This is a genomic window from Paenibacillus sp. JT31N17, assembly GCF_056269255.1.
The window spans coordinates 287,055-344,725 of the sequence record NZ_JBWDNP010000003.1 but is presented as its reverse complement, the minus strand read 5'-3'; the positions used below and the strand labels follow the sequence as shown (position 1 = coordinate 344,725).

Sequence of the window (57,671 nt, the reverse complement as noted above, 5' to 3'; positions counted from 1 at the left end):
TTTAGTCCGGGGGAGACCTCGAAAAACATTACCATTCCGATCGTTGATGATACAATCCCGGAGGTAACCAATCTGCACTCGGGTTATTTTAAAGGTGAGATATTTTGCATGGAGTTGGTTGGATATTCACAAACCTATGTATACATCTGGGATAATGACTCCGGTAATCCCGAGCCCCCGGGTAATCTCGCATTTGATTCAAACTATCAGGCGGTAAGCGAAGATAGCGGTTCTGCGAGCGTTCTTCTGGAGCGCAAAGACGGAGCGCGAGGTCGGATTACGGTTGATTATACGACCTTCAGTTATGGTGAAGAGGATCCAAACGCTTATCCTAATGCAACGGCTGGCAAAGATTACATTCAGACAAGCGGTACGATAGTGTTCGAGGATGGGGAGTATTGGAAGAAAATCACTATTCCAATCATTAATGATCATGAGAATGAAGGCAGTGGGGAAAGATTCGAAGTTCAGTTGAGTAATCCAACCGGCGGTGCAACGACCGCTACTCCATCCCAAACGATCATTATTACCGGCGATGATGACGATATTTTAAATCATAATGCTATCCTGTTTGGCGAAAACGATCCTCAAGCTGATGTGAACGAAAATGAGCTCTATTTTTCCGTGACTGTGAATAGACAGGATCCTTCAGACGGGGAAGTTAACGTTCGTTATGAGACCCGGGACGGCACCTCTAAAAGCGGGATTGATTATGAAGCGGTGAGCGGCTTGTTAACTTTTGCGCCAGGCGAGACGTCAAAGACAATCCAGGTTCCAATTGTTAACGACCAGTCCGTCGAAGGACGCGAAAGCTTCAGAATTCAGTTGCAGGAAACCGGTGAGGGCGATTCCGTCTACATTCCCTCCGATTATCAGGACGTGACGATCTTGGACAATGATTATGCGAGTGTCCAATTCGCATCCGCTACCGTATATGGACTGGAAGAGAACAAAGCGATTAATCTTAAGGTCGTCCGAACGGGTTCAAGCAAGGGGGAGATATCCGTAACCTTTCACACCCAGTCCGAAACGGCTCAAAAAGGCATCGACTTTGTCAAACAAGATGCCGCGGTACATTTTGCAGACGGGGAAACAAGCAAAACCATTAGCATCCCGATCATTGATGATTCTTTGATTGAGTACCGGGAAACATTCCGGGTTATACTCGACAATCCGTATCCTGGCGATAATGTACAACTGGGGCCGGTTTCGGGAACAGAAGTCGTTATTTACGATAAAGACCATTTAAAAAAATAGAGGCCCCTTATCTTCGAATCGCAATAAAGATGACCGTCCATTCGTGTCCGCTTAACAATTCAGGAGAGAAATCCGCGTACGTCTTTGGATGAAAGTCTGTTTAATCTATCAGTGAACATAATCGCTTTAAATGGTAAATAAGGAATTTAACGGATGCCTCCCCATTACAGACAGCCCCCTCCTGCTCCAGGACGGCGCTGCCTTCTAAAACGGTATTCCTCGGCGTCCTCTCATACGGAGTTGCCGGGGAATGAAGCCGAAGCCATCAGGCTTTTTTCTATCTTTTAATGGAAGCCACGCTAATACATATCCATATAGGTCATGGAACTTGGACAAATGGGCCCGTTACAGCAAAATGAAAGGCCAGATGACAGCCTCTTCACTAAAAGCGATATCAGCTCAATATCCCGATCGCTAATGTGAGTCAACAGCTTAAGTAATTCACGGATAGCTGCGCGCTGATTATATTCAGGCGTATTTTAAAAAACGCCTCATGCTACTTGGTGAAATGGTCGATACAATCTCACGCTCTATCGCCTCATCGAAGAGTTCACGCGCCGCCCAATGGCTGATCGGTCGATCACTTTCCCGAGGCTCTTCACAGGCTAGGGTTACGAGTTGAATTACTTGCTCGGGCGTAAAGATCGATGGCGTGTCTGGCGGGGAGCATCTTGGAGCACACCATTGATTTCGAACTCTAATTGCTTCGGTTGATCCGTTTCCACACCTCCAAGGTAAAGAGTTGTTTTCCCATCATTACCCTTTTATTAGTTTCAATAATAACCAATTGATTAGTTATTTCAAAAGCCCTGCACTAGCCTCAATTTTTATATTCATTGAGCGCCATTCTCACTTATCCTTTCTTCCGGCTCAAAAGACCCTGTCCGCCTCCAAAAGACGAATCCCGTAGCGACCACACCGATCATAGCGCATATTTGATACATGGAGGAATAAGAGGTCAGGTCGGCAATCGGTCCCATGACGATACCTCCCAAGGATATACCGAAGTCCGCTGTCGCGATAAACAATCCGATTAGTACGCCTCGTTCCGCCTTGGGTAGAACAAAGCTCAAGTATGTCGTCAACGTCGGATAGAGCAGTGCCTGCGCGATCCCGAGCAATAACGCACCTGCGTAAAACAATGCCGCCCCCGCGCTGGCAGAGAAACTGACGGCAAGCGAAGCTGAGATGAGGAGCAACATCATCCCTCCGACAAAAGAGGAACGCCACTTACCATCAGACGGAATCCAGGTTCGGAGCAAAAATCTCGCAGTCACCACGACTGCGGCCTGAATCATGAGGTAGACTGCCGCGCTGCCTCCACTAATTTGAGTGGCGTACAACGGTACAAACGTTGTAACTGCTCCAAACACCACCGAGGCACTTAGCATCAATACGCCGCATGTGAACAGGTGCGGATTCCTTAAAAACTGGCTCAAATCTCTCATCATTGCCTTTCCAGAATTCCGCTGTTCATTTCCGTTTGCCGTTTCCGCCTGCTTTTGCCCACCAATACGCGCCGTAAAGCCCACAGCGCCAGTCAATATCGCGATCACAGTCATCGATACAGCGAATATGCTCATCTCTCCCGTCTGCCACATGCCAATAGCCAGCAGTGGCCCGAATATGCCAGGCAAATATGAGCACAGGGAATACATGGAGATACCATGCGAGCGATCCTTATCGGGCAGCGCGTCAATAATACCGAGCTGTAGTGCCATTGAGAAGAAGGCGGTGCACACGCCTTGCAGCATGCGGGCCAAGAAGTACCCCTCAAGTCCGGTGGAAGTGTATAGTAGAAGCGCGAGGGCATTGACGGTAAGCAGAATGCGCAGCACCCGGACCGGACCGTAGCGCTGAATCAGGTCGCCGGCCCACGGTCGAAAGACCATTGCCGTCAGCAAGTAAGCTCCCATAATGATGCCGATGGTCGTATTGGACGCCCCCAGCGCTTCACCCTTCAATGGAATGATGACATTCAGAATCGAGTTGGCACTGAAATAGAGCAGCGTAAGCAAATAAAGCCGTAGAAACGGCAAGGATAACGCACCTTTCATCGCTTGCTCTCCTTTCCCAATTGCCTTGTGCATAGTTACGATATGACCTTGCGCAGCAGCTCTTTTGCATACGGAGACCGGACATGCTTCAGTTCCTCGGTCTCTACGAGCTCCACAATTTCCCCACCGCAAATGAACATGATTCTGTCACATAGATAAGCAGCCGCCTGGATATCGTGGGTAATAAAGATGTAGCCCATGACATATGTAGTTCTCAACTTCTTCAGCAATTCCAGTACTTGCATTTGGACCGAGCTGTCGAGCGAGCTTATAGCTTCGTCCAGCAGGATACATTGGGGCTCAGCGGAGACGGCCCGTGCGATGCATACCCGCTGTGCCTCACCGCCGGACAGCTCGTGCGGATATCTCAAAAGATAGGATTCATCTAATCCGACTTGCCGCAGTAACTTGCCTATATCGAACGATCCGCTTGCTATCCCCGCGAGCCTTAGAGGCTCGAGAATGGCCTGACGAACCGTAAAGAACGGATTGATGGATGATGTATAATCCTGAAAGACGGCGCTGATACCTCCCCGTCGTACACATCGATCCGAGACCGGTTTACCGTGGAATGCAATGGCACCGGTATCCGGTTTCTCGATGCCGAGCAACAATCGCCCCAGCGTCGATTTGCCGCTTCCGCTTTCACCGATTATACCTAAGGTCTCGCCCTGCCTCCATTCGAACCCAATATCGCGAAGTACTTGATTACGAGCTTTGCGCAACCAGCCCGTTCGATATGATTTATTTACACCTTCAACCTTCAGCAACATCTGTGCCTCCCATCAATTGTCCAAAATGGTGACTCAGCGCTTGCCTGGAGGAAACCAGGAAACGGGTATACGGATGGCGCGCGCCGGCGAATACGTCATGGGTCGAACCGCGTTCGATGATTTCCCCGTTCTTCATGACGAGCACATTGTCCGCAATTCGTCTGACTACGCCCAAATCATGTGACACAAAAATCATGGCGCTTCCCAGCCGCTCACGCAACTGCATGAATTGCTCAACCACCTCATACGCAGTGACGGCATCCAACGCCGTCGTCGGTTCGTCGGCGATGATGACATCTGGCTCCAGCACAATTGCAAGTGCGATCATGACCCGCTGCAACATGCCACCCGATAGCTCATGGGGGTAGCTTCGCATCACCACAGCCGGCTCCTTCAAGCCTACGCCGTACATCGCCGCGGAAAGTCTGGTCTCCATCTCGACACGGCTCCAATTGTAATGGACGCCTAGCGTCTCTTGCAGATGAGTGCCGATCGGTCGAGAAGGATCGAATGCGCTCATGCCGTTCTGCATAATCATGCAAAGTCGCCGGCCCCTATACGCTCGCATTTCTTTGTCAGATAGCTTCGACAATTCTACTCCGTTCAAAGCCACAAAGCCCGACTGCCCAACGCCCGTCCGATTAATCCGCATGAGAGATCTGCACGTGAGCGACTTGCCGCTGCCGCTCTCACCGACGATGGCCAGGCATTCCCCCTGTATGAGTCGGAAAGAACTGTCATGCACCAACGCGCGACCGGAGCGTTCCTCCCAAATTCTCAAATGTTCGACCTCGAGTACATTCATCCCGTTCAAGCAGCCTCCTTCCCGCGTAGTCCCAGCGCGATCACGCCTGCACCGACGTACTTGCCCGAGAGCATCAGTTTGGGATCAAGCACCTTCTGCAGCGCATCAGACAGGAAGTTAACCGCAGAAACCACAATAATAATCGCCAGACCCGGAGCCAGCATCAGCTCAGGACGAGTGAACATGACGGCTCTCGCCTCGTTCATCATCATCCCCCACTCTGCGTGGGGAGCCTGAATGCCGAGACCCAGAAAGGACAAGCCGGATATTTGCAGAATCATCGATCCGAAGGCGCCGCTGACAATGACCGCCATCTCCGGTAGCACCACCGGCGCGATATGCCGCATCATAATGCCGAAGTGACCGATGCCCAGCACCTTGGCAAACTTCACGTAGTCGGCATCCGCGTATTGCATAACCGCAGTGCGAATAACGCGGGCAAACCAGGCCCACTTCATCATGACGAACGCGATTAAAATATTGGTCAGCCCCGCCCCTAGTATTCCAACAATTGCCAATGTCATGACGTAGCCCGGGAATGAAAGCATGATGTCGCAAATCCGCATTAATACTGCATCCGTCTTTCCGCGGAAATAACCTGCGGCAAAACCGAGTACGGCACCGACGCAGGCGGTCGCTCCAAGTGCTGCAAGTACCCATAGCACGCTTGGACGGATGCCGTAGATTAGGCGCGACATGATGCAGCGTCCCAGATGATCGTTGCCGAGCCAATAGTCCCAGGAAGCTCCCGAGAACCGCAGATCCATACTTACTTCGTTCGGAGGATGTGGGGCAATAAGCGGAGCGCATAAGCCGATCAGCAGCGTTGCCACGAGAACGGCGAGAGATGCTGCCGCCAGTCTCTCCTTCATCAATCGTTCAAGTAGTTTCATCTAGATCTCCTTCCTTAGCTTTGGGTTCACCGCCGCGTTTAACATATCGGACGCCGTATTAAACAGAACGAACGCGACGGCCAGCACGAGAACATAGGCTTGTATAATAGGAAAATCTCTGCTCAGAATCGAATTGATGGTAAGCGTCCCGAGACCTGGCCACGCGAATATATTTTCCACGACGACCGTACTAGCCAAGATGAGCGGTATGGCAAGACCGAACACCGATATGGCGACTTGCATGGAATTGCGAAGCACTTGCAGGGTTAAGCTTCTTTCAGATAATCCGCAAGCTCGGCCGTACAAGACATAGTCTTCGTTCAGATTGCTTAGCATGGAGCTGCGAATGATTCGGAAATAAATGCCGGCGTACCCGATTACGATGACGGCAACTGGCAGAACATAACTGAGATAAGAATCCATGCCGCTTGTGGGCAGCAAATCAAGCTTGACGGAGAAGTACCATACCATAAGCGCTGCCAGCCAGTAAGACGGCATTGAAGTAAGCAGGAAGGAGAAGCTCCTTACCGAGAGATCCAGCCACTTGCCTTCCCTCAGGGCACATATAATGCCCAGTGCAATTGATAGAACGATAATGAACAGTGAAGACACCATGGTCAGCTTCAGCGTGTTGAGCAAGGCAGGGCCGAGCAGCGACCAAACCGGCTTTCCACTTACGTAGGAACTTCCGAAATTAAGCTGGAGACAAGACAGCAACCAATCCCAGTAGCGTACCAGCAGTGGAAGATCCATGCCCAGCTCGCTCCTCATCTCCGCGATCAACTCATCCGTTATGGTCGGCACTCCTTGCGCATGAAGAACGACCTCGGCCGGGTCCATTGGCGATAACCCGTTTAATAGAAAGGTCAAGAATGAAATGACAACAAGCAGCGGAATGACAACGCTAATCCGTTTCACCGCGTAACCGAGCATAACTCTATCCTCCATATCTCGTTTTGTCCCTGATCAAGTGATCAGCTGTTATTCGAAGCTCATCTGCTCGAATGGCAGTTCAAATTGCGTCTGTTTGAAAGAAATGCCTTGCAGATTCAAGGGAGCCACTACCGTAACACTACCGTTCGTAATCGGAATAAAGACGGCTTCGTTATGAACAATCGTAAGAATATCCTTATAAAGCGCCTTTCTTGTCTCTTCATCCGTTGATACCATCACTTCATTAATCTTCCGGTAAAGTTCCTCCGCCTGCGGAATGCCGCTTGTCGTGAATCGATAAGCGGACTCGGCGGCAAACGCGGTAATTGTGCTTTGCGGATCGTACGCCAGACCCCAAGTCTGATTGAATAGCAGCTCATAATCGCCTGTTGAACGCCGATTGGCAATCGCGGGAGATTCCTCTCCGATGAGTACAAGCTTCATACCGATCTTCATAGTCTCGCTCTGCAACAGCTCCGCCTGCGTTTTTTGTGATGCAGAGTTGACATCGTAATACAGCTTGATCGATAACAGACGGCCGTCCTTCGTTCGAACCCCTGCTCCTCCATTGATCGTCCATCCTGCCTCTTCCAGCAGTTTGGCTGCCGCTTCAAGATTGTAGTCCCTCTTCAGCAGCCCGACATCGGCATAATTCACATTGGAGGAGAATAACGTCTCCGCAGGGGCTTCCGTACCATTGAAAATCGTGCGACTAATCGTCTCGCGGTCGATTGACTGCCAAATCGCCTCCCTAACCGCCTTTTCGCTCACGGGGCTTGCGACATTACTGCTGTTCGCCACGATCATCTTCGTATTCATCGGCTTGCTTCGAACAGCCTGGTAATCGCCCGAATCAGCGAGCCGCTGTATGGCTTCCACGTCAATGCTGTCGGCGCCGCGATCGTCGGTAAACACGAAGTTGACCTCCCCCTTCTGTAACGCCAGCAGCGTCGTCTCGCCTGCCGGCAGCACCTTCGCCGTAATTGTCTTTACTTGGGCAACTCCTCCCCAATATTCTTCGTTCACCGTGAACCTAGCGAATTGCTCCGTCACTTGCTCATCAAGCTTGTAAGGGCCTGTGCCGTTGTAACCCGCCACGCCGTCCTTTGTCTCTCCATTCAGGAAGTCTTTTGGTGAGAGGAAGACATACGGACGCGTCATCGACAGTTCAAGCAGCGTCGGATAATATGGCTCTTTCAGCGTCAATTGAACGGTGTTCTCATCGATTACAATGACGCTATCAAGCACGGTAGACAGCTTGATCCAAGCATGTTTGGCTGCATTGCGCTGCACTGCTTCAATGTTCAACTTGACAGCTTCGGCATTAAATGGCTCTCCGTCATGAAACTTTACGTTCTTCCGCAGTTTGAAGGTGTATACCTTGCTGTCTTCCGAGATGTTCCAGGATTCCGCCAGCAGTGGCTTGATGCCTTCCGGTGTATTTTCTACCAGCGATTCATATACGATGCCTTGCGCCGCCAACGATCCCGGATATAAATGCGGATTCATGTCGTTAATGTCTTTCGCGGTGGCATAAACCAGCTCCCTCGCGTGCTCCTCCGCCACCTTCTTATTATTGTTGCCCCCGCTACATCCAGCCAACAACATGATGACCAGAAAGGATGCCAACAGCGCGGCTGCCCTGTTTCTTCTCATTTTTTTGACGCCCCTTCTCATTAAATAGTAATAATTACAATTAATTTTCCTTTTAATTGTAATAATAACTATTATCATTGTCAATCCATATTTTTCATATTTCTTACTAAAAAAACCATTGACCAATTGCCAATATCTTACTATGATGGAATCGATAATATTCGTAAATTTTACTATTAATTAAAAATCTGAGTATATACCGTACGGAGGGTTGTCCGCATGAATCAGGAAATGGATTTCGTCAAATGCAGTCCCGCAAACAACATGACTATTCTAGTCATGGGCGAGTTTCCCGCCGAACTGCATCCCCGCATCGCCTCGCAATTGATGGATTACAGCCACCTGTGCGCCGAACAGGTCGGCTTTGTCGAGAAACCCGCCTACTCTGGCATCGCCGCTAAGCTTCAGATGGCTGGAGGCGAATTTTGCGGTAATGCCTGCTTGGCGCTGGCCGCTTGTATCGCATCGGAGCGATCGATGAAGCCGGGAGAGTCGCTGGAGCTGTCGCTGGAGGCCTCCGGCTCGGAACATCCCGTGCTTTGCCGTGTGGAAAAATTAGAAAAGGAATATTTGTGCGAGGCCGTTATGCCTGTTCCGAAAGAGGTGGAGAAGGCCGTCATCCCTTTCGAAGGTTTGCTGCTGGAGCTGGGCATTGTCCGTTACGGCGGCTTCTTCCATCTGGTGATCGACTGCGAGCGCTTCGAAATTGAACGGACTTCGGCCGAACGTCTGGCAAAGCTGTTTGGCGTTGCTTCGGGATATGACCTAGTTGGCATCATGCTGTACCGCCCCTCCGTTCGTGAGCTCGCTCCGCTTATCTACGTCCCCGCGCTCAGCAGTTTGATTTGGGAACAAGGTTGCGGATCGGGAACAGCTTCACTGGGCTGTTATCTCGCCTGGAACGACCGCAGCTCGGTTGATGTGCCAGTGTGTCAGCCTGGGGGCACTATTCATGCAAGCGTTAGCTGGATCGGAGGGGAAATAACCGGTGTAACCATAAGATCCACCGTCGGTATCGTCGCCAGAGGTAAAGCTTATGTAGACGATTACGTCCAATATTCGTTACAAGGAGGAATATCATAGCCATGAACCGACTTTATCATTCACTCATTCAATTCCGTGACAGATTCGTACAAGCAGAAGCCCAGTATGACGGTACCACCCTGTACAATCTGGGGCTGCAGCAGACGTTAGACGACTACTCTGCCTTCATCACTGATGAGAATAATCAACAGTTGTGGACAAAACTTAAGACCGGCGACATCGAGGAGCTCCTCCCTCTTGTCATGCAACTGCGAGACACATCCGCTCATTGCGTCGCTATTATGGAGAAATATCGCGCTCTCAAGCTGCTGCTTGGCGGTGATGACAGGCATGAGTACTTTCACCATATAGAAGCTTCCATCGAGAAGGAGTTTGGAAGCTTCACGGTGACGGCCGATTCCAAGGTGCTACTGATCGGCTCCGGTTCGTTCCCGATGACGCCGTTGCTCATTGCGAAACGAACGGGTGCGGAAGTGACGGGAATAGACATTGACAGTGAAGCAGTGGAATTAGGCAAGAAGGTGGTCGAGCGGTTAGGCCCGGATCTGCCAATCCGGCTGGTAAACCTTCCACTGGAGCGGTTGCATGACATCGGTACTATTAGCCACATCATTATCAGCTCCACCGTGTCGGTCAAATACGCGCTCCTGGATTGGCTGCATGATGAGGCTCGCCCCGATGTCATTGTGGCCATGAGGTATGGGGACGGCTTGAAAGCACTGTTCAACTACCCTATGGAATCAGTAGATGAGCGTAAATGGCAGCTCGCCGAAACGGCGGTTCGACCGGGACATGTATTCGATGTCGCGTTGTACCGCAAAACGTTGAATCCGACCCACATAGGGGGGACTTGGAGATGAGCCTGCTTCGAAAGGTCCTCATTGCTGGAACCGGTCCAGCGGCCGTGCAGCTCGCCGTGCTGCTTAAGCGCTTTCGGAGCAGCAGTCTCGGCATCGCCGGACGAAAGTCCGTCCGCTCCGAGCCCTTCTTCGACGCGATTCGTCAGAGCGGTGGCGCGGTTTCCGCCGACACGAGCCATCCGAAGCTGGAAAAGCTAAAAGGCGATTGCTTCGTCGACACGGTGTTCCATGAATATGGGAATATTGAAGGACAGTGGGATACGCTCATTCTGTCGGTGACAGCGGACGCATATATGCCTGTGCTGGCGCAACTTCGAACAGAAGTTCTGAGAAACCTACGCTGCGTGGCGCTCCTCTCCCCGACGTTCGGTTCCAGCGCGCTCATCCGACATTATCTAAAGGAACAAGGCTGCAACGCCGAGGTGATCAGTTTCTCCACCTATCTGGGAGACACGCGCCGGATGGAGGGCAGAGCGCCAAACCATGTTATGATAACAGCTATCAAGCGAAAGGTGTACGCCGGAGCGTCGGGGCTTCCTTCCGAATCCGTAAAGACATTCCAGGAGCTCTACGAGGAGGTGGGCATTAAGCTGGAAGCGATGGATTCGGCGCTCGAAGCCGAGACGCGCAACATCTCCCTGTATGTGCATCCGCCTTTATTTATGAACGAGTACTCCCTTAGCGCCATATTCGACCGTCCGACCGTTCCGAAGTTTGTTTACAAGCTGTTCCCGGAAGGTCCGATTACGCCGGTCCTGATACGGGAGATGCTAGAGCAGTGGAAGGAGATCTCGGTTCTGGTAGGTAAGCTGAATCTGAAGGCGGTCAACTTGCTTCGGTTCATGATCGACGACAATTACCCGGTCAGACCGGAAAGCTTGGCGCGTCAGGATATAGACGACTTCCCTGAGCTCCATCCTGTCCACCAGCAATATTCGCTGTATGTCCGCTACGCGTCGCTGTTAATCGATCCATACTCGGAACCTGACCGGGATGGTCGATATTTCGACTTCTCTGCCGTTCCACTTCGGCCTATATTTCTCAATCACGAAGGAGCCTGGGATATTCCCAGAATGCCGAAAGAGGATTATTACCGGATCAAGATCATTCAGGGCATCGCCCGTTCGGCTGGCGTGCCTTGCCCTACCATCGACAGATTCCTCGCCCGTTACGAGCGGCATCTACTGAACGCTGTGAGATCGCTAAGTGACAGTCTCCTGTCAGAAGCTTTTACGCCCCAAACCTTCGAAGGTGATATAGGGCGAATTTGTGCGGAACTGCCGCTTCCTAACGCTGTCGAAGCCCGAACGGGTCGGATCGACCTCGCATAATAGAAGCATGGTCGCTTATCATGAGCGGCCATGCTTCCATTTGCCTCAACCTTAACGGGTTTTCTCGATGGGGCGTAACTCTCACTGATCCAGTTGACCTGGTCTTGGTAAAACTTTGTCAGGGGAATGAACGCTCTTCATCAATAATCTTTTCACTGCCATCCGAAAATGTCTCAGTCGCTCTGCTATCTGCCACGACCGACACATAAGTATTCTCCGAACAATTGACACAAAGCTCATTCATGTTCCACCTTATACAATCTAAAAGGTCAAGAAAAAAACCGGTTACCCCATATAAGGGCAACCGGTTTTATGCTGCAGCACCTATTCCTCTACAATGCAATCTGATCGCGGATCAGCTGTAAAATCTTTTTCTCCAGCCTGGATACCTGCACCTGCGAGATCCCAAGCCTTGCCGCAACCTCTGACTGCGTCTGATCGCGGTAATATCTTAGAAAAACTATAATTCTCTCCCGCTCCGACAACCCGCTGATCGCCTCGGAGAGAGCCAGCTTGTCAAACCAGCGGTCCTGGGAATCATCGGCGATCTGATCCATTAAGGTAATGGGGTCGCCATCGTTCTCGAATACCGTTTCGTGGATCGAGGTAGGCGGCTTATTCGCTTCCTGGGCGAACACGACATCCTCCGGCGTAATGCCAAGTGATTCCGCAACCTCTTTGATGGTCGGCAGCCTTCCAAGCACCTTGGACAGCTCGTCCTTCGTCTTGCGCACCTTGTTTGCTGTTTCCTTCAGCGAACGGCTGACCTTGAGCGTCCCATCGTCCCGCAGGAAGCGCTGGATTTCACCGATGATCATCGGCACGGCATAGGTGGAAAATTTGACATCGTAGGACAAATCGAACTTGTCTACCGATTTCAACAGACCGATGCAGCCGATTTGAAATAAATCCTCCGGCTCGTAGCCGCGACCCATGAACCGTTGAACAACCGACCAAACGAGCCGGATGTTGCTGTGCACAAGCGTATCGCGAGCAAGCGTATCCCCGGTTTGACTAAGCGCAATCAACCGCTTGACTTCAGAATCGTCCAAAAATGGCTGCGCCGTTTGTTTCAGATTAACATCCATGCGGTTCAACCCCTATGCGCCTAATTAAAAAGCGCTTTTTTCGATTCGATGCGCTTTGTCATCGCAATAGATGTGCCTTTACCCGGTTCGCTCGAAACGTCAAAGCCATCCATGAAATTCTCCATAATCGTAAAACCCATTCCTGAACGCTCAAGCTCCGGCTTGGAGGTGTAAAGAGGCTGTCTGGCCAAATCCAGATCTTCAATTCCATTGCCGTCGTCCTTAATGACAATTTTTACGGTATCGCCTGTAATGACCGCCTCAATCGTAACCATGCCGCTTGCATCGCTGTCGTAACCATGAATAATGGCATTGGTGACCGCTTCAGAAACGACTGTTTTCAAATCGCTCAATTCTTCCATGGTCGGATCAAGCTGGGATATAAACGCAGCAACCGCAACACGGGCAAACGACTCATTTTCCGAACGGGCGGAAAATGTCAGCTTCATCTCATTCTTTCCATTCATGAGACGACCTCCAGACTTGTGAGCGCTAAACGCTCATTCTCGTGAATCGATAAAATTTTGAACAGACCCGACAGCTCGAACAACCGGTAGACGCCCTGGTTGACATCGCAGACGACCATTTTGCCGCCCTTGGCCTTGAGCTGTTTGTATCGGCCGAGGATGACGCCAAGGCCGGAGCTGTCCATAAACAGAAGATCCTTCAAGCTAAGAATGATATGATCGATATTGCCCCGCAGAATCGCTTCCTCCATCTTGAAACGAACGACATCGGCCGTGTGGTGATCAAGCTCGCCACGCAGCCTTACGATGAGCACATTGCGATAATGCTCCAATTCCACCTGCAGACTCATAGCCTTGTTCACTCCCAAAAGTTTTTGCGTTTCTGCACCCGGAAGATCTCTCCCAGAATCAAAAGATATCGAAAGAGCCTGTCCAGGTTTTACGAGAAAATGCCTGAACGATACGTCAAGCAATCCGCGAAGCCCGGCATACAGCGGCCTTCAGCATTGTAGCTATGCTGCGTCCCGCTTGCTTTCGCAAGTACCCGCATGATGTTGAACAAGGAATTCTCTATCACCGCTTCCGATTCCTGCCTCACGACAAAACTAGAAGCTAGACGCTATGAGCTGACAAAAAACGCTTGGTTGGCAGAATTCGCCGCATGTCGGATAGGCCGCTTTCGGCTTGCCGAAAGCTTAAGCCTATCCTTCCGGAGCAGCTCGGCTTGCGCCGAAAGCTTTAAGAAAACAGGTTGGCGCCGGCGCGTTTGAACAGCGTCCACCATCCGGCGCGCTCAACCGTAGCAGGCGAATCCACCTGGAATTCGTTGAGTACCTGATCGCCCTGATAGACGATCAGTTTGCCGATCGGATCATTGATGGTTACAGGCGCTTTGAGCGGCTCCATCCGAAGCTCATAACGGATGTCCTTCACCGGGCTCCCTTTCTTCAACAGTACGCTGTAAGAGTGTTTCGCTTTGAGCTCCAGCTGCGGAATATTGCCCTTCTCCACTTGAATGGTGCCCATCTTATCGCCTTCCTTGAAGATTGAATGGTTCATATATTGAGCGAATGAGTAGTCAAACATTTGGGATACTTCCGCGTTGCGTGTCTTTGTATTCGGCTCTCCCATGACAACGGCAATAACGCGCAAATTATCGCGGCGGGCCGTTGCGGTCAGACAGAATTTGGCTTCCGTCGTAAAGCCCGTCTTCAAACCGTCGGCTCCGCTGTAGAAACGGACAAGCTTGTTCGTGTTGACAAGCCAGAACGGTTTCTCGCTCGATTTGCGCAGGTAGTCCTGATAGAGTCCCGTATATTTTGTTATTTCGCTATGCTTCAGCAGCTCCCTGGACATGACTGCGATATCATGCGCAGACGAGTAATGGTTCGCTACCGGTAGTCCGTTGCAGTTTTCGAAATGCGTATTCTTCATTCCAAGCTCGGCCGCGCGTTTGTTCATCTGGTTGACGAACTCCGCTTCAGTCCCCGCAAGCTTCTCGGCCATGGCCACCGAGGCGTCATTGCCCGATGCGAGCGCAATCCCCTTGATCATTTCGTCAGCGCTCATTTCCTCGCCAGGCTCCAGAAAAATCTGCGAGCCTCCCATGGATGCTGCATATTCGCTGGTGGATACCTTATCCGTGAGTTTGATTTTCCCTTCGTCCAGGGCTTCCATGATAAGCAGCATCGTCATCACCTTTGTGATGCTTGCCGGCGGCAGTGGGGCATGACTATTCTTCTCGTAAATAATCGTTCCGCTGTCGGCATCCATCAGAATGGCTGATTTGGCGGACTCCGCCAGGTTTCCCTGAGCGGCAGGCGCCGTTTTTGCAGACGCTTCCTCGCGCGCAAACGCAGCTGCAGGTACAGTTAACACCATCACAGCCGTTATACATCCAACTAGCAATTGCTTCCATTTTCGATTCATTATTGTGGTCCCTCCTAGGATGATGCCTGCGCGGAGCAGGGCCGCTTTTCGTCTACTATCTCATCCTTAGTGTGGACCGATCGCAGCTAAAATATTCCAAAATGAATAAGAAGAATCAAACAGAAAGAGACATGCGTTTCGCATGTCCCTGTAATGGATACGAAAATCCCGGTAGCCCGGACCTCTACAGTCCGGTAAAAAGAAGAGCCAGTGCACGCAAAACCCTCTTGCAGTCCCAGCACTGCCGGTTCGCCTTGCTTGTTCATTTCCGGCCATATGCCGGGGACGCCTACTTGCCGTAAACCCGGATTTCCGAAACTTCGACCCGGGGGCAGCCATTGGTTTCAAAAGCAGCAAGGCGAAGACACCCCGCTGTAACGGCTTCGGGCAGGCGGTGGATTCTTTTACGCCGACGGTTATCGTGAACCTCGGCCACCACCATCCATTCTCCCGAGACCAATACCTCAAGACGGTAGCTTTTCACAAGCTCCGGTATCACTTCGAACGGCGTAAAATGATGATGCAAATTGATCAAATCCTCATTCACATCGTCATTGAAGGTAAGCTGGATCTCGTAGATTTGCTGCGGTACATCCCAGCGAAGCTCAACCCATTCCTCCCCGCCTCCTGCCAGCGGCCCTGAAGACCACAGCTGCGGCCCCCCGTAAGGCCGCCCGAAGCCGCCTGCAACTTTATCCGGTGAATAGGCTTCCGTAGGCTCGGTCAGACGAATGCAAAACGGTTTGCGAACCTTGCCCCGCATACTCCACTGCACGACGGGCTGATCCGGCTGGACCTCTTCCAGATCGGAAGAAACAATTGGCTTCCGCCCCTTCTCAAATACAAGGATGCCCGTCTGAGGTTGCGCAGAGGTGTGCAGGGAAATCGCTTCATTCGCCTTGATGATAACAAAGGCGTTGGCAGGGGACTCCGGACGCCACTTCGCCGGAATATGCACCCACTGCGATTCTCCTGGCGCAACAGCAACCTCATATCTTCCGAGCTGCGTATGCGGTACGTAGTTTTCTCCCCGGCCGGTATGCCATATCTCGACCGTCAGCATCGTTTTAGCTGCGGCCGTGATCAAAACATCCATCCCGTTCAGTTCAGGATCCACCGGAACCAGCACACCCATGTCAGCGCTCAGGGGTGTTGAACCATCAGGCGATTCCACGGCGAGCCTCTTCAGGCTGCTCGAGGCTGACAGAGTGGCTGTCCGCGCCAAATCCAGAGGATCCCTGTTCGGTACCCCGATAATGGAGGCATCCTGCCTGAGCATGGTCTGCTGGAGAAATTCCAGATGGCTGCCGTGAAGCTCCCTCGGGGCAATCCCCTTCTGGACGCATAGAGCGGCTCCTGTGCCTGCTGCCTCGCCGATTACCGCGCAGGTGGCCATAACCCTTGTTGTCCCGAAAGCCACATGCGAAGCGCTGATATCGCGTCCCGCGAACATCAGATTGTTGACGTTGACGGAATACAAGCTGCGGAACGGAATGTGATAAATGCCGTCAGCGTATAGATGCTTCGACCCGCTTTGCTGGGAATAGACACCCTGCGGCGGATGCAAATCGATGGACCACCCGCCGAAAGCGACTCTGTCCTCGAACGGCGTTTGGGCCAAAATGTCATTCTGATGCAGCACATAGTCGCCGAGGAAACGGCGGTACTCCCGTTTCCCGGGAACGCTTCCAACCCATTCAAGCGTCATCGTCCCGGAATCGAACTGCCCCGAATTTTTGATATAATCCCAAATCCCGTAGATGACTGACCACAGCTCATCGCGGATCCGTTCATTCTCATTTACAATATCATGCTCTCCGCCCCATTCAATCCACCAATAGGCGCATCCGTTGTCGCCGCTGCGAATAACCCGCTTGATCGGAATGTTGGTGGCAGTGATATCCTTGGCGAAGCTGGGCGCGATATATTTCACCGGCTGTCCGGTATCCTTCGTGTAGAACAGCAAGGTGCTTCCCAGGGTAATATCATCGGCAACTTCGGGGGCCCAAGCCTCATTGTATTCCGATCTGGCTTCCCTGCCGATGCGGTGCCTGGCTCCGGCCAGAAAGCCGACGAGACCATCTCCAGTGCAGTCAAGAAACATCGGGCTTTCGAACCGGATGCGGCGCTCGGAGCCCATCATCCAGCCTGTGACAGATTTGATGCTGCGGGTTTCCCCGTCTCCACCGGCTTCCGCTTCGTGCACATCCGTGTTCATGAACAGGCTGATATTGGCCTCGGCACGAACCGCCTCCAACAATACGAGATCCCAGATATATGGATTTCCCTCTTTGTTGCGGTACTGGTTCTCGACGAACAGCTCGCCCATAATGCCCGTCTCCCGGGCGTACCGGTTGGTTCCATGGGCCGTTGCGCCGCATACCCACACTCTGACCTCACTGCTGGAGTTGCCCCCGAGAACAGAGCGGTTGTGGACCAGCGATACCTGCTGTCCCAGTCTGGCAGCAGCAATGGCAGCACTTATACCCGCCAAGCCTCCTCCTATTACCGTTATATCCGCGTTGATCGTTTCGTTTCTCATTTTGCACCGCCTTATGAGTAAGTGATTTTAACTTTATTTCATTGTATATGAACCACTTACCACTATGAATGCACCATGTTACAATATGGGATATACTTTATTTCATAATACAAAGAGGTGATTTCCATGATTCGCTCCTGTGGAATCAAGCTGTTCGCCCATCTTTACTGGAACAGCAAACAAGCCTTTGCACTGAGCAAAGACCGCTATCCCTATTGGACTCTGTTTGCCATGGAAAAGGGTGAGTTTGAATTCAGCATCGGGGAACAAAGAGGAATTGCCGCAGAAAACGATCTGATCCTTTGCCCCCCGCAGGTCTGGTTTCACCGCCGCGCCCTGAAACCGGTAACTTTTCATTACGTTCAATTTGCATGGCTTGCCGGCGAAGAGAATGTGGATTATCCGCTTGAGGAGGTCCGTGTCAGAATCGCGGATAAGCTGCGGCTGTCGACCAGCTTTGCCCACTTGCGGCAGCTCTCTGAATTCATGGACGAGAGGTCACATTGCTGGAAGGCATACATGGTGGAAGATATGCTGAACATGGCGGTAATGGAGCGTGAAAGGGCGGCAAGGCTGCCGAAGCCCACAGGAGACACTCTTATGCTTGCGGTGCGGGAGGCCCTTCAGGAGCAGGCGCTCGAAGCGCTGCAGCTGGGTGAACTGGCCTCAGCCTTCGCTATGTCGCCGGTTCAGCTGACGCGGCGTTTCCGCGCTTCCTTCGGCGTGACGCCATCTCAATTTATAACGGATATCAGGCTCACCCATGCCGTTCTTCTGCTCAAAGAAACAGCGCTGACGATGGATGAGATCGCACAGCGCTGCGGGTATGACAACGGCTATTATTTTAGCCGCGTATTCGAGAAGCACCAGCAGGTGCGTCCATCTGTGTACCGAAAGCTGAATCAGGTCTGACAGACCTGTGCAGCAGGACTCTCCTATTGGAAAACCTTTAAGCCTCGAACCGTTTGATGCCGTCCGAAGTGACGACCGACAGCAGCAAGGGCTTGCGGGCAGGCTGATCTTGTCCGCCAATTGTGTATGCAGCGAGCACGCGCTGCGCCACCTCACTGACAGACGGGCTGCGATCCCGCGCATGGAGCTGTGCGATGATGTCGCCGGTCTTCACGCTGTCCCCAACCTTAAGCTTCAGCATCAAACCAACCGCATGGTCGATTTCATCTTCTTTGGCTGCACGGCCAGCGCCAAGGAGCATTGCAGCAAGTCCAAGCTGCTCGGCATCAATCTGCTGCACGAAGCCATCCTTCTGTGCTGTCACATTGATAATCTCGGGCGCCTTCGGCAGCAGGCCTGGATTATCCGCTACAGCAGGATCACCGCCCTGCGCAGCGACAAAAGCCCGGAACTTCTCAAGCGCCGACCCGGATTCCAGCTTCTCGCGCAGAAGCTTTTCCGCTGCTTCCAGATTATCCGCCTGCCCGCCCAGAACAACCATATGGGCGCTCAGTGCAAGGCACAGTTCAAGCAGATCCCGGGGACCCTGTCCCTGCAGGACCGCAATGGCCTCCTCCACTTCAAGCGCGTTGCCGATGGCATAGCCGAGCGGCTGATCCATATCGCTGATCAGGGCTGCCGTCTGGCGCCCGACCTGCGAGCCGATCTCCACCATCGCAGCCGCCAGCGCTTCCGACTCGTCCAGCGATTTCATGAAGGCGCCGCTGCCAGTTTTCACATCCAGAACAATGGCATCCGCCCCGGCGGCAATCTTCTTGCTCATAACCGAGCTTGCGATAAGCGGAATCGATTCAACAGTAGCCGTCACATCCCGCAGGGCATACAGCTTCTTGTCTGCCGGCGTAATATTGCCGCTTTGGCCGATAACGGCTATACCGATATCGTTCACCTGGGCGAAGAACTGCTCTCTGGAGAGCTCCGTGCGAAAACCGGCCATCGATTCCAGCTTGTCGATCGTTCCGCCCGTATGGCCCAAACCTCTGCCGGACATCTTTGCGACGGGTACCCCGCATGCGGCTACCAGAGGGGCGACAATCAGTGTCGTCTTATCGCCGACGCCTCCAGTGCTGTGCTTGTCCGCCTTGATGCCGCGAATGGAAGAGAGGTCGACCTGATCACCCGATCTTGCCATAGCAAGCGTCAGTTCAGCGGTCTCCTCTGCAGTCATGCCGCGAAAAAAAACGGCCATTGCCCAGGCCGACATCTGGTAGTCCGGGATGTCGCCTTGGCAATAACCTTCAATGAGAAATGACAGTTCCCCGGCAGTCAGGGAGCCGCCCCCTCTTTTCTTACGAATGAGATCAACGGTCCGCATCTCTTTATCCTCCTTAATGAGAGGTGCCTGTGTGACGGGATCAAGAGAAATTAAACCGGCTTGGATTCTTCAAGCGGCTTGCTTTTTTCCGCTTGTGCTTTCAAAATAAGCAAATCAAGCGTCTGGCTGAGCAGCAGCACGTCGCCATGCAGAAAGGTCTGCTGCCGCATAGCTGTTGCCACCAGTTGTCCCCGTAAACGTTCCAATCGGTGATTCGTATGGTTGTCCATGAAAATCCTCACTTTTTCGCTTTATCATGGACATTATACGACGGTTGCTGAACAAAGAATGTCACAATCAGTCGAGGTCATTATTACAATTTTGTTACAAAAAACGCAACTAAAGGAGCGGAATTAACCCCTCTACAAGACCTAGGAACTGTGTTTTTACTTTTTCGGTTGTTTCCATCACCTCTTGATGCGACAAAGGTTGATCCAAAATACCCGATGCCATATTGCTTATGCAGGAAATTCCCAGCACTTCGATGCCGGAATGACGGGCTGCGACAACTTCAGCCACCGTCGACATTCCGACAGCATCCGCCCCCATAATCCGCATCATGCGAATTTCGGCTGGTGTTTCATAGGATGGGCCCAGTACGCCGATATACACGCCCTCGCGCAGGGAGAAGCCCTGCTGCCGGGCCGTCTGGACGGCAAGCGCGCGCAGCCGGCGGCTGTACGCCTCAGACATATCGGGGAAGCGCACGCCGAGCTCATCCTCATTCGGACCAATGAGCGGATTGCGGCCCGTCAAATTAATATGATCGCTGATCAGCATCAAATCGCCCGGCTCATAGCCTGTATTGATGCCTCCCGCCGCATTCGTGACCACCAGAATGCTTACTCCGATGGACTTCATCACCCGCACCGGGAAGGAAGTAAGCTCCGGTCCATAGCCCTCGTACATGTGGAACCGGCCGCGCATAAGCACAACAGCCCTTCCGGATATCGTTCCGATCAGGAGCTCTCCGGCATGGCCCTCAACCGTGGATATTGGAAAGTGGGGAATGTCCTCATAGGGTATCGTAACCGCATTTTCCAGATTATCGCCAAGGATGCCTAAACCCGATCCAAGAATAAGTCCCACTTGCGGTTTAAGCTGTGTCCTGGTTGTAATATAGTCTGCCGCTTCGGCAATATGAACCGCATTTAAAATTGTCATTCCTGTTCACCCCTGCCACATAATATGTTTTAACGTAATCCTTTTATAAAGGATGCTCCGCTTTGCGGCGGCTTGACTCCGAAATTATCCGCGATGGTCGCGGCTACATCCGCAAGCGTCGACCGGACTCCGAGCGGCCCCGGAGACTGAAGCGCAGGACTGTACACCAGCAGCGGGACATACTCCCTCGTATGGTCGGTCCCCGCATGCGTCGGATCATTGCCGTGATCAGCCGTAATGATCAACAAATCCCGATCGCCCAGCGGTTCCATTAGAGACGGCAGCGCACGGTCAAATTCTTCAAGCGCCCCGGCATAGCCTTTGGGATCGCGTCTATGGCCGTACAAGGAATCGAAATCCACCAGATTGGTGAAAAGCAGCCCTTTAAACGGCCGCTCCAGCATTTCGCGGGTTTTTTGAATCCCGTCCGCATTGCTCTTAGTCGGGAGGGATTCAGTAACGCCCTCCCCGTCGAAAATATCATTGATTTTTCCGACTGCGATGACATCATAATTTTTGTCCTGAAGAGCATTCAAAAGTGTCGGCTCAGGAGGCTTCACGGCGTAATCATGGCGATTCGGCGTACGCTTGAAGGCTCCCGGCTCCCCTATGTATGGTCTTGCAATGACGCGGCCAATGGAATAACGGTCGTCCAGCGTTAGCTCCCTGGCAATCCGGCATCCCTCGTACAGCTCGTCCAGTGGAATAACTGATTCATGGGCTGCGATCTGGAAGACGCTGTCTGCTGACGTATACACGATCCACTTGCCTGTCCGGATCTGTTCCTCGCCCAGCTCCTCAATAATGTCCGTGCCGCTGGCGGGCTTGTTGCCGAGCACGCCGCGGCCTGTCCGGGCCTCGAAGGCCATCAGCAGATCAGGCGGAAAACCGCCCGGAAACGTGCGGAATGGCGTCGTCAGCTTGAGGCCTGCCAGCTCCCAGTGACCTGTCATCGTATCCTTGCCGACCGATACCTCAGCCATTTTACCATATGAAGCGACTACTTCGCCTTCGGGAGTCCAACTGCCAAGCGGAGTGATCCGGTCCAGTCCAAAACGGCGTAAATGGGGTAACTCAAGGTTGGGCACTCGCTCCAGGATATGACCGATCGTGTGTGCGCCTTCATCTCCGAACGAAGCGGCATCAGGAAGCTCACCTATTCCGACGCTGTCAAGTACAATCAGCGCAATTCGATCAAATCTCATCGTTCTACCACTCCTATTCCAATTTCATGATGTGATGGCCCTTAAGCCGTCTTACTTTACTTTCGCCCTGGGATGGGCCTGATTATAAACGTCCTTGATGCGCGCCTTCGTTACCTGCATGTAAACCTGTGTGGTGGAAATATCGGCATGTCCCAGCATTTCCTGCACGCTGCGCAAATCCGCCCCGTTCTCCAGCAAATGCGCCGCAAAGGAATGACGGAGCGTATGCGGCGTAATTTCGCTTTTGATCCCGGCTTCGATGGTGTATTTCTTGATCATCTTCCAAAAGCCCTGCCTGGTCATGCGCGTCCCCAGCTGATTCAGATAAAGAGCGTTCTCGGCGCTCCCTTCCTTCAGCAGCGTATGCCGAATGGATACCAGATAAGCGGAGAGCGCCTCGCACGCGATGCCCCCAAGCGGAATGATTCTCTCCTTGGCCCCCGCTCCCACACAGCGAATAAAGCCAAGCGATAAATTGATATGATCGACATCAAGCGAGATCAGCTCGGATACCCGGATACCCGTCGCATACAGCAGCTCCAGCATCGCTTTATCCCTTACTCCCGCGAGTGTCGAGGTATCGGGGGCAGCGAGCAGGCATTCCACTTCCTCGACAGTCAGCACCTTCGGAATCCGCTTCTCCTGCTTGGGCGTTTCCATATTCAGCGATGGATCATGATTGATCATCCGCTGGCTGGTCAGGTAATGAAAGAATGAGCGAATGGAAACCGTATGCCGTGACACGGTCGCCGTAGCTCTCCCCTGCTGCCGCAGCTGGAGCAAATAACGGGAAATATGATGCATTTGGATATCTGCGATTTGCGTGAGTCCCTGCTGTGCCGAAAAGTCGAGAAAACAGACCAGATCCCGTTCATAGGAAGTGAGCGTATTTGAGGAAAGCCTTCTCTGGGCTTCCAAAAAACGAATGAACGTCTGCAGATGAGCTTTCATGGGTTGTTCCTTTCCCGTAAATCGTTCAACTTCACAATCTCTACAACTGATATATTCCACAGGCATCGCTGTTTTCCTGCCAAACGGGCCCACTTCATGTCGAAAACGCGCAATCAGGCACTCATGCGGCGTTATTCACCATACCAGTAAAAGACTCTCAGCCTCTCGGACAGGCTTGTATCTTCAGCCACAGCATATGGTTGAAACACTTTGAGCGCATGACCCTGCGGAATGCGGTAAGGATCGGAAGGAACAATCCAGGCGGCGGCAAACCGGCAGCCTCCGTACATCAGTATGGTGAGAATAGCGAGCAGCAATGCAAAAGAAATCCGCCTGACCCACCTTCGCAACGACACGACCATAGTTATCGTCTCCTCATTTTTTTTGGTGGAGAAGCGCACCCCGGAATTGCCCCGGCGGTTGTCCTCTTTCATCACCTTATGTGAGAGAGACGCCTTTCATGTCAGATCAACCGGCGCAGCCAAGCCAGTTAAGATTATGTCGGCTTATAATGGAACATAAGGCATGCCGACCGCTTCCGCGACCTGCGGGTGGGTAACATGCCCTTTATACGTGTTCACACCCTTGCCCAGCGATGGATTGAGCACGGCAGCCTGCTCCAGCCCCTGATTGGCAAGCTCCAGCGCGTAAGGAATCGTGACATTCGTCAGCGCGTAGGTTGAGGTGCGCGGGACCGCCCCCGGCATGTTGGCTACGGCATAATGAAGCACGCCATGCTTCTCATAAATCGGGTCGGAATGCGTTGTAACCCGGTCAATCGTGGCAATTGTACCTCCCTGGTCAACCGCAACATCGACGATAACCGACCCCTTTTTCATCGTTTTGACCATTTCCTCCGAGACCAGATGCGGAGCCTTGGCACCCGGGATCAGAACCGCCCCGATAAGCAGATCCGCCCTTCGGACTGCAGCGGCAATGTTATAGGAATGCGACATCAGCGTCTGAATCCGGCCGCCGAACACTTCATCAAGGTAACGCATGCGCTCGGCGCTCTTTTCCAGAATCACCACGCTTGCTCCCATCCCCAGCGCAATTCTGGCCGCATTGGTGCCGACGATTCCGCCGCCCAGAATAATGACCTCCGCCGGAGGGACACCCGGCACGCCCCCCAGGAGTACGCCTCTGCCGCCGTAGAAAGCCTCCAGAAACTGCGAGCCGACCTGTACGGCCATCCGTCCTGCCACCTCGCTCATAGGCGTCAGCAGCGGCAGACTCCCGTTCTCCAGCTGAATGGTTTCGTAAGCAATGGCCGAAACCTTGGCATCAACCAGCGCTTGTGCAAGCGGCCCGGCTGCAGCAAGATGCAAATACGTAAATAATACAAGTCCGGGGCGAAAAAAACGGTATTCTTCCGGCAGCGGCTCCTTGACCTTCATGATCATATCGGAGCTGCTCCACACTTCCGCCGCATCCGTGCCGATATGGGCGCCTTCGGCAGCGAATAATTCATCCGGAAAGCCGCTTCCCTCTCCAGCTCCCGGCTCAATCATCACCTGATGTCCGGCAGCAGCCAATACAGCAGCACCGGCCGGTGTCAGGGCCACGCGATACTCGCTTGATTTGATTTCCTTCGGCACTCCGATTCTCATACGAACTCCTCCTAAGCATAGCTATTATTCTTCATATGCAGGGAATGGACGTTGTTGACAGTCCTCGACGATACGTTTTCCTGACGCGCTGCAAATTATGTGCAGCCAGGGCGGCAGCTGCCCATGCCCGGAAGCATTTGCCCCCATACAATGGATTATTAAAGGAGGGCATACCTTGCAAAAGCTTGAACGATTGCTTAAAAGCTGTATAAAAGACCGGGCGGATGCGTCAACCAGACGCACGGTAATCGGTTTTAAACAACGCTCGCAGTATATAAAAGCGGTGAAGGAGCTTTCCAGCGCGGGCATCCATCCCATCAAAAGCATACAGGAAAGCAAGGCGATCTGCTGCCATCTCAATGCAAAGCAAAAGAATAGGCTGAAGGCGCTGAACAATCATCCGCACATCCGGTATGTGGAGGAGGATTTTAAAATAAAGGCGCACAGCCTGCCCGCAGCCTCCTGTTCCCACAGGAAGAGGCATGCCAAAAAACAAACGGAAGTCTGGTTCTCCCCCCAAAGGATCACCTGGAACATTCGCCGTGTCAAAGCGCCCCGCGTATGGCCGCTGACCATGGGTAAAACGGTGGGCATTGGCATCATTGATACAGGCATCGCCAAGCATCCTGATTTGCATATCGCCGGAGGCGTAAACACGATAAATGGCAGGTCCTATCGCGACGATAACGGACACGGGACCCATGTTGCGGGTATAGCTGCCGCTCTGGGGACAAAAGGCCAAATTCCGGGGGTCGCGCCAAGAGCCAGCCTTTATGCGGTCAAAGCGCTTGATGCCAACGGTGAAGGCTACTTATCCGACATTATAGAAGGCATCAACTGGTGCATCAAAAAAAATATCCCTGTCATTAATATGAGCCTTGGTCTGGAAGGCGGAACGAGCCTGGCTCTGCGGGAGGCTGTCCGCCGCGCGAGCAGGAAAGGAGTTGTAATAGCCGCCTCCGCCGGCAATAACGGCCGGCTGAGCGGAGGCATTGATGAGCCGGCCAAATATCGCGAATCCATTGCGGTAGCCGCATCAACTAGAAGCAACAGGATTGCTCCTTACAGCAGCAGAGGCAAAGGCATTGCTGTCACCGCGCCCGGCAGCGATATCAAATCAACCTGGCTGGACGGCGGCTACAAGATTCTATCCGGCACCAGCATGTCCAGTCCCCACGCAGCCGGTACAGCCGCGCTGCTGCTGTCGCTTGAACCCCGCCTGACTCCATCAGCCGTCAAGCGCCGCCTTGAAGCTGCCGCCTGCCATCTGCCGGGGTACAGCAGATTGTCACAGGGTTACGGGCTGCTGAATGTTCCCGAATCAATCAGACAACCATACTTGCGCTTCTCCCGGCGCCGGTTGACAGACAGCGTCGGCTTTAATAATTCGCATCGCAAGGCTGGCAGTACGGCAGCCCGCATCAAAAAAGTCCATAAACATTAAAAAAATCCCCGTGTGTGCGTCGCAGCCTTCAATGCTGAAGGAGCGGCGCACCATGAGGATTTATTGTTGTTCGTTCTTGCTGCGGCAGCGGCTGCAAATGCCTTGAAAATCAAGACGATGATCGATGACCGCAAATCCATATTCCAGCTCCAGCCGTTCTTCGAGCGGACCGAGCCAATCTTCCAATATTTCGTCCATCGATCCGCACTGCACGCAAATCAGATGGTGATGATGATGCTTGTTATTATCCGTGCGCAGGTCATATCTGGCCACGCCGTCTCCAAAATTCAGCTTCTCGACTACATGCAGCTCGCTTAACAGCTCAAGCGTCCGGTATACGGTAGCGAGTCCAATCTCCGGCGCTTTATCCTTAACAAGCATAAAGACATCTTCCGCGCTCAGATGATCCTCTTCGTTCTCCAATAATACGCGTACTGTCGCTTCGCGCTGCGGGGTCAGCTTGTACCCTTGCGACTGAAGCTGCTGCTTAATCTTATCAATCCGGGATTCCATGGCTTCCCCCCTCGCAACTGCTTCGTGCCTATCACCGGAAACACTTGATATAATTATAGGGGCACATCGCGAGGAAAGTCAAACTTTTTTAGAATGATTACAATCCGCTGCCAAGGCCCGATATGAGCGGCACCGCCCACTTCAGAAGAACCGGCGAGATGAATGATTCCACTAGCGCAGCCCCCAGTGCAATGATGATCATGAGCACACCCGTCGAGGTGTGTGAAATAAACGATTGGCTCATGGAGCCGTAGCTTCCAAGCAGTCTGTTCTTGATAATATAAATGGAGAACGATACGGCAGAAACACTTGCGATAAGAAGCGCGGGCACCACAATCAGGTTGGCGGGAGCGACCGATACCAATGAGAAAAGCAGTCCCTTCCATTCATGCTGGCTGACCAGTGTGCCGACGGCAAAGCCGACCAGAACCCCCTTCAGGAAATCCAGTGCCAGAACAAGGGGCATCCCCACAACAGTAAGTCCAAGCACCCATATTAGAATGATCCATTTGGCGTGGAATATGGCGCGTTCCCAGAATGACTCCGTGCTGCCTTCCAGCATCCCCGATTGGATGCGCTGGGCAAATTGCTGAACATCGCCGGCCAGATCCTGCTGCTGGTCAAGCGTCAGCGCATTGACAAGCAGCGCACCGAATACTAGGCCAACAACAAAAAGAACAGATACAAATACATAGAGGACCAGCTGGTCCTTGATCATCGGTTGCAGCGAAGAAGAACGCATGACATATCCCTCCAAAAGAGCCGGATGGTTCATTGTATGTCCAAGCCGTCTCCGCTATACCGTCTGATTTCCTTGAGTGCGTTCAGTGACCATGATTGCGCCGGAAGCGGTTCATTTAGTTGGGGGGACTCTCATGACTTCGCGACCCTGCCATATCGCCCTCCGCCTCCGGCCTGAAGAACAAGCGTGCCGGAACGGGAAGCTGCGATCACCTCTGCCGCAGCCTCTCCCGCCGTCTCCGCGACTTCTGTAATCGGCGCGTCATGAAGAATCTGCATCTCCGTTCCAAACCTCGCAAGCAGCCTGTCCATCGCCCGTTTCCCGACCCCGGGGATAAATTCCAACGGAACCTGATACACATAAGGAGGCCTGTTCTCCGGTAATAAAGGCTGCTCTCTTCCGGCCTGCGCGGCAAGCTGTTCGATGCGGTCCATTACCCCGCGCACCTGCTTTGGACTGCCGCAGTGTACACAACGCCCCGCCGCATTCGTCTCTTCCGCCAGCTCGCCGCAGTTCACGCAGTAGGTCCGGTGATATTTGCCCAGTACCGGATTGAGGCCATAATTTGCCGTAATGGCTCTGCCCGAATCGCCGCGAAGCGCAAGCGCAAGTTCGGCAAAGGAAGGCTCAGCGAGCAGGAGCTCATTATATTCGCGTCCGATCTTGCCCAGTGAATGAGCATCGGAATTTGTTACGAATGGAAGCTTATCAAGATCGGGAATCAGACCGGCCATGCGGCTGTCCGAGCTTAGTCCCAGCTCTACGGCATCAATCAGCGCCGGGTCCAGCGTTTGATCCAGCCGGTCGGAGCAGCTGCCGAACAGGCTCTTATGCGGGGTGAAGATATGAGCCGGGATGAACAAGCCGCCCCTGCTCTTCACTTCCTCCTGCAGTAATCTGGCAGGCACATAAAGGCGCTGCGAGCTGAGATTTACATTTTTCATGTGGCGTGCCATCCATGTTGTGAACTGCGTCATGTCCGCAAGTGTGGGGAGGTAGGCAAGATGATGGGCAGGACCGCATCCCTCATCCCTGACTTCGATTTCCGCTCCCAGCAAAATCGTGGTATCCCGGTAGCGGATTCCCCCGCCCGGGACCTCCGCCATCTCTCCGTTGTCCAGCAGACGGATAATATCCTTCTGCACGCCGGGAGAATGACAATCGATAACGCCAAGCAGGCCGATTCCTTTGCGGATGGCAGCTTCATGGGCTATATTGCGGAAGGTCAAATCGCGGCTGCCGCTTATTTTGACCGGCTCGCCGCTTTCCGTCCGCCCAATATGCAGATGGAGATCAGCGAAAACCCGCCCGAGCTTTACTTCCCCCATTAGAGCCGGATCTCCCCCGTAAGCCGGTATATATGCCAGGCGTATACAGCCAGAATAGTCTTCGCATCGCTGATGCGCTCCTCGCGGATATACTGCTGCGCCTGCTCGAAGGTGATCGCCTCCACAGCCAGAAATTCATCCTCATCCGGGCGGCTGTCCCCCTTCACAAGATCTTCCGCCACAAACATATAGAGCTTCTCATTGGCAAAACCCGGGGAAGTATAGAACGCGCTGAGCGGACGAAGCTTGCCGGCACTGTATCCGGTCTCTTCCTCCAGCTCGCGGGCGGCCGCAGCCATGGGATCCTCGCCCGCATCCAGCTTGCCGGCAGGGATTTCGATCTGAAATTTTTCCATCGCTTTCCGGTACTGCTCCACGACAAGCATTTTGCCGTCAATGAGCGCCAGTACGGCGGCAGCTCCCGGATGCCGGATAATTTCCCTTATTGCCGTACCTCCCCCCGGAAGCGTCACGGTATCCACCTGCAGCGAAATCACTTTTCCTTGAAAAACAGGCTCTGTCGATACCGTTGGCTCACGATACTCATCTGTATGTTCCAGCATGTTCCTTCACTCCTTGTTGTTGTTCAACAGTATGAATAGGATAAGCTTGTCATACCCATACTGTTTCACGCATAAGATTAAGCATATAACTTTCTTTCAATTGAAACCGCACAAAATCGAACAGAACTGCTGAATGGTTAAAATTTCCGCCAAATGATTATAAATAATTAAAGGGGGTTACGGTGATGAAACAATATTCCTTCTCCAGTCAGTTAACGCTTGTCGGCAAAGCGTGGGAAATCCGCCATCAGTTGAAGTTAATGGTGCAGCAAAGCCCTGCTCACATTCGCGGCAGCAAAATCAAATCCGCCGGCACGTTGGGAGATTATCTGGAGCATCGCCGCCCTGCCAGCCGCTGAATACTGCCTTCATTCCATAACTTGGATAAAGACCGGACAATTTATTGTCCGGTCTTCTTGTCAGTTATTCAGATGATTGAAGTTATCCCCGCTTATTCGCCGCCTGAGCAATAATCTCAACGACGAGAGAAGCTGTTTTAACCAGATCTTCCACTTTAATCTGTTCCTTGGTCGTATGAATATGCTCATAACCGATGGCCAGATTCACAGTCGGAACACCCAGTCCGTTGAAAATATTGGCATCGCTGCCTCCCCCGGAATGAAAGGTCCGCGGTTCTCCGCCGATCCTTCTGATCGCATCCTTGGCCAGCTCAACCACCGGATCGCCATCCTCATAAGCATAAGCGGGATAAATGATCTGGCTTTGAAAATCCGTTCTCGCACCGTAATCAGCGACCGTGCTCTCCACCGCTTCGCGCATGGCTGTAATCTGCTTATCCAGCTTCTCCTGCACGATACTGCGCGCTTCAGCGTCAAGCTTGGCATAATCGCAAACGATATTCGTCGCCCCGCCGCCTTCGAATCTTCCAATATTAGCTGTCGTTTCGTGATCGATGCGTCCCAGCGACATACGGGCAATAGCTTTACCAGCCACTTGAATGGCACTGATGCCGTCCTCCGGATTAACGCCGGCATGAGCGGACTTACCGAAGATTTTGATTGTAATCTTCGCCTGGGACGGAGCGGCTACGGCGATATCGCCTATTCTGCCGTTCGAATCCAGGGCATAGCCAAACTTGGCTTCCAGCTTGGAGCGGTCCAGCGCCCTTGCGCCAACCAGGCCGGATTCCTCACCTGCCGTAATGATGAACTGCACAGGTCCATGAGGCAGATTGTTCTCCTGCAGCACACGGATCGCTTCCATCATCGCAGCGAGGCCGGCCTTGTCGTCGCTGCCAAGAATTGTCGTGCCGTCGCTGCGGATATAGCCGTCGGCATCAATCTGCGGCTTGATTCCAATGCCCGGCGTGACCGTATCCATATGCGAGGTGAAGAAGATCATCTGAGCTCCGTCCGCGCCGCGGCCTTTCAGCTTGGCGATCAAATTCCCGGCGCCATGACCCGTCTTCTGCGCGGTATCATCTTCCTCTACAGAAAGGCCCAGCGCCTTGAATTTGGCGGTCAGTACATCACAGATTTGACGTTCATTGCCCGTCTCGCTGTCGATGCGTACAAGCTCCATAAATTCGTCTACCAAACGCTTCTCATTGATCATACACTTTCCACCGTCCTTCTCTATCGTTTACAATAGTAAAGTATGGACCTTATTCTACACGAAAGGAGCATGCCTTCATGCGTGTCAACCGGATCATGAAAGTGTTTATCTGGATGATTATTTCGGCAATGCTGTTATCTACCTTGATTGTTGGCATTGGCTGGATTTTCGAATAATCCGGATGCAGCCGGTTCCTTATAGCCAAACTGACGGCAAAAATGGGGAATAATGCCGGCAGCCGCCTGCTCGACAGTCAAATGAATTCCTGTCAAATCGGCAAATGAGGTGACCGCAAAATCCTGAATCCCACACGGAATAATCCCTTGGAAGCCATCCTCTGCGATGCCCGCCTTCACATTCAAGGCGAAGCCATGACTCGTCACAAAACCGCGGCGGGTCCGGGCTTTATTGAATTTGACGCCGATCGCGGTAATCTTCTTGTCGTCCACCCACACGCCTGTATAATCCGGCTTCCGGCCGCCTTTTATTCCGTATTCGCCCAGCCAGTCGATGAACACCTGCTCCAAACGCCGCAAATAGCCATGCAGATCAAGTCCCACCGCATCAAGATAGAGCAGCGGATAGCCCACAAGCTGTCCCGGACCGTGATAGGTAATATCTCCGCCGCGGTCGATCTTGAACAGGCCGATGCCCCGCTGCGTAAGCTCCTCTTCCGAGTACAGCAGATGCTCCGGGTGATTCTGAGAACCAACCGTATAAGTCGGCGGATGCTGAAGAAGAAGAAGCGATTCGACTCGCTCCTCCTTATCGATTTCTTTCACATAGGTTTTCTGCAAATCCCATGCTTCTGCGTACCCGAGCATAGGCGTATACGTAATATCCAGCGGTTGCGCCGCTGCTGTATTCATCATAATCCGTACCTCGTCTCAGTACAATTTCGTGTCCATATTGAAGCCTTCCAGATTCTCCTTCACACGCTGCAGGAAACGGCCGCAAATAACGCCGTCCAAAATACGGTGATCCAGTGACAGGCATAAATTGGCCATGGAACGGACGGCAATCATGTCGTCGATCACGACAGGCCGCTTGACAATGGATTCAAATGTAATGATCGCTGCTTGAGGGTAATTAATAATCGGATACGAAGCGATCGAACCAAACGATCCCGTATTGTTTACCGTGAACGTGCCGCCTTCCATATCGGAAAGCGTAAGCTTGCCTTCACGTGTTTTGCGCGCCAGGTCGTCAATCTCGCGGGCGAGTCCGGCGATATTTTTCTGATCGGCATTTTTGATGACCGGCACCTTCACCGCATCCTCTGTGCCAACTGCAAGCCCGAGATTAATATCCCGCTTCACGACGATTTTGTCAACCGCCCATACGGAATTCATGATCGGCACATCTTTAATCGCATTCACAACAGCCTTGAGCATGAAAGCCAGATAGGTCAAATTGATGCCTTCGCGTTTGATGAATTCATCCTTGAGCTTGTTGCGGAGCACGACCAGATTCGTCACGTCCACTTCGATCATCGTCCAGGCATGGGGAATTTCCGATGCGCTTTGACGCATATTGCGCGCAATGGCATTGCGGACAGGCGTCACATCGATAAAATATTCCCGGCCTGACGTCGAACGGCCCTCGACTTCAATCGTCGGGATCGGCGGCGTGTCCGTCAAATGCAGTCCTGTTGAGCGGACCGCCTGGAGCTGCGGCGACGCTGCAGAGTTACCTGCCGGACTCGCTGTTGTTCTGTTATTGTTTCCTGCGGATTCGATAAAAGCAAGGATATCCTTGCGGGTTATCCGCCCGCCAAGACCCGTTCCCGGCACATGAGCCAGGTTAACGCCATGTTCGGCCGCCAGCTGCTGCACTGCGGGCGAGAAGCGGTGGCGCATGCTGATATCGCCCTCTTCCTGATCCGCCACAGTTTGACCGCCGCCTGTGTTATAATCGGCTCCCCCGCTTGAGAGAGCAGCATTGCCCTGGGCACTCCTGGAGCCATTACTCACTCCAGAGGACGTGCCTGCAGGCGGTACCGCCGCGCTTCCTTCCTGCTCCACTTCAACCAGACAAACCGGCGTGCCAACAGGCACATTCTCGCCGGCGCCTACCAATATTTTGACAATGGTTCCCTCTAGTGTGGAAGGCAGCTCGGCGTTGACTTTGTCTGTAATAATTTCACATATCGGTTCGTACATTTCGATGGTGTCGCCCGGCTGTTTCAGCCATTTGTCGATCGTCGCCGATACAAGAGATTCCGCAAGCTGCGGCATGACGATCTCCGTCACGATTTTCATTTACACCACTCCTAATAAAGTGCCAGATGCCTCATCGCTTCTTTCACTTTTTCTTTATTCAACATGAAATGCTTTTCTCCCGGCGGGTTGATCGGCATTGCCGGTACGTCCGGCCCGCATAACCTCATGATTGGAGCATCAAGCTCATACAGCATTTCCTCCGCGATAATAGCTGACACCTCTGCCCCTACACCGCCGAATTTATTGTCCTCATGCACAATAAGCACTTTGCCCGTGCGGCGGGCGGCTTCCAGCACCGCTTCCTTATCCAGCGGCTGAAGCGTCCGCAGGTCAAGAATGTGGGCGGTAATGCCTTCCTCCGCCAGTTCTTCAGCCGCCTGCATGGCAAAGTGAAGCGGCATGCTGTAGCTGATAACGGTAATGTCGTCACCTTCCCGCAGAACATTGGCTTTACCGATAGGTACCGTGTAATCGTCAGTCGGAACATCGCCTACGACAAGCTTGTAGCATTTCTTGTTTTCAAAGAAAAGCACCGGATCGGGATCACGCACCGCAGCTTTCAACAGTCCTTTGGCGTCGTAAGCCGAGTAAGGCGTTACAATCTTAAGGCCGGGTGTGCCGAAAAAAACGGATTCCGGACATTGCGAGTGGTACAACCCGCCGAATATCCCGCCTCCGATAGGAGCGCGTATGACAACCGGACAGGACCAGTCGTTATTGGAGCGGTAACGGATTTTGGCCGCCTCGCTAATAATTTGATTCGTTGCGGGAAACATAAAATCAGAGTACTGCATCTCGGCGATCGGCTTCATGCCGACCATCGCTGCTCCAATGGCGACCCCGGCAATTGCCGATTCGGCAAGCGGCGTATCCATCACCCGGGCTTCGCCGAACTGTTCCAGCAGCCCTTTCGTGGTGGTGAACACCCCGCCCTTATATCCGACATCCTCGCCCAGTACGAAAACATTCTCGTCACGTTCCATTTCTTCCTTCATAGCGAGGCGGATCGCATCAATATATTCCATCATCGGCATGGTTAGCGTCCTCCCCCTTCGCCTTGACCTTCATCGTACACATGGAGCAAAATATCCTCGGGAGCCTGGAACGGCGCCTTGTCTCCATAAGATGTTGCATCATCCAGAAGCGCCTTGAGCTTCTTGTGAAGCTCCTCATCCTGCCGGTCGCTCCATAAGCCGCATTCCATCAGATATTGTTTGTATTTGGGTATTCCGTCCTTCGCCCGATTCTCGTCAACCTCTTCCTTCGTCCGGTAGGCCAGATCATTATCCGAGGTGGAGTGGGGAGACAAGCGGTACATCATCGCTTCAATCAGTGTTGGCCCTTCACCGGCAACTGCGCGGGCGCGGGCTTCCTTCACGACGCGGTATACCTCCAGCGGATCGTTGCCGTCCACCTGGTAGCCCGGGAAACCATAACCGATCGCCCTGTCGGCAATCCGTCCGCTTACCTGCTTATGCAGCGGAACCGAAATTGCATATTGATTATTTTCGCAAAAAAGAATGACGGGCAGCTTATGAACGCCTGCGAAATTACAGCCTTCGTGAAAATCGCCCTGGTTGCTGGAGCCCTCGCCGAAGGTGACGAAGCTCACCAGCTTCTGCTTCCTCATTTTCGCCGACAAAGCAATGCCGACCGCGTGAGGAACCTGGGTTGTAACAGGGCTGGAGCCTGTTACGATGCGCAGCCGCTTGGAGCCAAAATGGCCCGGCATCTGCCGCCCTGCGCTGTTGGGGTCTTCCGCTTTGGCGAATACCGAAAGCATAAGCTCGCGAAGCGTCATCCCGACAGCAAGCACAAGCGCGTAATCGCGGTAGTACGGGAGGAAGTAATCGACATCGCGGTCAAGCGCAAAAGCCGCGCCCACCTGTGCCGCTTCCTGTCCGATACCGGATACGTGAAAATTAATTTTGCCTGCGCGCTGAAGCAAAAGTCCTCTTTCGTCGTACAAACGTGCTGTCATCATCGTGACGTACATGTCGATGGCCTGCTCGTCCGTCAAACCGAGCCTGGCATGTCTGGATTGTTGCAGTGTGGATTCGGGTTTCGTCATGAGGGATGCCCTCCTTTTGGCTGCTATTATAACCTGGTACTAAGACTTGACTATACCTATTATAACCGACTTTCATTTAAAAGGAAATCTATTCAGAAATCGGTATATCTGCCCGGGCTTGATCTTATATTACGGTTGCATTGCCATCGACGGCCAACATCGCTTCACCCAGCGCCTCAGAAAGCGTCGGGTGCGGATGGATAACCTGTCCGACCTCCCATGGAGCTGCGTCCATCAGCAGTGCCAGAGACGCCTCGGAGAGCAGATCTGTCGCATGCGGACCGACAAGATGGACACCGATAATATCATTCGTTTTTTTATCTGCGATCACTTTTGCAAAGCCGCCCGGTTCACCCAGGATAAGAGCCTTTCCAATGGCCTGAAAAGGGATTTTGCCAATCTTGATGTCATGGCCCTGTCTGCGCGCCTCTTCCTCCGTCAAGCCGATCGAAGCGATCTCCGGATGGCTATAAATAGCGCGGGGTATTTGGGCATGAGCGGTACCGGACGGTTTGTTTCCAAGCAAATGTTCAACGGCAATCATCGCTTCATGCGCTGCAGCATGCGCCAGCTGCAATCCGCCGTTCACATCGCCGATAGCATAAATATGAGGCTCGGTTGTCTGGAAGTTACCGTTAACCCGGATAACATCCTTATTCAACTGAATATCTGTGTTCTCCAGCCCGATTCCCTCGATATTGGCCTGCCGTCCCACGGAAACCAGCAGCTTCTCAGCCGCCAGAATGACTTTACCCTCGCCCGTATCTGCCTCCAGCGAGGCTTGTCCGTCTTTATAGGTATACGTACCGAGGTTCAATTGAATGCCCGTCAATATACGAACACCTCGTTTTCCAAGCTGTTTGGTAAGCTCAGCTGAAGCTTCCGCATCTTCTCCGGGCAGAAGACGGGCCGCTGTTTCCACTAGCGTTACCTCCACGCCGAAATCGATCAGCATTGAAGCCCATTCCACACCGATAACCCCTCCGCCGATGATGAGAATCGATGCTGGAAGCTGCTCCATGACCAGCGCTTCGTCGCTTGTCATCACCTGCGCCGGATCAGCCGGCAACCCTGGCAGGGTGCGCGGTCTGGAGCCAGTGGCAATCATCAAATGAACCGGTACAACCGTTTCCATCTCGCCATCCGCAAGCTCTACCGCGACGCTGCCGCTGCGCGGAGAAAAAATCGAAGGGCCAATGACCCTCCCGGCTCCCGAAATAATCGTGATTTTGTGCTTGCGCATCAAATATTGAAGACCTTTGTACAGCTGTTCTACGGTCTGTTCTTTGCGCTGCTGGACGCCTGGAAAATCAACGGTGACGGCACCCTCCGCTACTTTAATTCCGTATGTATCCGCCTTTAGCAGCGTGGAGTAAATTTCGGCGCTGCGCAAAAGCGCTTTGCTCGGGATGCAGCCTTTATGCAGGCAGGTGCCGCCAAGCTTTTCCTTCTCAATGATGACAACCTTCTTGCCTGCCTGGGCCGCTCTGATGGCAGCTGTATATCCCGCAATGCCTCCGCCAATGATGGCTATATCGCATGGAATGGTCATTTTCGTTCCCCTTTCACTGGTAGGCCGGATGGCCAATAAGAAAAACTGATGCATGCGAGCCGAGCAGCCAGCACGAAAACTAATGCTTGCGCGGGCCGCATTATCTCTCCCCTGTTCTATTGTACCTGTTTTTCATGTCCGGGAAAACAGCGCCTCTTTTGCAAATGGACAGTAGGGGCGTAAAAAGGTATGATTAACAGGTGAATGTGGAGACTTCTCGGCCAGTATCGGTGTATGGCTTCTGCTTATATTCAGGAGGAATTGGTATTATGAAACAGATTGTGGTCCGCTTTATCGCTATCTTATTGTTAGTTATTCCCGGACTTGGGGCGACCTACGGTTTTCTGCTGATGAAGGATGCCGTGTTTCACTATTTTTCATCCTTTGGCGATGACCGGATAAATCCGAACTTTGAATGGCTGCTCTTTATCGGCGGGCTGCTGCTGTTTCTGGCAGGAGCCGGATTTATCGGAGGCTGGACCTTCTTCCGCGACAAAAAACGGAATTATCTCCAGTCGCGTTTCCGCGAGAAGCGCCCGCGTCCCCCGCGTCCAGGAGAGAATACGTGATACTTAAGAAATATCCGCTGCAGTATAAAGAAACGATTTCGCTGTCCTGTGGCAGCGCAGCCGGTTCTTCATTTAAATCTAAACGTTAGTTACAGGTGTGATACTTTTTACAAGCTATAAGGTCAAAAAAAGGAGCTTGCCGGCCATAAATCAGCCGGATCAGCTCCTTTTGTCTTGATTTATTTGATTTTCACCTTCAGGCTGCTCCGCCGGACATGTCGGTTATGATCCCATCGATCAGTCCATAGGCTTTTGCTTCCTCGGCAGACATGAAATTATCGCGGTCGCAATCCAGTTCGATCCGCTCAATCGTCTGGCCTGTGTGATGAGCGAGCACCTTGTTGATTTTCTCACGTGTCTTCATGATCCAGCTGGCATGGATTTGAATATCCGTCGCCTGGCCGCGTGCGCCGCCAAGAGGCTGATGAATCATGACTTCACTGTGGGGAAGAGCATAACGTTTTCCTTTGGCTCCCCCAGTCAGCAGAACGGCCCCCCAGCTGCCGGCAAATCCGGTACAGACCGTAGACACATCCGGCTTGATCAGCTGCATCGTATCGTAGATGGAGAAACCGGCAGTTACCGATCCTCCGGGACTATTCACATACAAGGTAATATCCTTCTCCGGATCGTCCGCAGCAAGGAATAGCAGTTGAGCGACAATGGAGCCCGCCATGCTGTCCTCCACCTCGCCGCTGACCATGATGATCCGGTCCTTCAGCAGCCTCGAATATATATCATAGCTGCGTTCTCCGCTCTTATTCTGCTCAATAACATAAGGTGTTAAATTCATGGAATGATCCCCTTTCAATTGCGGTTTAAGCCGCTGCAAATAAATCCCACCGGTAACTTGCCGTATTTGATGCGCCTGCTGACGCCGAAGGTGCAGATACGGACAGACGTTTTGCATGGCTGACGGCCTGAATAGTGTCCATCTGTCCATTATTCGCCAGAGCCAGCAGCACGATTGCTTGCGGATTCGCTTCGCGGACAGCCGTCATATATGCGAGCAGTATTTCATTGAAATCCGAATCGCCAGTATTAACCGATTCCTTGTCAGACGCATCCCATGTGAGACGTCCTATGGTGGTGCGGGCGCGATGAAGGGCCGCCTTAACGGCGCCTTCCGATGTTTTCAGAAAGCCTGCGACTTCTGCTCCTGTATATCTGAAAACTTCCCTCAGCAGAAACACATTTCGCTGCAAAGGCGAAAGATGAAGCACCAGCAGACGCAGGGCATCTTCGATTTCACAATCATTCTCCATATCATCGAAAATATTCTGCATATGTTGATCCGTTACAAGCTCAGTCGAATGCTTGCGGCGTGCGTGATCAATGGAGAGGTTCTTGGCAATTCGCAGCACATAGGCTGTCGGATTCGGGTGAAGCCGGGTTCCATTCACGACAGGGAGCGCTCTTACACAGGTTTCCTGCATCAGATCCTCGGCATCCCAGGAGCTGTTGGTAATCGAAAGACAGTATCGCTTCAGAGTGGACAGCAGCCGCTCCATATCCGGCAGTACCCCGATTCTTTTTTCCGCGGATGGACTCGGGAAATTTCTCACGACGCGGCACCTCCTTATATTTGTCGCTTCAATTGGTAAACGAATGATTGGCTTCAAAGGATACGCAGGGTAAAAAATAAAGCCTTACTTATTTGTCTAGTTTATTACAAAATCACATTGAGTTCTCCTGTTGATTATATTTTGCCGATGGAGCTTATTGTTGAAAACAAAAATCCTCTCATCCATTGGTGTTTGTATTAACCCAATGAACAAGAGGAACAAAATTCAACTAATTTCCTTTATCCCATATTTGGAAAAAGATCATCAAATGATTCCAAACGATCCGCCCTAACGGCTCATTTCAGAAATACCAATTAACTCTTTAAATTCCTCAACCAATTCATGGGGGCTAACCAGCGTTTGAAAATATTCAACCCTCATTATATTTTTAAGTTTATTGATGGTGTCTTCACTTTTATGAAACAGGTTAAATGAATCCAGATTTGCTTTTTCAAAATTCTTTCGAATCATCTCAAGGTAGTTATCCTCAACTATTTCATCAAGCCGTTCACGTATTTCGCTTCCTTCCTCATCCAAATAGAGGAACGCAATAATGTCTTTATCCGGGTACAGCTTCTCCGCCAATTCAATGACCATACTATTTTTTGCTTCGTAATCCAATTCAAAATCAGCCGCAATTTCACCTGATTCGAATAACTTATATCCCCAACAATGATCTTTATCGTGATAAAAGTATAATACAGGCAGAACCATAGATAATTGTTTTACATAATCCGGGACCTCATTGCCCAGGATGGCATCACCATGCAAGAAAATAAGCCATTCAGCGTTGAGTTCAGCAGCCCCTATAACTGAATTTTGTTCAGCAATGCTGTCCAGGGACTGTTTCGTATTTAAAGTTAAAAATCCGGAAGTAAACTCGCTCATTATCTCAAAAGCCCCTTTTATTCAGAATCGCATCTTACTTAAGATCGTCTAAATAGTACCATAATTCAAGAAAAAAAATCATACAAAAAACCGCCTTTTTTAATGGATTTACGTGCAATCCAATAAATGACGGTTTTATGAATGGAATATTAGCCTGAAATTGTCTGATGGGGTTTTTGAAAACCGCAGCAGCTCTATAAAGCAGCATATGAAATCGCCGCTTTATTTTTCACTATATGCCCCCTTATTCCTTACGCTCTCATGACACTTTGTGCTCGATCCGCAGCTTGTCCGCCACCATCGCAATGAATTCCGAGTTGGTTGGCTTGGATTTGCTGATGTTAATGGTATAGCCAAACAGATGACTGATACTGTCGATATTGCCGCGTGTCCAAGCTACTTCGATCGCATGACGAATTGCACGCTCGACGCGGGAAGGGGTGGTTTTGAATTTTTCGGCAATAGCCGGATAAAGTGTTTTGGTGATAGCTCCTAAAATTTCAATGTTATTGTATACCATTGTAATCGCTTCCCGTAAATACTGGTACCCTTTAATATGCGCAGGAACACCAATCTCATGGATAATGCTTGTGATATTCGCATCCAGGTTTTTGCCCTTCGCAATAGGCACTACATTTGATTTCATAACGGATGAGGAGTAGGAGGATGAAGAAGATGAAATGACAGTCGAATTCCCAACAAGCTGGCGGATACGGTTGGCCAGAATTTCCATATCAAACGGTTTCAATATGTAGTAGGAATCACCGAGTTGTACCGCTTTTTGAGTAATATTCTCCTGACCGAAAGCAGTTAACATAATTATTTTTGGCATAGGTGATAAATTCATCTCACGCAAGCGCTCAAGCACGCCCAATCCATCCAAATGAGGCATAATGATGTCCAAAATAAGTACATCCGGCGTATCGCGTGTTTCTTCAAGCAGGCGAAGCACTTCCTCACCATTGTAAGCAACTCCGGTCACAACCATATCGTTTTGTTCCGAAATGTACTCCGATAACAAATTTGTGAATTCCCGGTTGTCATCCGCCAACAATACTTCGATTTTTTGCAAGGTATAGTCCTCCTTAGACTCGATCTGCCATCAATCTGATTTGTACCCGTTTGTCCTCTTCTCTTCCTGTCTACTAAACATTTTCGACATCCAAAATCAAATTCCTTCTGTCGAATAATCTTTTTCTTTATTATTTTTTAGAATTGTTTTATAATTAAAAATTTACTACAACAACCCTTATATTTCGTAATTATTCGACAAAAATGGTTGTGAATATCGAGGTAAAGAAAACAAAAAACCTTAAGGGGCAATTAAGCCGCCTTAAGATTTTCTTTATCCTGCTTCAGTAAAATGCCTGCATCCTGCAGCATCCACTCAATAAAGCAGCCATAACCGGAGCTTGGATCATTCACGAATACATGAGTGACAGCTCCAACTAATTTGCCATCCTGGATAATTGGACTCCCGGACATCCCTTGGACGATTCCCCCGGTTTGTTGCAGAAGACGGGGATCTGTGATTTTGATGACCATCCCTTTGGTTGCCGGTGAAGATTGATGAGTCACATGAACAATCTGAACATCGAATCGTTCCACTTTTTGACCATTCACAACAGTCAATAGCTGAGCAGGGCCTTCCTTCACTTCTTCAGCAAAGGCAACTGGAATTGATTGATCTTTATAGCTATGAGCCGGAAGCTCATTCATTTTTCCAAAAATGCCAAATGGCGTGTTTCGTTCAATATTGCCCAGTACTTTGCTTTCTTTGATGAAATGAGCTCTTTTTTCTCCTGGTTCGCCGCTTTGGCTTTTATTGATGGAGGTCACATTGGATTGTAAAATCTGTCCTTCGCCGACTTCAATGGCGGTTTGGGTATCCATATCGGTTATAACATGTCCCAATGCACCGTAAACACCTTGATCCGGAGCAAAGAATGTTAGTGTTCCCACACCAGCCGCCGAGTCCCTTATATACAATCCAAGCCTCCAGGCTTTATCTTCAGAATCAAACACAGGAGAAAGCTTGGTTTCAAAAAACTCATTGCCTCGTTTCACCGTCAATTTAATCGGCTGCTTGGCTGCTCCCGCTTCTTCAGCAATTCGGGCCACCTTATGGACTTCATTGATATATTGACCATTAATTTTAACGATTAGATCACCCAGCTGCAGCTTTGCAAGCTCCCCCGGTGAAATTTTCTTGCCGTTCGCATGAATGACCTGATGATGTCCAACCACCATAATACCAGCTGATTTCACCTTAACTCCAATCGTTTGGCCGCCGGGAATAACGCGTAAATCCGGAACAACATTGACCTTCACCGTCTTGAATGGAATCCTGCCGAACAATTTCAACTTCATGGTTGTTTCGCCACTAAAATTGGATTGAAGCGATAATGGCTTGTTCAGATCAACCGAGATTGAATGGTTGGTCGATCCGTTGACCTGCAAAATTTGTGGATCAACCGTAACTTGTGCATGTACCGGCATCACATAATCCAACTGTTTTAATTGACCAGAGAACAATCGCAATTCACTTGGAAATGCTGCGAAATGTTGAAACGGAGCAGAAATACCAAGCAGACAGACCATTAATACAAGACCAAGACCAAGCCATCGCTTTCGCTGATTGCCATTCAATGACTTCACACTCCCTGCTGCTAAATCGCTTGACGAGAATGGTGTTCGCCATTTGCGTACACTTAAGGTATCCTTGGCCTTGATCTTTTATGTCGTCAAAATCATTCCCTGAATGGCTTCCATCACGCTCCCTTTTGCCTAAATGCCAAGTCAAGCATTTCTTGAGCATGATGTCTTGTTTTTTCCGTTATTTCAACGCCGCCCAGCATCCGGGCCAGCTCTTCAATGCGTAAATTGGGTTCAAGCTCCTTAACCCTTGTTGAAGTCCGTTCCGCTACAATGGTTTTGAGAATTTCATAATGATGATCGGCCATACAGGCCACCTGGGGCAAATGGGTAATGGAAAAAACCTGGCACATTTCGGATAAGCGGGACAGCTTGTCCGCAATCGCTTGAGCGGCGCGTCCGCTTACCCCGGTGTCCACCTCATCGAATATAAGAACGGGAACTTGATCAATGGAAGCAAAAATGGATTTGAGCGCGAGCATAATTCGTGACATTTCACCGCCTGAAGCAATTTTGCTAAGGGGTTTAAGCGGCTCGCCAGGATTCGGCGCGATAAGAAATGCGGCTTCATCAATACCGTTTGGAAGCAGTCGGTGATGATTGCCTGCAACATGCTGCTGAAGCTCCACACGAAAAGTTGTTCTTTCCATTTGAAGCTGTCTGAGTTCATTCTCGATGGCAACAGCAAGACGGTCAGCCGCATTGCGTCTCAATGTGGAAAGTACTTTGCCCAGACGGTAAGCTTCTTCAAATAATTTATCTTGTTCATTGCGAAGCCGCGCTACATGCTCATCACGGTTCTCGATTTTATCAGCTTCCGATTTGATTTTCTTCAAATAAGCCAGAATATCGGGGATATGTTCGCCATATTTGCGTTTAAGGCTGTTCATGGTATTCAACCGTTCATCTATAATCGCCAGACGCTCCGGATCAGAATCAACGCCATCCCGGTAATCCCTTAATTGAAAAGCGGAATCCTCAAGCTGATAAAATGCTGATTGCAGCTGCTCCAGAAGCGGCGCAAGCACAGATTCATCGTATCCCCGGATATCTTCAACCTTGCTTATCGCCCGATTGATTGCATCCAGTCCCTTGTTTCCATAAACAAGCTCATATGCCTCGGAAGCTGCATCTCTTCTTTTAACCGCATGCATTAGCTTCTGCATTTCTTCGGCAAGTGATTCATCCTCGCCCACTTTTAAATCAGCAGCGGTTATTTCTTCAATCTGAAAGCGGTAAAGATCCAGCATCTGCATGTTCTGCCTGGAGGAATCCTCCAGCTCGCGGAGCTGTGTTCGAACCTTCTCGTACTGCTTGTATACAGTACGGTACTTATCCAGCTTGTCCATCACTTTGACGCCGGCATACAAATCCAGCCAATCCAGATGCTTCTCTGTTCGCAGCAGCGATTGATGCTCATGTTGACCATGGATATTTACCAGACATTCACCCGCTTCGCGCAGCATCGACATCGTCACAATATGCCCATTGATGCGGCTGACGCTTTTGCCCTGGGAGAATAGCTCTCTGCGAATGACGAGATCCTCATCAGGTGAAGCTTGAACTCCGAACGACTCTAATGTTTTCCATACCGGATGATTGCTTGGCAAATCGAACATGGCTTCTATTTCCGCTTTGCTGCAGCCATAGCGCACCATATCCGAAGATCCTCTCCCTCCGGCAACAAGACTAAGCGCATCGATCAGAATGGATTTGCCTGCCCCTGTTTCACCGGTTAAAACATGGAATCCATCATGAAAATGAGCAGTTACCGATTCAATAACAGCCAAATTGCGTATTGATAGCTCGCGAAGCATGAATGTCCCCTCCTTAAGTTCATTCCAAGCGGCATATACCGCAAGAATTTCCTGGAAATATCTAAAGCATCTAATTCATTAAGCCAAGCAATCTGTCAATGACTTCTCCGCTTTGCGTTTTGGTCCGGCAAATCATCAGGATCGTATCATCGCCGCAGATGGTTCCCATAACCTCAGGCCATTCCATATTATCAATCATGGCTCCAATGGCATTCGCTGTACCGGGAAGGCATTTCATGACAACCAGATTGTCGGTATGATCAATATGCAGAAAATGATCCGAAAGTGTCCGTTTCAGTTTATGGATGGGATTCATCCGCTGCTCCTGGGGCAGAGAGTACTTATAACGCCCGCCATCAGCGGACACCTTAATTAATTGCAGTTCTTTAATATCCCGTGATACGGTGGCTTGCGTCACCTGCAGCCCGGCAGCCCTGAGCGAATCAACAAGCTCGTCCTGGGTTTCAATGACTTGGGTGTTTATTATTTCACGAATTTTCATATGCCTGACACTTTTCATGGGATCCCCCTTTGCTTTTGCCTGCTTATATATAACGGTCATCCAAATCGGAACGTAATTGTGCGTATGGTCCTTTCCTTCTGGTCGATGAACAAGACGCCGTCGCTTTCCGGCAGGAGCAGCGAGTACACCAGCAGCCTGTCCCGTACTCCACTGCCCGTCCAATCCATAGGCATGCGGTCACGGGAGGTCTTGACAATATAATATTTGCCATCTTTCTCGGCAATTAAATCAATGAACAGCCGGCTCTGCAGCTGCTGACCGTCCAAATCGATATGAATGGGCAGCCTGTACTTCCCATGGGTCACCTCGTAGCCTGCCTGCTCCAGAAATCGAACATTCTCGTCACTGTCATCCACATCCTCAGCTTCACTGAGAAGAAGCTTGGTATTCATGCCCGGCGGTTCATGCAGCCACCGGTAGAAAACACGGTAAAGCCAAAAGATAATGATACAACCAGCGATCAGCATCACTAACCAGTCTCCGTACTTTCCCAAGAAACCCCCTCCATTCACTCCCAATTAATGCTTCATACATCATTTCGCGCTGGAGGGGGTATTTCCTCTTTGCTCAAATACCGAACGCTTGTTTGGTTTTTTTCTAGTTTAACAAAAAAATCGGATTCTGCAAAGGGGTATCATTCGGAAAAATCAAAAAAGAGCCTTCCTGCACTGCAGGAACAGCTCCGAATCATAATATTAATGGCTAAATTGAAACTATTACACTTTTTTTGGACTGCCTTGGGCAAAAGTTTTGGCGGCTTCCTGGACAAGCGCTGCAACAGCCCCTTCAGACAGAGGTATTTCTGTCGTACCCGGCTTCCATATCCAATAGCCTAAAAATTCGATGTTGCCTTCCCCTCCCGTAATAGGCGAGAAAGTGACATCCTGCAGGGAAAAGCCCAGTTCGGCTGCAAAGCCTAATACTTTATTCAATACTGCCTCATGAACCTTGGGATCACGTACAACACCCGATTTGCCAACCTTCTCGCGGCCTGCTTCGAATTGAGGCTTAATAAGCGCAACAACGCCGGCGCCCTCCTTGAGCAGAGTTCCCAGTGCAGGCAAAATGTGCTTGAGAGATATGAAAGAAACATCAATGGTCGCAAAATCAGGCTGGGGACCCTTTAGATCCGCAGGCTGTGTGTAGCGGAAATTCGTCCGCTCCATCACATCAACTCTGCTGTCCTGACGCAGGGACCAATCCAGCTGGTTATATCCAACATCCACAGCATAGACGTAGGATGCGCCATTCTGCAGGGCACAATCCGTGAATCCCCCTGTAGAAGCGCCAATATCGAGCATAATGGCCCCTTCCAGGGATAAACCGAACTTGTTTATCGCCTTCGCAAGCTTCAATCCACCGCGGCTCACGTAGGGATGCGGCGCGCCTTTTACGGTGATTGCGGATGTTCGCAAAACCTTCATTCCGCTTTTCTCAATCCGTTCGCCTTCAACCAGTACAAGTCCCGCCATTAATGCCGCTTTCGCTTTTTCCCGGCTTTCGTAATATCCCTGTTCTACCAGGAGGATATCAATTCTTTCCTTTGCTGTATTCATCATTGTCTCCGTTCTTATGCTGGTCCTTGTGCGCGTTTTCGCATAAGAGGGAGCATTGCTTTGAGTTCAGTTGCAACCCGTTCCCCAGTCAGGCCAGCTTCCTTCCTCTGTTCCGGAATGGAGCCATGCTCGATGTACTCATCAGGTACCCCGATAATACGAACCAATCCGTTATAGGATTTGTTATGAAGTGAATAAAATTCCAGCACAGCACTGCCTAAGCCGCCTTGTGTTGAACCTTCCTCCAGAACAATCATATGCAGCCCTTCCTTGGCCAGCTGAAGCAGCATGGACTCGTCAAGCGGTTTGATGAAGCGGGCATTCACGATACGCACATTGAGACCTTCCCTTTTCAATTGCTCAGCCGATTCCTCAGCCACCTGCAGCATAGGGCCAATCGCAAGGATAACGGCTGAATCACCTTCACGCACCGTCTCCCATTGACCGATCGGCAGGGATGTAATGTTCTTATCTATCGGGACCCCAAGCGCATTGACACGCGGATAACGGATTGCAATAGGTCCATCATTATATTCAACTGCTGTCTTCATCATGCGGTGAAGTTCATTTTCGTCTTTGGGCATCATCAGCACCATATTGGGAATGTGACGCAGGAAGGCGATATCATATACTCCCTGATGCGTCTCCCCGTCCGGACCAACAAAGCCCGCCCGGTCGATGGCGAATATGACATTGGCGTTTTGTCTGCAAATATCATGGACCACCTGATCATAAGCACGCTGCAGGAATGTGGAATAAACCGCAAATACAGGCTTCATTCCTTCCATTGCCAGCGCCGCGCACATGGTGGCGGCATGCTGCTCCGCGATGCCGACATCGATCATCCGGTTGGGGAAAATTTCGGCAAATTTGGTGAGGCCGGAGCCTCCCGGCATAGCCGGCGTAACCGCAATAATGCGTTTGTCATTCCTGGCCAGTTCAATCAATGCATCGCTGAAAACCTCTGTATACATTGGCGGGCCCACCGCTTTTAAAACCTGGCCCGATTCGATTTTGTAGGGGTTGATGCCATGCCATTTATAAGAATCCGCTTCAGCGGGTGAGTAGCCTTTTCCTTTGACGGTAATGACATGGACCAGGACAGGGCCTGTGGCATTGTTCGCTTGTTCCATGACATCCAGCAGCTGGTTGATATCGTGTCCGTCTACAGGACCGAAATACGTGAGTCCGAACTGCTCGAACAAAATACCGCTTACGAGTAAATATTTGACACTATCCTTCAATCTTTCCGCTGTCTTGGCCAATTTCCCGCCAATCGCCGGAATTTTGTTGAGCAGTTGATTCAACTCTTCCTTGGCCTTTTGATAATGGCGGTCCGTACGAATTTTCCCCAGATAATGATGCAGGGCACCGACATTCGGCGCGATCGACATTTCATTGTCATTCAGAATGACCAGCATGTTCTTCTTCTCATGCCCGATATGGTTGAGTGCTTCCAGTGCCATACCGCCGGTTAGTGCGCCATCACCGATGACAGCCACCACCTTGTTATTCTCGCCCTTCAGATCACGGGCAAGCGCCATACCCATGGCTGCGGACAGCGAAGTGCTGCTGTGTCCGGCTTCCCATACATCGTGATCGCTTTCCGCGCGTTTGATGAATCCGCACAATCCTTTGTACTGGCGAAGCGAATCAAACTGATCCATGCGTCCCGTCAGCATTTTATGAACATAAGACTGATGCCCCACATCAAAGATAAATTTATCTTTTGGGCTGTCATACAAATAATGCAAAGCAAGCGTCAGCTCCACTACGCCTAGATTCGACGCAAGATGCCCGCCAGTCGCGGAAAGCTTTGCAATTAAAAACTCGCGGATTTCTCCGGCAAGCTGCTCCAGTTGTGCAACCGACAGACTTTTAAGATCCTTCGGCTCATTAATATGTTCGAGCAACACGTTATTTCCTCGCTTTCCTAAGCTGGCAGCCTCCATTGTCCGAGAACTTTCGACGTTTCTAGCGTAAATTATACCATAGATTGTCGCTATGCCCAAGACTGCCGGCAAATCAGTGGTCCCGATTCATTAAATAATCCGCGATCGACAGCAGCTTCTCGGGCATCACCAGATTGGCCTGCTTCAGCGCTTCTTTGGATTCCATCGTTAATCTCCCTACGAGCTCCAGACTCTGCTCCATTCCGATTATGTAGGGATACGTTACTTTCCGCTGCTGCACATCGCTTTGCACCGGCTTGCCAAGCTTGGATTCATCGCCAATTAAATCAAGGATATCGTCCTGTACCTGAAAAGCTAGCCCCAGCTTGCGCGCAAACTGTTCAAGGGCCGCGAGCTGATCCAGGGTAGCGCCTCCGATGCGGGCGCCTGCCGTAACAGCGAATACAATCAAATCGCTTGTTTTATGCAAATGAATGTATTCAAGCTCCGTTATCGAGGTCACACCTTGTTCTCCCAGAATGTCAGCCGCCTGGCCGCCAACCATGCCGGAAACTCCGGAGAGCCTCGCCAAATCGGATACGATTGCCATGGCTACATCCGCTGGAACGCCAAGTGCCGCAGCCTGTGATACTGCATAAAAGGCATGAGACAGCAGGCCGTCTCCGGCCAAAATAGCCATCGCTTCTCCAAAAACCTTGTGGCTTGTTGGTTTGCCGCGGCGAAAATCATCATTATCCATTGCAGGCAAATCATCATGGATGAGCGAATAGGTATGAATCATTTCAATCGCACAGGCTACAGGCATCGCCAGCGTATAGGAGTCTGAATCGTTCTTTACCGCTTCCGCGGCTGCAAGAACAAGTATGGGGCGCAGGCGTTTGCCCCCTGCCTCCAGTGAATACATCATAGCCTCACGCAACTGAGACGGAATATTCCACTCCTGCGGAATTGATGTTTTTAACGCCTGTTCGATTCCATATGCTGTTCGCGATAGATAGTCTGCTGTAGCAACCGAAGCGTTCAAGTTTTTATTCTCCTCTGTCTTCGTTTGCCGGAGCAAACGGTTTTTTGATAAAGCCGCTTTCGGATTCGATCAGCACTTCAATCTTTTTCTCCACCTGCTCGAGCTTGGCTCCGCAGAGCTGGGACATTTTCATGCCTTCCTGAAAAAGATCAATTGCCTTCTCAAGTGGAACATCACCGTTCTCCAGTTGGCTGACGATGACTTCCAAACGCTCGATCGCTTCCTCGAAGGTTATTTCCTGCTCCTTCTTGCTCATCGGTTTAAGCCTCTCCCTTCATGCCCCACACCTGACATTCCAATTGGCCATCAGACAGCTTCACCTTCACCATATCTCCCAGCTGAACATTGGTGATAGATTTGATCAAGGTTTTCTCCTGCTCGTCATATACCAGACTGTACCCTCGAGACATGACCTTAAGCGGACTTAAGGCATCCAATTGCCTGATTGCAGCCGTCAGATGCATTCTATGTGTTTTTATCGTAGAAATCATCGTGGATTCCAGCCTCTGTGAGGTTCCCCGCAGCCTTGCCCTCGCGTAAGCTGCCTTTTCTCCAGGATGTGCGCCGGCCAATGCGGAGCCAAGTCTCATGAGCTTCTCTCTTCTTCGCTGAGTCTGCCTCAAGGTACGATGCTCCAGCTTATCTTTCAGACGGTCCAGACGTTCTGCCTGCTGCAGCAAATATTTTCGCGGATTAACAAACAGAGGCGACCTCCGGATACGCGATAGCCGCTCTTTTCGGCTTGTCATTGTGCCGCGAAGCGCATGATCCAGCCGCCCGCGAAGCTGATTAAGCTGCCCCTGCAGCTCCATGACATTGGCGACGGCAAGCTCCGCGGCGGCTGTCGGAGTCGGCGCACGCAAATCAGCAACAAAATCAGAAATCGTAAAATCAGTCTCATGCCCGACGGCCGAAATAATCGGAATATCCGAAACGGCCATCGCCCGGGCAACGGCCTCCTCATTGAAAGCCCAGAGCTCCTCCAGCGATCCACCGCCCCGCCCTACAATTAATACGTCGACTTCAGCCATTTGGTTCATCATTTCAATCGCTCTGACTATCGCGGGTGCCGAACCCTTGCCCTGTACGAGTACGGGAAAAAGCAGCACCGGCACGGAAGGGTGGCGGCGCTGCAGCGTAATCATAATATCGCGCACTGCTGCGCCGGTTGGTGAGGTTATTACACCAATCGCTCTTGGATGACGCGGAATTGCGCGCTTGCGGGACGTTTCGAACAAGCCTTCTCCCTCAAGCTTGCGCTTTAACTGCTCAAATGCCAAATACAAGCTGCCGATACCGTCCGGCTGCATTTGCGTCACATAAAACTGGTAGTTCCCGTCCCGCTCAAACACCGAGACATTCCCCCGCGCCAGAACCTTTGCCCCTTCCTTAGGCATAAAGGGCAGCTTCTGATTATGCGAGGCGAACATAATACATTTTAACCGACTATCCTTATCTTTAAGCGTAAAATACATATGGCCGCTTGAATGATGGGTGAAATTTGAAATTTCACCCCGCAGCCATACATCGCCAAGGAGCACATCGGACTCCAGCTTCATCCGGATATACTTATTAATATCCTTGATCGAAAAAATGCGCGAACCGTCTGCCATATGCGGTTTCGTCACTCCCGACTATTTATTTGCCTGTTCTGCGGCTTTGAGCGTGTTTTGCATCAGCATGGTTATCGTCATCGGGCCTACTCCGCCCGGTACTGGCGTTACATAACCCGCCACATCCAGCACATCGTCAAAATCAACATCTCCTGCCAGCTTGCCGTCAGGCAGCCGGTTAATGCCAACGTCGATGACAACTGCTCCCGGTTTGACGAAAGCACGGCCAATCGCTTTGGCTCGGCCAATCGCCACAACCAGTATATCTGCCGTCCTGGCGATCGCTTCCATGTCTACCGTCCGGGAATGGCAAATCGTTACTGTCGCATGCTCCCGCAGCAGCAGCATCGCTACCGGCTTGCCTACAATATTGCTGCGTCCAATGACAACGGCATGCTTGCCCGCAATATCCATCCCGCTGGACTTGATAAGCTCAATAACGCCCGCAGGCGTACACGGAAGGAGGCTGTCGTCGCCGATTACCAGATTGCCGACGCTGACCGGATGAAAGCCGTCCACGTCCTTTTCCACACTGATCGCATCAATGACCGCTTTCTCGTCGATATGCTTAGGCAGAGGGAGCTGAACCAGAATACCGTGAATGGTCGATTGCTTGTTAAGCTTATCGATCAGCTGCAGCAGCTCCTCCTGGGTTGTCTCAGCCGGCAGGCGATGAACCTCGGAATAAAAACTTAGCTGGATGCAGGCTTTCTCCTTGCTTCCTACATATACGCGGGATGCCGGATCGTCCCCTACGAGAACGACGGCCAGTCCTGGAGTAATCCCTCTGGCAATTAGATTTGACGCCTTTTCGGTGATTTGCTCGCGAATGGCGTCTGATATTGGTTTGCCTTGTATGAGTTGTGCGGTCATTTGGTTGTTTTCTCCTTTCGTTTTTGAAGGGCATCCCCCTAAGTCCCCCTTGGAAAGGGGGATTCCAAGGGCTCCGCCCTCTGGACACCCGAATGGTTGTCGATTGCGCCGCCATGACGCTCCCTATTCATTTTGCCGCTTGTCCCCGTTTGCGTCCCTTGCGGGACACACTTTACTTGTTGTGCGCCTGGGGTGCTTGAACTTCGTTATAAATAACGTTTGAGTGTAAGAGACGTTTATTGGGTTTTGTTGCGCTTGTCCCCGTTTACGTCCCTTACGGGACACACTTTACTTGTTGTGCGCCTGGGGTGCTTGAACTTCGTTATAAATAACGTTTGAGTGTAAGAGACGCTTATTGGGTTTTGTTACGCTTGTCCCGTTTACGTCCCTTGCAGGACACACTTTACGTGTGGCGCACCTGCGTTGCTTGGTTTGATGCTCTATTATTCCTGGACTTCATTTTCTATTAGGGATTCGTTTGGTTTGCCTTTAAGCTGATTGGGCTTGAGCTCGTCCAGTGCCTGGAGAAGCCTGCCCAGAACGCCATTGACGAATTTCCCGGATTCTTCGGTCCCGAAATGCTTGGCAAGCTCGATTGCTTCATTAATCGCCGCTTTTGGCGGAACATCGTCCCTGAAGATCATCTCGAAGCAGGCCAGCCGAAGAACTTGACGGTCGACACGCGATAACCGGTCCACCTGCCAGCCCGTCAGATAGTGCTGGAGCATATCATCAATAGCCGCTTTGCTACCGCTTACCCCATTGACCAAATCCCTGACATGCTCGTCTATTCGAGAGACGTCTGATACATCCGCCTCTATTTCATTCTCTTCCTTCACTTCATTCATCAGCATATCGACCGCTTCTTCCGCCGATACTTCGTTCATTTCCATCTGGTACAAACTTTGTACCGCTATCTCCCTTGCAAGCCTTCGTTTCATAGGGCCTCCCGAAAATCAATATAAACTGTTTTTCCTATCCTGTACTTCTTTGGCTGATCCTTCGCTTTTCTCATGTCCGGAAAAAATATGATCTCCTCCCTGCTCCGAACAGCCAAATGCCGTGTCCGGAGTACGGAGGAGATCATAGTACTATTTGAATGGACGCCATCGCTGCATAAGCCACTCGGTCAGACGGCTCCATGGAATGATGGGTCCGCTCTGCTCGTCTTTCATTTTGCCTACGGTATAGCCTATCCATAGCAGCAAGCCAAAAAACAGCATATCCCAAAACCCCACAATAAAATACAGGAGACCCAGCACGATGGCCACGGTCAGACCCGCAATGCGGCCTCCGTAGCTTATCCAAATTTCCCTCCATAACATCGGCAGCACCCCTATTCCACGCGACTTTTATAATTGGCCGTCTGGATGATGTTCGCCACATAAACCGAAACCGTCGCAACCGGTATCCCTGTAATCTCTTCCACATGAGACTTGACGGTACGCTGGATATCCTCTGTCAACGTGGGAATCGGACTTTCGCCATCGGCAATTGCACGCAGCGTAATCTCGATGCCAGCTTCACTAATCCGAATACGCGCCCGAAGATCCTTTACTCCCCGCTGCCGTCCTGCAGCCTTCAACGCAAGATTCTCAACGGTCTCGAGCGAGATACGAATATCGCCATACTCTGTTCGTTGATCGATAGACGGCATCGATGCGTTGCTGCGGCGCAAGGATACATAGAAGAATCTCAGACTAATCAGGAAAATGACCACAGAGACGATGATAACGGTCACTTGCAGCCATTCCATTTCGCCATTATACAAGGTGCTTATGAAATCTCTGAACCCTTTTTCAGGTACCCACTTGAAGCCGGTACAGAAAGCAAAAACCGACAGTGCACCAATTGCCAGACTATACAGGAACAGCAGAAGCTTGTCCAACACTCTAATCAACGAGAAACTCCTCCTCGGGGCGCACTAGATAAAACCCCCAAGCGCCGAGCGACAAGCCCATACACAAGGGGGTACGCTATCATTTCATTATCAGCTTGAACCGCATTACTTTACGCGAAGTTGTGTCTCTTCTTCTTCAACCCGCTCTGTGGTCTTGAAATGTACATCATGAATGTGGACATTGACTTCAACGACATTCAAGCCCGTCATGGTCTCGATGGAACGCTTCACATTACGTTGAATTTCGGAAGCGATTTCCGGAATTCTATTGCCGTATTCAACAATAATGGAAACATCCACAGCAGCTTCGCGGTGCCCGACATCCACTTTAACCCCTTTAGACAAGTTCTTGCGGCCCAACAGTTCTGCGATTCCACCGGCAAATCCGCCGCTCATTCCTGCGACACCTTCGATCTCAACTGTTGCAAGTCCCGCGATTACTTCAATAACCTCGGGTGCGATCTGAATAGTGCCCATGTCGGTTTTTTCATAGTCCGCTGCCAGCGTGCTCATGGTTTTCATACACCTCCCGCAATATTGTTGTAGCATCAGCCTCTCGCCGATAGCTCATCCGCTTCTTACTTTCTATACTATAGCATTCGAAGGGAAATATGACAAACTCACAGTAACCGATAGACGCTTATTTTTGCGGCTCGGTTAGCTGTCACACAGTAACCGATAGACGCTTATTTTTGCGGCTCGGTTAGCTGTCACACAGTAACCGATAGACGCTTATTTTTGCGGCCCGGTTAGCTGTCACACAGTAACCGATAGACGCTTATTTTTACGGATCGGTTAGCTGGCTCGCAGTGACCGATAGACGCTTATTTTTGCGGCTCGGTTAGCTGGCTCGCAGTGACCGGTAGACGCTTATTTTCGCGGCTCGGTTATAGTCACACAGCAACCGATAGACGCTTATTTTCTCGGTCTGGTTATCTGTCCACAGCGACCGGTAGATGTTTGATTGACCAAGACGATATCGGACCTCTCGTATATCCATCAATTGCCCCGTTTTCAATACAGCACCGTATACGATGTATAAACGAGTTAAACCTCAATATCGTTTACATCATATTCTTCAAGAAACTTGATATCGAAATCGCCTTTAATAAACTTGGGATGATTGAGCAGCTTCATATGAAAAGGGATCGTGGTCCGGATGCCGTCAATCGCAAACTCGGCCAGCGCCCGTTTCATTCTGGCGATCGCATCCTCACGGGTCTCTCCCCATACAATCAGCTTGGCAATCATGGAATCATAGTGCGGGGATATTGTGTACCCCGGATAAGCGGCGCTGTCAACGCGAACGCCAAGACCGCCGGGCGGCAAATAGAACTGGATCTGACCCGGCGAAGGCATGAAATTACGCTCCGGATCTTCCGCGTTGATGCGGCATTCCATCGACCATCCGTTGATCTTCAGGTTATCCTGAGAGATCGATAGAGGATTACCTTCGGCTACAGAGATCATCTCTTTGATCAGATCGACGCCGGTAATCATTTCTGTAACGGGATGTTCGACTTGAATACGCGTGTTCATCTCCATAAAATAAAAATTGTCGTCCGGACCTAAAAGGAATTCAAGCGTTCCCGCCCCTGAATAGTTTACGGCGAGCGCAGCCCGGACAGCGGCTTTGCCCATTCGCTGACGGAGCGGCTCACTCAGCACGGGACAAGGAGCTTCTTCAACCAGCTTCTGGCGGCGGCGCTGCACAGAGCAGTCGCGTTCAAATAAGTGGACGGCATTGCCATGCTTATCAGCCATGATTTGAATTTCAACATGCTTCATGCCCGTCAGATATTTCTCCAGATAAACGCCGGCATTGCCAAACGCCTTCTGGGCTTCCTGCTGGGCAGCGGTGATTTGTGAAATCAGCGCTTCCTCATCTTCAGCAATACGGATGCCTTTACCGCCTCCGCCTGCTGTTGCCTTGATAATAAGCGGATAACCGATCTCACGGGCGATTCTCAGCGCCTCTTCCGCATCCTCGACAAGTCCGTCCGAACCCGGAATAACAGGAACATCGGCATCTTTCATCGTCTGCTTGGCAACCGCTTTATCGCCCATCTTGCTGATGGCCTCAGGGGAAGGACCGATAAACACCACATTGCAGGATTCACAAATTTCGGCAAAATCTGCGTTTTCCGCCAAAAATCCATAGCCGGGGTGGATCGCGTCACATTCAGTGAGCGTCGCCAGGCTCATGATATTCGTTAAATTCAAATAGCTGTCTTTTGAAGCTACGGGGCCGATGCAGTAGGCTTCATCAGCCAGCCGGACATGAAGGGACTCCCGGTCTGCTTCGGAGTATACAGCCACGGTCTGGATACCGAGTTCACGGCACGCACGAATGATCCGGACAGCAATTTCACCCCGGTTAGCAATCAATATTTTATTGAATTTCACGCTCATAAGCTCCTCTCGTTCACAAATGTTCTAGGTGGGAGTAATCCCTCTTCAGGCAGATCCATGAACACCTGACAGATTCACTCCGGCCTAACCAGGAACAAAGGCTGTCCGAACTCAACGAGCTGTCCATTCTCAACAAGAACTTCAACGATTTCACCTTTTACTTCCGCTTCCAGTTCATTCATCAGCTTCATGGCTTCAAGAATACATACAACCGATTTCTCGTTCACACGGTCGCCAACATTGACGAAAGGTCCGTTCTCAGGCGAAGCAGCACGATAAAAGGTACCGACCATCGGAGAAACAATTGTATAGAGGTTGTCCGCGGCTTGCGCGGTAGGTTGAACAGAATCCACCTGGGTGGATGCCACAGCCACAGATTGGCTCGTCGGGGCTTGTACGGCCTGCGTATATGTAGGAACGAGCGACGCGGCTTGGACGTTCACGACTTCCGTCTTACCCGGTTTGCGGATAAGCAGACGTGCGCCTTCGTTTTCAATTTCTAATTCATGTACGGATGTTTGATCAACCAGCTTGATCAGTTCTTTAATCTCGCTCAGCTTGAACAATAGTTTCACTCCTAAAAGTTTTTGCTTACTTCTCGAATATGCTTCCCTGACAGCTGAAAACTTGCTTCGAAAGCATACGCTTGGTTTTCTGCTTACTTCTCGAATATGCTTCCCTGACAGCTGAAAGCTTTCTTCGAAAGCATACGCTTGGATTTCTGCTTACTGCAATTGCTTTTCTGCCTTTTCGCATGAAAATACATATATGCCGCTGCAGGAAATACCAAATACTTGCTCATAACAGACCTATTATAGCACAAATGCCCGTGAAGACGAACCCATTTTTTACATAGCCTTAATGGAAAAAAACCCCACTGCTTTCCCGGCAGCGGGGCTTACAGCGTTATTTATTGCTCGGAATGTATTGAACGGACACCTGGTCACCGCCGACTTCCAGTTCATTCATAACCAGCATCATGATGCTGTCGGCTTGGCTTTTTTCCAGCTTGTCGCTCTGAACGACAACTTTGTACTTGTTATTTTCCTCCGACACGAAGGCATTGCTGAATTCCTTGGTCAGCTCTTCTTCAATGCCGGTAATGCGGGTATTCTTATCCTCCAGCAGGTTGATCTGCTCCACCGCCGCGCTTGCTTCTTCCGGTTTTTGTTTCGTGTCCGAGATTTGTCCGTAAAGCTGATTGATTTCACTGTAGAATTTCTCATCGCGCTTCTCCTGCATATCATTGAAGACCGTGCTGACTGCTCCTCCGGACGCTTCTATTTCGTTGATGACCTCTTCATCCGTTTTCACGGCATCGGCTGTTTCTCCGGCAGCTTGATTGTCTGCCGCAGAAGCCGCATTATCACTGTTGGCAGCGCCCGTAACCTCTGTCACAGTAATGCCATTATCCTGTGTCGTATCCGCTGTTGAGGCTTCCGTTGCGTCCGACTGAACCTGCTGTTCCTGCTGTGTGCCGTCTGTAAGCATGTCGGATGAA

Annotated in this window: 56 protein-coding genes and 1 pseudogene (2 of these 57 cut by a window edge); 8 read left to right on the top strand and 49 right to left on the bottom strand. The window is 51.1% G+C overall.

Going from position 1 to position 57,671, the window contains the following annotated elements; genetic code table 11:
• A protein-coding gene (locus AC0YOB_RS13300) for a Calx-beta domain-containing protein (protein WP_475793216.1) crosses the window boundary here: on the top strand, window positions 1–1,257 show its 3' portion. The gene continues 285 nt to the left of window position 1, outside the view; 1,257 of the gene's 1,542 nt are visible here — the last part of the coding sequence; its start codon lies beyond the left edge, outside the window; the stop codon is at window positions 1,255–1,257.
• Window positions 1,258–2,090: 833 nt separating this feature from the next.
• Here the strand turns inward: AC0YOB_RS13300 and cntE are convergent.
• Genes cntE through cntA form a run of 6 tightly spaced genes read right to left on the bottom strand, consistent with a single transcriptional unit; the run spans window position 2,091 to window position 8,374 of the window.
• Window positions 2,091–3,314 (bottom strand): staphylopine family metallophore export MFS transporter CntE, encoded by a 1,224-nt coding sequence (gene cntE / locus AC0YOB_RS13295; protein ID WP_475793215.1) that lies wholly within the window; start codon window positions 3,312–3,314, stop codon window positions 2,091–2,093.
• A 35-nt stretch (window positions 3,315–3,349) separates the two neighbouring features.
• On the bottom strand, window positions 3,350–4,084 hold the full coding sequence (locus AC0YOB_RS13290; protein ID WP_475793558.1) for an ABC transporter ATP-binding protein: 735 nt from the start codon (window positions 4,082–4,084) through the stop codon (window positions 3,350–3,352).
• On the bottom strand, window positions 4,071–4,892 hold the full coding sequence (gene cntD, locus AC0YOB_RS13285; RefSeq protein ID WP_475793214.1) for a staphylopine uptake ABC transporter ATP-binding protein CntD: 822 nt from the start codon (window positions 4,890–4,892) through the stop codon (window positions 4,071–4,073). Before cntD ends, AC0YOB_RS13290 begins: the two co-directional genes overlap by 14 nt.
• A 5-nt stretch (window positions 4,893–4,897) precedes the next feature.
• Window positions 4,898–5,785, bottom strand: a complete 888-nt coding sequence (gene cntC / locus AC0YOB_RS13280) for a staphylopine uptake ABC transporter permease subunit CntC (protein WP_475793213.1) — start codon at window positions 5,783–5,785, stop codon at window positions 4,898–4,900.
• Window positions 5,786–6,718 (bottom strand): nickel/cobalt ABC transporter permease, encoded by a 933-nt coding sequence (gene opp1B / locus AC0YOB_RS13275; RefSeq protein ID WP_475793212.1) that lies wholly within the window; start codon window positions 6,716–6,718, stop codon window positions 5,786–5,788. It abuts the gene before it with no gap.
• A gap of 48 nt (window positions 6,719–6,766) precedes the next feature.
• A complete protein-coding gene (gene cntA, locus AC0YOB_RS13270) occupies window positions 6,767–8,374 on the bottom strand; it encodes a staphylopine-dependent metal ABC transporter substrate-binding lipoprotein (RefSeq protein ID WP_475793211.1) in 1,608 nt (535 codons plus the stop codon).
• Window positions 8,375–8,593: 219 nt separating this feature from the next.
• On the opposite strand from cntA, the gene AC0YOB_RS13265 reads away from it, so the two are divergent.
• The 3 genes from AC0YOB_RS13265 to AC0YOB_RS13255 are packed head-to-tail and all read left to right on the top strand — an operon-like array spanning window position 8,594 to window position 11,609.
• On the top strand, window positions 8,594–9,457 hold the full coding sequence (locus AC0YOB_RS13265) for a histidine racemase CntK family protein (protein ID WP_475793210.1): 864 nt from the start codon (window positions 8,594–8,596) through the stop codon (window positions 9,455–9,457).
• 2 nt (window positions 9,458–9,459) lie between these two features.
• A complete protein-coding gene (locus tag AC0YOB_RS13260; protein WP_475793209.1) occupies window positions 9,460–10,278 on the top strand; it encodes an SAM-dependent methyltransferase in 819 nt (272 codons plus the stop codon).
• A complete protein-coding gene (locus tag AC0YOB_RS13255; protein ID WP_475793208.1) occupies window positions 10,275–11,609 on the top strand; it encodes an opine metallophore biosynthesis dehydrogenase in 1,335 nt (444 codons plus the stop codon). The genes AC0YOB_RS13260 and AC0YOB_RS13255 overlap by 4 nt, the downstream gene beginning before the upstream one ends.
• Before the next feature lie 332 nt (window positions 11,610–11,941).
• Here AC0YOB_RS13255 and sigF read toward each other — a convergent pair whose 3' ends face one another.
• The 5 genes from sigF to AC0YOB_RS13230 all read right to left on the bottom strand — a co-directional run bounded on the left by sigF (window position 11,942) and on the right by AC0YOB_RS13230 (window position 17,635).
• Window positions 11,942–12,697, bottom strand: a complete 756-nt coding sequence (sigF, locus tag AC0YOB_RS13250) for an RNA polymerase sporulation sigma factor SigF (protein ID WP_210041676.1) — start codon at window positions 12,695–12,697, stop codon at window positions 11,942–11,944.
• A gap of 20 nt (window positions 12,698–12,717) precedes the next feature.
• The gene (gene spoIIAB, locus AC0YOB_RS13245) at window positions 12,718–13,164 is read right to left on the bottom strand and encodes an anti-sigma F factor (protein ID WP_475793207.1); all 447 of its coding nucleotides are present in this window, start codon (window positions 13,162–13,164) and stop codon (window positions 12,718–12,720) included.
• Window positions 13,161–13,514, bottom strand: a complete 354-nt coding sequence (gene spoIIAA, locus AC0YOB_RS13240) for an anti-sigma F factor antagonist (protein WP_475793206.1) — start codon at window positions 13,512–13,514, stop codon at window positions 13,161–13,163. Before spoIIAA ends, spoIIAB begins: the two co-directional genes overlap by 4 nt.
• Window positions 13,515–13,902: 388 nt before the next feature.
• Entirely contained in the window at window positions 13,903–15,093 is a 1,191-nt protein-coding gene (locus AC0YOB_RS13235) for a D-alanyl-D-alanine carboxypeptidase family protein (protein ID WP_475793205.1), read from the bottom strand.
• Between the two features lie 289 nt (window positions 15,094–15,382).
• Window positions 15,383–17,635: an FAD-dependent oxidoreductase gene (locus AC0YOB_RS13230; protein ID WP_475793204.1), complete on the bottom strand. Its 2,253-nt coding sequence runs from the start codon at window positions 17,633–17,635 to the stop codon at window positions 15,383–15,385.
• Between the two features lie 126 nt (window positions 17,636–17,761).
• On the opposite strand from AC0YOB_RS13230, the gene AC0YOB_RS13225 reads away from it, so the two are divergent.
• On the top strand, window positions 17,762–18,547 hold the full coding sequence (locus AC0YOB_RS13225; protein ID WP_475793203.1) for a helix-turn-helix domain-containing protein: 786 nt from the start codon (window positions 17,762–17,764) through the stop codon (window positions 18,545–18,547).
• A 37-nt stretch (window positions 18,548–18,584) separates the two neighbouring features.
• Here the strand turns inward: AC0YOB_RS13225 and AC0YOB_RS13220 are convergent, their stop codons facing one another.
• The 7 genes from AC0YOB_RS13220 to ald all read right to left on the bottom strand — a co-directional run bounded on the left by AC0YOB_RS13220 (window position 18,585) and on the right by ald (window position 24,852).
• Window positions 18,585–19,922: a pyrimidine-nucleoside phosphorylase gene (locus AC0YOB_RS13220; RefSeq protein ID WP_475793202.1), complete on the bottom strand. Its 1,338-nt coding sequence runs from the start codon at window positions 19,920–19,922 to the stop codon at window positions 18,585–18,587.
• Between the two features lie 50 nt (window positions 19,923–19,972).
• Window positions 19,973–20,152, bottom strand: a complete 180-nt coding sequence (locus tag AC0YOB_RS13215; protein ID WP_210041732.1) for a Spo0E family sporulation regulatory protein-aspartic acid phosphatase — start codon at window positions 20,150–20,152, stop codon at window positions 19,973–19,975.
• Window positions 20,153–20,261: 109 nt separating this feature from the next.
• Window positions 20,262–21,086: a purine-nucleoside phosphorylase gene (locus tag AC0YOB_RS13210; RefSeq protein ID WP_475793201.1), complete on the bottom strand. Its 825-nt coding sequence runs from the start codon at window positions 21,084–21,086 to the stop codon at window positions 20,262–20,264.
• Between the two features lie 29 nt (window positions 21,087–21,115).
• Window positions 21,116–22,291 carry a phosphopentomutase gene (locus AC0YOB_RS13205; RefSeq protein ID WP_475793200.1) on the bottom strand — a complete coding sequence of 392 codons (1,176 nt, stop codon included), beginning with the start codon at window positions 22,289–22,291 and terminating at the stop codon, window positions 21,116–21,118.
• 51 nt (window positions 22,292–22,342) lie between these two features.
• A complete protein-coding gene (gene xerD, locus AC0YOB_RS13200) occupies window positions 22,343–23,242 on the bottom strand; it encodes a site-specific tyrosine recombinase XerD (RefSeq protein ID WP_210041738.1) in 900 nt (299 codons plus the stop codon).
• A gap of 131 nt (window positions 23,243–23,373) precedes the next feature.
• Window positions 23,374–23,604 (bottom strand): DUF4227 family protein, encoded by a 231-nt coding sequence (locus AC0YOB_RS13195; protein ID WP_210041740.1) that lies wholly within the window; start codon window positions 23,602–23,604, stop codon window positions 23,374–23,376.
• A gap of 144 nt (window positions 23,605–23,748) precedes the next feature.
• Entirely contained in the window at window positions 23,749–24,852 is a 1,104-nt protein-coding gene (gene ald / locus AC0YOB_RS13190; RefSeq protein WP_475793199.1) for an alanine dehydrogenase, read from the bottom strand.
• 175 nt (window positions 24,853–25,027) lie between these two features.
• Between ald and AC0YOB_RS13185 the strand changes: the two genes are divergently transcribed.
• A complete protein-coding gene (locus AC0YOB_RS13185) occupies window positions 25,028–26,296 on the top strand; it encodes a S8 family peptidase (protein ID WP_475793198.1) in 1,269 nt (422 codons plus the stop codon).
• A gap of 60 nt (window positions 26,297–26,356) precedes the next feature.
• On the opposite strand, the gene fur is transcribed toward AC0YOB_RS13185, so the two are convergent.
• From fur to AC0YOB_RS13165, 4 genes are all read right to left on the bottom strand, one after another.
• Entirely contained in the window at window positions 26,357–26,809 is a 453-nt protein-coding gene (gene fur, locus AC0YOB_RS13180) for a ferric iron uptake transcriptional regulator (protein ID WP_210041748.1), read from the bottom strand.
• 97 nt (window positions 26,810–26,906) lie between these two features.
• Entirely contained in the window at window positions 26,907–27,551 is a 645-nt protein-coding gene (spoIIM, locus tag AC0YOB_RS13175) for a stage II sporulation protein M (protein ID WP_475793197.1), read from the bottom strand.
• Between the two features lie 131 nt (window positions 27,552–27,682).
• The gene (locus tag AC0YOB_RS13170; protein ID WP_475793196.1) at window positions 27,683–28,879 is read right to left on the bottom strand and encodes an endonuclease Q family protein; all 1,197 of its coding nucleotides are present in this window, start codon (window positions 28,877–28,879) and stop codon (window positions 27,683–27,685) included.
• Window positions 28,879–29,442 carry an NUDIX hydrolase gene (locus tag AC0YOB_RS13165; protein ID WP_475793195.1) on the bottom strand — a complete coding sequence of 188 codons (564 nt, stop codon included), beginning with the start codon at window positions 29,440–29,442 and terminating at the stop codon, window positions 28,879–28,881. Before AC0YOB_RS13165 ends, AC0YOB_RS13170 begins: the two co-directional genes overlap by 1 nt.
• A gap of 185 nt (window positions 29,443–29,627) precedes the next feature.
• Between AC0YOB_RS13165 and mciZ the strand changes: the two are divergent.
• Window positions 29,628–29,699 (top strand): annotated as a pseudogene (gene mciZ / locus AC0YOB_RS13160) (Z-ring formation inhibitor MciZ); the annotation flags it as partial.
• Between the two features lie 184 nt (window positions 29,700–29,883).
• Here mciZ and AC0YOB_RS13155 read toward each other — a convergent pair.
• The 6 genes from AC0YOB_RS13155 to lpdA all read right to left on the bottom strand — a co-directional run bounded on the left by AC0YOB_RS13155 (window position 29,884) and on the right by lpdA (window position 36,862).
• Window positions 29,884–31,017: a M20/M25/M40 family metallo-hydrolase gene (locus AC0YOB_RS13155; protein WP_475793194.1), complete on the bottom strand. Its 1,134-nt coding sequence runs from the start codon at window positions 31,015–31,017 to the stop codon at window positions 29,884–29,886.
• A gap of 134 nt (window positions 31,018–31,151) precedes the next feature.
• A complete protein-coding gene (lipB, locus tag AC0YOB_RS13150) occupies window positions 31,152–31,889 on the bottom strand; it encodes a lipoyl(octanoyl) transferase LipB (RefSeq protein ID WP_475793193.1) in 738 nt (245 codons plus the stop codon).
• Window positions 31,890–31,904: 15 nt separating this feature from the next.
• A complete protein-coding gene (locus AC0YOB_RS13145) occupies window positions 31,905–33,278 on the bottom strand; it encodes a dihydrolipoamide acetyltransferase family protein (protein ID WP_475793192.1) in 1,374 nt (457 codons plus the stop codon).
• Between the two features lie 11 nt (window positions 33,279–33,289).
• Window positions 33,290–34,273, bottom strand: coding sequence for an alpha-ketoacid dehydrogenase subunit beta (locus AC0YOB_RS13140; protein ID WP_210041792.1), 984 nt, complete (start codon window positions 34,271–34,273; stop codon window positions 33,290–33,292).
• A gap of 2 nt (window positions 34,274–34,275) precedes the next feature.
• Window positions 34,276–35,310, bottom strand: a complete 1,035-nt coding sequence (locus AC0YOB_RS13135) for a thiamine pyrophosphate-dependent dehydrogenase E1 component subunit alpha (protein ID WP_475793191.1) — start codon at window positions 35,308–35,310, stop codon at window positions 34,276–34,278.
• Between the two features lie 124 nt (window positions 35,311–35,434).
• Entirely contained in the window at window positions 35,435–36,862 is a 1,428-nt protein-coding gene (gene lpdA, locus AC0YOB_RS13130) for a dihydrolipoyl dehydrogenase (protein WP_475793190.1), read from the bottom strand.
• 269 nt (window positions 36,863–37,131) lie between these two features.
• Here lpdA and AC0YOB_RS13125 point away from each other — a divergent pair, with 269 nt between their 5' ends.
• Window positions 37,132–37,431 carry a DUF2627 domain-containing protein gene (locus AC0YOB_RS13125; protein ID WP_475793189.1) on the top strand — a complete coding sequence of 100 codons (300 nt, stop codon included), beginning with the start codon at window positions 37,132–37,134 and terminating at the stop codon, window positions 37,429–37,431.
• 196 nt (window positions 37,432–37,627) lie between these two features.
• On the opposite strand, the gene clpP is transcribed toward AC0YOB_RS13125, so the two are convergent.
• The 21 genes from clpP to AC0YOB_RS13020 form a co-directional block, all read right to left on the bottom strand.
• Entirely contained in the window at window positions 37,628–38,224 is a 597-nt protein-coding gene (clpP, locus tag AC0YOB_RS13120; protein ID WP_210041800.1) for an ATP-dependent Clp endopeptidase proteolytic subunit ClpP, read from the bottom strand.
• Between the two features lie 25 nt (window positions 38,225–38,249).
• Window positions 38,250–38,996: an RNA polymerase sigma factor gene (locus AC0YOB_RS13115; RefSeq protein WP_475793188.1), complete on the bottom strand. Its 747-nt coding sequence runs from the start codon at window positions 38,994–38,996 to the stop codon at window positions 38,250–38,252.
• 288 nt (window positions 38,997–39,284) lie between these two features.
• Window positions 39,285–39,884: a hypothetical protein gene (locus AC0YOB_RS13110; protein ID WP_475793187.1), complete on the bottom strand. Its 600-nt coding sequence runs from the start codon at window positions 39,882–39,884 to the stop codon at window positions 39,285–39,287.
• Between the two features lie 259 nt (window positions 39,885–40,143).
• On the bottom strand, window positions 40,144–40,956 hold the full coding sequence (gene spo0A / locus AC0YOB_RS13105; RefSeq protein ID WP_475793186.1) for a sporulation transcription factor Spo0A: 813 nt from the start codon (window positions 40,954–40,956) through the stop codon (window positions 40,144–40,146).
• A 251-nt stretch (window positions 40,957–41,207) separates the two neighbouring features.
• Window positions 41,208–42,533, bottom strand: coding sequence for a SpoIVB peptidase (spoIVB, locus tag AC0YOB_RS13100; RefSeq protein WP_475793185.1), 1,326 nt, complete (start codon window positions 42,531–42,533; stop codon window positions 41,208–41,210).
• 122 nt (window positions 42,534–42,655) lie between these two features.
• On the bottom strand, window positions 42,656–44,356 hold the full coding sequence (recN, locus tag AC0YOB_RS13095) for a DNA repair protein RecN (protein ID WP_475793184.1): 1,701 nt from the start codon (window positions 44,354–44,356) through the stop codon (window positions 42,656–42,658).
• A 70-nt stretch (window positions 44,357–44,426) separates the two neighbouring features.
• Complete coding sequence (ahrC, locus tag AC0YOB_RS13090) at window positions 44,427–44,876, bottom strand: transcriptional regulator AhrC/ArgR (protein WP_475793183.1); 450 nt, start codon at window positions 44,874–44,876, stop codon at window positions 44,427–44,429.
• Window positions 44,877–44,914: 38 nt separating this feature from the next.
• The gene (locus tag AC0YOB_RS13085) at window positions 44,915–45,373 is read right to left on the bottom strand and encodes a hypothetical protein (RefSeq protein WP_210041833.1); all 459 of its coding nucleotides are present in this window, start codon (window positions 45,371–45,373) and stop codon (window positions 44,915–44,917) included.
• Between the two features lie 222 nt (window positions 45,374–45,595).
• Complete coding sequence (locus tag AC0YOB_RS13080) at window positions 45,596–46,438, bottom strand: TlyA family RNA methyltransferase (RefSeq protein ID WP_475793182.1); 843 nt, start codon at window positions 46,436–46,438, stop codon at window positions 45,596–45,598.
• An 11-nt stretch (window positions 46,439–46,449) separates the two neighbouring features.
• Entirely contained in the window at window positions 46,450–48,351 is a 1,902-nt protein-coding gene (dxs, locus tag AC0YOB_RS13075) for a 1-deoxy-D-xylulose-5-phosphate synthase (RefSeq protein ID WP_475793181.1), read from the bottom strand.
• 109 nt (window positions 48,352–48,460) lie between these two features.
• Window positions 48,461–49,372 (bottom strand): polyprenyl synthetase family protein, encoded by a 912-nt coding sequence (locus AC0YOB_RS13070; RefSeq protein ID WP_475793180.1) that lies wholly within the window; start codon window positions 49,370–49,372, stop codon window positions 48,461–48,463.
• 4 nt (window positions 49,373–49,376) lie between these two features.
• Window positions 49,377–49,628, bottom strand: coding sequence for an exodeoxyribonuclease VII small subunit (xseB, locus tag AC0YOB_RS13065; RefSeq protein WP_475786458.1), 252 nt, complete (start codon window positions 49,626–49,628; stop codon window positions 49,377–49,379).
• Window positions 49,629–49,632: 4 nt separating this feature from the next.
• Complete coding sequence (gene xseA, locus AC0YOB_RS13060; RefSeq protein ID WP_475793179.1) at window positions 49,633–50,985, bottom strand: exodeoxyribonuclease VII large subunit; 1,353 nt, start codon at window positions 50,983–50,985, stop codon at window positions 49,633–49,635.
• Window positions 50,986–51,006: 21 nt separating this feature from the next.
• Complete coding sequence (folD, locus tag AC0YOB_RS13055) at window positions 51,007–51,858, bottom strand: bifunctional methylenetetrahydrofolate dehydrogenase/methenyltetrahydrofolate cyclohydrolase FolD (protein ID WP_475793178.1); 852 nt, start codon at window positions 51,856–51,858, stop codon at window positions 51,007–51,009.
• Between the two features lie 443 nt (window positions 51,859–52,301).
• Window positions 52,302–52,799, bottom strand: a complete 498-nt coding sequence (gene nusB / locus AC0YOB_RS13050) for a transcription antitermination factor NusB (protein ID WP_475786455.1) — start codon at window positions 52,797–52,799, stop codon at window positions 52,302–52,304.
• A 150-nt stretch (window positions 52,800–52,949) separates the two neighbouring features.
• Complete coding sequence (locus tag AC0YOB_RS13045) at window positions 52,950–53,183, bottom strand: DUF2273 domain-containing protein (protein ID WP_210041865.1); 234 nt, start codon at window positions 53,181–53,183, stop codon at window positions 52,950–52,952.
• An 11-nt stretch (window positions 53,184–53,194) separates the two neighbouring features.
• Complete coding sequence (gene amaP, locus AC0YOB_RS13040; protein ID WP_475793177.1) at window positions 53,195–53,758, bottom strand: alkaline shock response membrane anchor protein AmaP; 564 nt, start codon at window positions 53,756–53,758, stop codon at window positions 53,195–53,197.
• A 105-nt stretch (window positions 53,759–53,863) separates the two neighbouring features.
• Window positions 53,864–54,271 (bottom strand): Asp23/Gls24 family envelope stress response protein, encoded by a 408-nt coding sequence (locus tag AC0YOB_RS13035; protein ID WP_475793176.1) that lies wholly within the window; start codon window positions 54,269–54,271, stop codon window positions 53,864–53,866.
• A gap of 534 nt (window positions 54,272–54,805) precedes the next feature.
• Window positions 54,806–56,164 carry an acetyl-CoA carboxylase biotin carboxylase subunit gene (accC, locus tag AC0YOB_RS13030; RefSeq protein ID WP_475793175.1) on the bottom strand — a complete coding sequence of 453 codons (1,359 nt, stop codon included), beginning with the start codon at window positions 56,162–56,164 and terminating at the stop codon, window positions 54,806–54,808.
• Between the two features lie 80 nt (window positions 56,165–56,244).
• Window positions 56,245–56,736 carry an acetyl-CoA carboxylase biotin carboxyl carrier protein gene (accB, locus tag AC0YOB_RS13025; RefSeq protein WP_475793174.1) on the bottom strand — a complete coding sequence of 164 codons (492 nt, stop codon included), beginning with the start codon at window positions 56,734–56,736 and terminating at the stop codon, window positions 56,245–56,247.
• A gap of 340 nt (window positions 56,737–57,076) precedes the next feature.
• Window positions 57,077–57,671: the 3' portion of a SpoIIIAH-like family protein gene (locus AC0YOB_RS13020; RefSeq protein WP_475793173.1), read on the bottom strand. Its footprint extends 95 nt past the window's final position; only the last 595 of its 690 coding nucleotides appear in the window; its start codon lies off the right edge, out of view — the gene reads right to left on this strand; its stop codon occupies window positions 57,077–57,079.

Coding starts and splice junctions, on each gene's coding strand:
- cntE (WP_475793215.1), bottom strand. CDS start 3,314: ATGAAAGGTGCGTTATCCTTGCCGTTTCTACGGCTTTATTTGCTTACG.
- cntD (WP_475793214.1), bottom strand. CDS start 4,892: ATGAATGTACTCGAGGTCGAACATTTGAGAATTTGGGAGGAACGCTCC.
- cntC (WP_475793213.1), bottom strand. CDS start 5,785: ATGAAACTACTTGAACGATTGATGAAGGAGAGACTGGCGGCAGCATCT.
- opp1B (WP_475793212.1), bottom strand. CDS start 6,718: ATGCTCGGTTACGCGGTGAAACGGATTAGCGTTGTCATTCCGCTGCTT.
- cntA (WP_475793211.1), bottom strand. CDS start 8,374: ATGAGAAGAAACAGGGCAGCCGCGCTGTTGGCATCCTTTCTGGTCATC.
- AC0YOB_RS13265 (WP_475793210.1), top strand. CDS start 8,594: ATGAATCAGGAAATGGATTTCGTCAAATGCAGTCCCGCAAACAACATG.
- AC0YOB_RS13260 (WP_475793209.1), top strand. CDS start 9,460: ATGAACCGACTTTATCATTCACTCATTCAATTCCGTGACAGATTCGTA.
- AC0YOB_RS13255 (WP_475793208.1), top strand. CDS start 10,275: ATGAGCCTGCTTCGAAAGGTCCTCATTGCTGGAACCGGTCCAGCGGCC.
- sigF (WP_210041676.1), bottom strand. CDS start 12,697: ATGGATGTTAATCTGAAACAAACGGCGCAGCCATTTTTGGACGATTCT.
- spoIIAB (WP_475793207.1), bottom strand. CDS start 13,164: ATGAATGGAAAGAATGAGATGAAGCTGACATTTTCCGCCCGTTCGGAA.
- spoIIAA (WP_475793206.1), bottom strand. CDS start 13,514: ATGAGTCTGCAGGTGGAATTGGAGCATTATCGCAATGTGCTCATCGTA.
- AC0YOB_RS13235 (WP_475793205.1), bottom strand. CDS start 15,093: ATGAATCGAAAATGGAAGCAATTGCTAGTTGGATGTATAACGGCTGTG.
- AC0YOB_RS13230 (WP_475793204.1), bottom strand. CDS start 17,635: ATGAGAAACGAAACGATCAACGCGGATATAACGGTAATAGGAGGAGGC.
- AC0YOB_RS13225 (WP_475793203.1), top strand. CDS start 17,762: ATGATTCGCTCCTGTGGAATCAAGCTGTTCGCCCATCTTTACTGGAAC.
- AC0YOB_RS13220 (WP_475793202.1), bottom strand. CDS start 19,922: ATGCGGACCGTTGATCTCATTCGTAAGAAAAGAGGGGGCGGCTCCCTG.
- AC0YOB_RS13215 (WP_210041732.1), bottom strand. CDS start 20,152: ATGGACAACCATACGAATCACCGATTGGAACGTTTACGGGGACAACTG.
- AC0YOB_RS13210 (WP_475793201.1), bottom strand. CDS start 21,086: ATGACAATTTTAAATGCGGTTCATATTGCCGAAGCGGCAGACTATATT.
- AC0YOB_RS13205 (WP_475793200.1), bottom strand. CDS start 22,291: ATGAGATTTGATCGAATTGCGCTGATTGTACTTGACAGCGTCGGAATA.
- xerD (WP_210041738.1), bottom strand. CDS start 23,242: ATGAAAGCTCATCTGCAGACGTTCATTCGTTTTTTGGAAGCCCAGAGA.
- AC0YOB_RS13195 (WP_210041740.1), bottom strand. CDS start 23,604: ATGGTCGTGTCGTTGCGAAGGTGGGTCAGGCGGATTTCTTTTGCATTG.
- ald (WP_475793199.1), bottom strand. CDS start 24,852: ATGAGAATCGGAGTGCCGAAGGAAATCAAATCAAGCGAGTATCGCGTG.
- fur (WP_210041748.1), bottom strand. CDS start 26,809: ATGGAATCCCGGATTGATAAGATTAAGCAGCAGCTTCAGTCGCAAGGG.
- spoIIM (WP_475793197.1), bottom strand. CDS start 27,551: ATGCGTTCTTCTTCGCTGCAACCGATGATCAAGGACCAGCTGGTCCTC.
- AC0YOB_RS13170 (WP_475793196.1), bottom strand. CDS start 28,879: ATGGGGGAAGTAAAGCTCGGGCGGGTTTTCGCTGATCTCCATCTGCAT.
- AC0YOB_RS13165 (WP_475793195.1), bottom strand. CDS start 29,442: ATGCTGGAACATACAGATGAGTATCGTGAGCCAACGGTATCGACAGAG.
- AC0YOB_RS13155 (WP_475793194.1), bottom strand. CDS start 31,017: ATGATCAATGAGAAGCGTTTGGTAGACGAATTTATGGAGCTTGTACGC.
- lipB (WP_475793193.1), bottom strand. CDS start 31,889: ATGATGAATACAGCAGCGGCGCAACCGCTGGATATTACGTATACGCCT.
- AC0YOB_RS13145 (WP_475793192.1), bottom strand. CDS start 33,278: ATGAAAATCGTGACGGAGATCGTCATGCCGCAGCTTGCGGAATCTCTT.
- AC0YOB_RS13140 (WP_210041792.1), bottom strand. CDS start 34,273: ATGCCGATGATGGAATATATTGATGCGATCCGCCTCGCTATGAAGGAA.
- AC0YOB_RS13135 (WP_475793191.1), bottom strand. CDS start 35,310: ATGACGAAACCCGAATCCACACTGCAACAATCCAGACATGCCAGGCTC.
- lpdA (WP_475793190.1), bottom strand. CDS start 36,862: ATGACCATTCCATGCGATATAGCCATCATTGGCGGAGGCATTGCGGGA.
- AC0YOB_RS13125 (WP_475793189.1), top strand. CDS start 37,132: ATGAAACAGATTGTGGTCCGCTTTATCGCTATCTTATTGTTAGTTATT.
- clpP (WP_210041800.1), bottom strand. CDS start 38,224: ATGAATTTAACACCTTATGTTATTGAGCAGAATAAGAGCGGAGAACGC.
- AC0YOB_RS13110 (WP_475793187.1), bottom strand. CDS start 39,884: ATGAGCGAGTTTACTTCCGGATTTTTAACTTTAAATACGAAACAGTCC.
- recN (WP_475793184.1), bottom strand. CDS start 44,356: ATGCTTCGCGAGCTATCAATACGCAATTTGGCTGTTATTGAATCGGTA.
- ahrC (WP_475793183.1), bottom strand. CDS start 44,876: ATGAAAAGTGTCAGGCATATGAAAATTCGTGAAATAATAAACACCCAA.
- AC0YOB_RS13080 (WP_475793182.1), bottom strand. CDS start 46,438: ATGATGAATACAGCAAAGGAAAGAATTGATATCCTCCTGGTAGAACAG.
- xseB (WP_475786458.1), bottom strand. CDS start 49,628: ATGAGCAAGAAGGAGCAGGAAATAACCTTCGAGGAAGCGATCGAGCGT.
- xseA (WP_475793179.1), bottom strand. CDS start 50,985: ATGGCAGACGGTTCGCGCATTTTTTCGATCAAGGATATTAATAAGTAT.
- folD (WP_475793178.1), bottom strand. CDS start 51,858: ATGACCGCACAACTCATACAAGGCAAACCAATATCAGACGCCATTCGC.
- nusB (WP_475786455.1), bottom strand. CDS start 52,799: ATGAAACGAAGGCTTGCAAGGGAGATAGCGGTACAAAGTTTGTACCAG.
- AC0YOB_RS13045 (WP_210041865.1), bottom strand. CDS start 53,183: ATGTTATGGAGGGAAATTTGGATAAGCTACGGAGGCCGCATTGCGGGT.
- AC0YOB_RS13035 (WP_475793176.1), bottom strand. CDS start 54,271: ATGAGCACGCTGGCAGCGGACTATGAAAAAACCGACATGGGCACTATT.